The organism is Sphingobacterium yanglingense (assembly GCF_004363245.1).
GTDB classification, from domain to species: Bacteria; Bacteroidota; Bacteroidia; order Sphingobacteriales; family Sphingobacteriaceae; genus Sphingobacterium; species Sphingobacterium yanglingense.
On record NZ_SNYV01000016.1, the window covers coordinates 345,516 to 403,186 of the forward strand.

Here is a 57,671-nt window from a genome sequence, read left to right on the forward strand (position 1 = left end):
TCCATACGTGTGGTCTCGAACGGAGAACTGAAATAAATATCTCTTAATAGTGGTGCACTTTCCTTCTCCGGCATTAAGGCTACCAATTTGACTAAAGCTAAGCTCTGTACATCAGCATCATTTTCCTTCAATGCATTCTTCCAATACGTGACATCTTTATTGAGCATCACCGCCTCGTTGAGCGCATAGCTATCTTTAGCATCAAAGTGGAAGGTGGGATCTCCAAGTACATGCGTCTCTAGATAAGCAATATGCTTAAGCCAGTTGCCAACACGATACCCCTTATTCAACAAGCCCATCATTTCTGCAGGCCATAAATCTTGTAAGACACCAACAGAATTCGCAACAGCTGCTACGTTTTCATTATTAGAGAAAGGATAATATCCAGCAATATAATTATCTAAATGAAAAGAACCTGTCAAACAAGAATTCAAATAGACAAGCTTTGCTTGAATACCCGCGTTGCGGACATCCTCAATCTGCACATCCAGATTTGCGTTGAAAATAGAATCCTCTTCTGCTACTTTGGCATCAAATATATTCTCAAACCATTTATCTGATACCCCCAAAGAGGTCTTAAATCCTTCTTTTGTTTTCTCTACGTCTCTTCCATCGTCTTTGGCATCACGCATTTTGGACCGTAGATAACGGGCCACATTCTCCATCGAAGGCTGTGGATTGGACACAAGCGGATAGCCGTTAATCAACTGCAATGTAGGTGTACCATGCCCAGTCATATAGGCAAAATCCACCCCATCCCTTTTCAGTTCAGACAATAGATTAAATTTCATGAAATCAGCATTTCTAAAATTGAGAAACTTGATAGACCCTCCTGGTCTAAAAAGATGTGGCAATTGTGATTTCAGCGCTAGGGCTTCGCCTGAGACGGCATTGACCGAATTCGAATTATAGCCATGTCCATAAGAAACCAACATATCATTCAATGGATAACTTTTTGAACGTAACGTGATCAGTTTATTCAAGTAGGCTTTAATCTTAGGAACCATCTGCTCACCAGCCGCTACCGGAGGTTTGATACGAGCCGAATAGATATCCATATCGATGTATTGTTTTGAATCTGGTCGTAAACTATAATAGAAGTAGTGTTCCTTACCTTTTGCGGTATCCTGTTTCAAGAAATCGAACTTAAGGTCAAAATCGTCATAATACCTATCGGAAGGCACTGAAGATTTGTCCCATCGTATTTTTTGATTCATTTTAAATGCTGAAGTCAAGAACTGGGCGTCACGAATCATAGGCACCGGAATATGACCAACCAACACAACTCCTTCTAAGGGGGCACCTTTATCCTGATGTAGTTTTTGCAATATCTGACGAATCTTCTCTGGCGACTGCCAATCATCATAGATGATATAAGTCCCCAGTCCATCTTTTTCCACAACCTGCTTATAGGCACGAATTTCGGAACCTACCGCTTGGTAAGTCGCTTTATCAACGACAATTGCGAAAGAAGTTTTTGATTTAACATTCGGCTTCTCTATCTCCTGCGCATTAGCCATCAAGCTTCCTGACAACAATAGCGCTCCTACAACCCTTTTTATATTATACATATCGAATTCAAACCTACATAAATTCGCCTTTACAGGCAATATAATTGTGCCGTAATATACAAGCGAATTTTGTAGCTCTCCTCATCCATTTAGATTCTTCTATAGAGGAAATTTAAAAAAATAAACAATGACACCTAAAATGTCAACAATCCTACTGCAACCTGCCAATTCAAACGGTATTGTGACTTGGTAAAGTATTCATTACTCACTGTCGGTTTGATATAGTTTTCCGACAGTTTTACATACAATTGTGTATTATTTTTAGATGGTTTAAACGTATACTGTACACTCGCCCCAACATTGAAATAGTCCGCAACCAAAAAAGCATTCGTAGGGTACAGGATATCCTTAGCTACGAAATTTGTGGAATAGCTCTTTTCATCATACCTAAATTCGGAATCGATATGATGACTATATCCTGGGCTCAACTCTACAGCAAAAACAGAAGCGTCACGAAATTGGAAATACTTCTTGAATCTCAGGTCATAGCCCATACGATCAACAGTTTGCTGGCTCTGGTTGGTGGCATACTTATTATCCCAGCCTGCATACTGTACATTCAGTCCTAAATCCCAATTTATTGCTTCTCCTTTCCACTTGGTGAACGCATACGAAAGGTTACTATTGGTCACTAGGTTTGTGTTAAACACCGCTGAAAACAACGTAACGAACTGTCTCGTATCAACATCTTGATACTGGTGGTACTCTGTATTATCGACGTTTTTCTGGTTCCAGGAGAACCCAAGCCTGTGCATAGAAAGATCATGGTTATACACCGCTTCAACATTTGCCCCATATTCCCAATATTCATGCTTACCTGCTTCTTGAGGATTGGTGTTCCCATCTTTAGCGCGCTCGGCATTATGATTCACAAGACCTTCTCCAAAGAAGCGAAAGGATTCACCTTTAAAAACATATTGTAAAGCTCCACCAAACTTATTCCCATTATATCTTCTCGAAATCTCGCTAGTACCGATAAAAGTTGGGCTACTCCCTACATATTCACCAACCCCGATAAGTTTATACATATTATGTACGGTAGTCTTATTCACATTAGACACACTTAAATCTTCAACAAAGTATTCGTAACGTCCATTAAGCGCTATCGCATTTTGTTCATTCAGAAAATAGGTTACCGCAGGGGTCAAAGCCAGATTATTACTGGTACTCAACGGCCTAGGATCACGTTGTCGAGCTCCGGTAGACACTTTATAATCAAACCCCAGTCCAAAGGCAATCCGTTCGTTCAGGATCGGAGAAGCAATCTTCGTTTCGAGCGCATAATTCTGCTTATTCCAATCTCCACCCAGCGAGTCAACAACGATATAAGGATTCAACCGTAAGGGGTCCAACTGTGTGGTATTACTTACTTTTTTATCCTTACCAAAGTCCAATCCAAACCGACCATATAGTTTCCAATTTTTTAGCTCCTGAAAACGCTCCGTTTCGAAACCACCAAAATGACTTTCCGAAGCCAGCAAAGGGTGTTTAAAGTCACCACTTTTCTGATTATAGAATACACTGGTATTTCCTAAATTCCGAAAATCATTGGTATTCAATAACGAAGCATTCGTACTTTTCAGACCAACTTCCTGTATTTTAAATTTCTCCAATTCAAAAGCTGTAGTCTGTGCACGCACCGCTCCAACACTACCCGCTATCAGAATACTTATTATTAATTTCTTGCTCATTGTTAATTCCATTTACGAGGTGAGGGGGTTAGATTAACTTCAAAATCTGCAGATGAGTTATTCGTATCGACAAAGATAGTACGTCCATTGATTACCGTTTTGACTTTGCGTCGTACTGATCGACCTTTTAGAGGCACCTCAGCAGTAGTCATACTTGCATCTACAGATACAGGCAAACGTTTATTACTTAACAATATCGCAGTATTCGCTGTCGCGTCCACACCGTCGATAATATCACTAACAGGGATACCTATGTATTGTGTTGTTCCAGCAGTTTTAGCATCTGGTTCAAATCGGATAGGCAGTTTATCGAAGTCCTTGGTATTGAAAATCACCATACCCGCACCATTGATACCTATATTCCAATCAAATCCAGCTGTACTACCTGCAAACGCATGTACCATGTTAGGAACCTCTGGATAATCTATATCTCGGCCTGTAGGATAATTCCAAAAAACTTCAAAATCGGCATCCCCTAGATCAACAGGAGAGTTTTTATTGCCATTCGGATCGGATTTATGATTAAATCCACTAATAGCAATTACCAAAGATTTTCCCGGTTCAAGAAATCTCGGCTGACCTGTTGAAGGAACCATAAAGACCTGATTCAAGTACACCTCCTCAGGATAGGGTGTTAAAAAGTTATAAGGTGCAGATGCAGATGTATTATTAGTGGCTCCAGAACGTGTAGAACCGATATACAGGCTGTCTATTCGAATAGGTTCGTTCGAATTATTATAAATCTCTGTAAAGCCATCATAAAGATAGGAGGTAACCGCACTATAGTAAAATTCTCTAATGACCAGTCCTCCTGCTCTACTACTTTTCAGTTTAAGGGAGACTGTTTTCTCCTCATTCACGATAACGGGCGAAAGATTTCCATTGACAAACATCTCTACCTCGCTCCCTAACAATTCGGAGGTCTCCTCTGGGCTGTAAGCTTTCGATGCAGTCACGGTATAGGTTCCAGGAATCACCGTGTTAACCACCTGCCCCTGATCGTCGGTCTTTGTTTTAATCAATTCGCCTGTAATATTGTTACGTAGCGTGACCTCTACATCCTTGGGTACACTCCCTTTAATAAATGCATCAGGAAACTCTAACTGCAATGTAAGCTGCACAGCGGTAACTGGTTCGAAATCCTTTCGACAGCTGCCCAACGTGAATACGACAGCAGATAGGACAAATAAATATATATACTTCATGATCCGCAAAACTTAAAATTTGATACTCAATTCGCTACCAAAGAACACAGGGATGTTCCGTTTTTCCAATTGATCTGGATAGCGTTTACTGCGTTGATAAGGTCTGTTATTCGTAATATTATTCACGTAGAATGAAAAACCATAGTTCTTTCCAAACTCTTTGGTCACCTTCGTATTAAATAACCACAATGGCTTCCAAGATTCGGTTCTATAATAAGACTCTGCAACAGGCAAGAATAAACCCGAAGTTTCAGAAATAGCAGCAATTTCCTGTTCAGACAACATGCGCGTCTCTCCAGCACCGCCTTCAACAATATCCATCACGGCATAAGGTCTAGACGTATAATTCAAATTCTTGTCCTTATCTGTCCAGATTGTCTGAGCCGTCAAGGTGATGAGGAGACGGATTTCAGGTATTTGATGGATAGCCCGCAAAGTCGTCAAGAACCGTGTATATTCCTTTCCTCTCCCTTCATATACCCCCAGTTTGTTGTAGGGTTGGTTAGGGACACGCCGCGCGTATACAAACGGATTATTATCAAACGATTTGGTATAAGCGTATGCGCCATTCAAGGTAAATGAAGTACGTAGTGGCTTTACTTTTCCGAAGTCAAAATCAAACTCTATCCCTCTATTCACGATATTGACATTATTACGTGGCACATTATAGTCTGTTACATACAGAGAGTCTTTGACCACATCACTCAGCTCTGGTCGTTGTCCAGGTTGCTGAGATTCTACAGTATAGATTGGGACATTGGTAAAATTATAATATTGATACATATCCAATCCATTGGCAATGCGCTCATCATAAGCTGTAATGGAGAATTTTTTATAGTCTACACCAACCTCTATTTTCTTGGACTTAGCCATCTCCAGTTTCTGGTTTTGTGCATCAAATACCCGTGTGGTTACCAAAGCAAGCCTTTCTGCCGGATCTTGTTTATAATGACTCAAACTGAATACATCCAGATACACAGGATCGGGATACATATATATCAGTGATGGCGCCTTAGCACTCCAACCGTACCCACCATGGATAGAAAAATCTTTAAATAGTTCATAGGACGCATTGATACGAGGAGAAAAAGCACTCTTGGCATCATCTCTGAAAGGCTGTATCCAATCGTAACGTAAACCGGCAACAATATCTAATGGTTTTCCAAATACATCCACTGCCAATTTATCTTCTGCATAAAAGGCAATTTGATTCAGCGCGGGAATATCCTCAAATCGACGGGGTCTGAATCCTAATCCCGAACTATTCTTAGGAGGCATATCTCCTCCGAAATATTTGCCCTGACCAAAATTCTTGTCCAGAGTATAGGTTCCCCCTACGGTGATCGCGTGACGTGCTGCGCCTGTAGAGAAATAAAAATTATCGGACAATCGTGCCTGTAGGTTCAAGGGCTTCCCTTTAATATAAATCTGTTGCAAGTAACTGGATGGTAAGAAGTCGACTTCATAAGTACCATCGACCAAAGCATTCGAAACAGCGAACAGCGAACCATTATTCATCATCTGCTGGAAACCATTTTGAACGCCTAATTGAGCTGATAATACGTAATTTATATTCCGCGCAAAACGTTTATCCAGATTCCATCGTCCATTAGTTGAAAAACGAATATCATAGTTCTCCGACTGATTAATAACCTGATTGATTGCTTGATCGGTATCTATCTTACTATCATCGTAATATCCTCCAAAATTCAAAGTTGTATTAGTATATAGATTACGATTCGCTCCAAAAGTATTGGTATACTGCAAAGAGGTGTTAAAACGTTTATACGATTCGCTGGTCTGTATCTGATTATTAGCCGCATAGGTATAATCTAAATCAACAAACAATGCTCCTTGATCCTTACCTACAGCAAAACCTTGTCCAACCCAGCCTTGTTTTAATGTTGGGTTCAATCGGAATTTGGCCTGTAAGGGCTGTACTGCTGCCTTTGTCTTCACATCTATCACGCCCGATGTCAAATCACCATATTCGACAGAAGGAATACCACGAATGACCTCTATAGACTCCACATTGTCTGCTGTCAACTGCCGCAAATCGGTTCCTCTTCCCGAAGCATTATCAAAACTCGACAATACGCCACTCTGTGCGGTATTTACAGCTTGCATATCCGCATTATTTGACAACTGTGCACCATTAACGATAATAGATGTACCAAGGGATGCTACGCCCCGTGATTTGCTATCATGCAGTGTACCCGTAGCGTTACTTCCTCCTTGACGGATCAGAGGTGTGTTAATATGAGAAAATGAGGGGTTATAAATTGCCTGTCCAGGTAGTAGCTGTAAGACCTCCGCAATACTTGTCGCCTGTAGATGCTCAATAGCTTGTCTAGAGATAAAAGTAGAAGTCGCTCCCTTTACCTTTGAACGTTGTCCAATTACCTGAACATCGTCAATAGCAATAGCGTTTTCTTCCAGTTCAATTTTTATCTCTTGACCCGGAGTGGCTTTTACCTGCTGTACTTTCATTCCTGCATATTGTACTATTAACGTATAACTTCCTTGAGGTACTTTCGAAAAAACAAATTTCCCGTCTTTACCACTAGACAAAGTCAAACCCAACTCGACTAGGGTGACGGTAGCTCCTACAAGAGGTTTACCCTCAGAAACAACCAATCCGTTTATATCTACTAAAGATTGCTGCTGAAAAAAATATGCTGTACTAGTTGAGGCTAGCAGATGGCCCGTTAATAATGTGGTGCTCCATAGTGCAACCGAGAGAAATACTTTCTTCATAATGTGTGGAAAATCATGCAAATATACATTATTTAGAATTAAACTAAATTATATCGTAAAGAAAATTGCAATTTTATTCAACAAAAAACACCAAACAGGCACAAATACGCTTAATAGCTAAAAGTATCTCTCCATTTCTGAAATAAAAATAGCGAGAGCGCCTACCCGCAACTTCTCAGAAATGCTTAACTTTGTAAGTTATGCAAAATAAGAAGGAGCAAAATCCAAAATCTCATATCCAAATCAAGGGAGCGCGTGTCAATAACCTGAAAAACATTGATGTTGATATCCCGAAGAACAAATTGGTGGTCATCACGGGCATGTCGGGTTCAGGCAAGTCGTCTTTGGCTTTTGATACCTTGTATGCCGAAGGTCAACGTCGTTATGTAGAAAGTCTATCGTCGTATGCACGCCAGTTTATGGGACGAATGCACAAACCCGAAGTAGATTATATTAAGGGGATAGCTCCTGCTATTGCAATCGAACAGAAAGTAATCACGAGCAATCCGAGATCTACCGTCGGGACATCAACCGAGATCTATGACTATCTCAAACTTCTTTTTGCACGAATAGGAAAAACCTATTCTCCGATTTCTGGCGAGGTGGTTTCCAAGAACTCCGTATCCGCTATCGTAGATCGGATCCTAACCTACCCAATAGATTCTACAGTCACGATTTTCAGTCCCTTGCATCCTACCAACGGGCGAAAGTTGAAAGAAGAACTTTCTTTATTACTTCAAAAAGGTTTTGTCCGTATATTCTTCAACGGGGCTATCGAAAAGATCGAGTCCGTAATTGAAGATAAATCCGTCTCCAACAAAACATTTAAGGCCGGCGATATTGAAATCGTTATCGACCGTATACGCCTTGATGGCGAAGAAGACACGACCACACGTCTAGCAGACTCCATACAGACGGCTTATTTTGAAGGTAAAGGAGAATGTACAGTAGAGGTTGAAGGACAACGCTTTCATTTTTCGGACAAATTTGAATTAGACGGAATCACCTTTGAAGAACCTACACCTAACTTTTTCAGTTTTAACAATCCATTCGGTGCCTGCCGCCGTTGTGAAGGGTACGGTAAAGTCATCGGCATAGACCCCGATCTAGTGGTACCAGACAAAAGCAAGTCTGTTTATGACGGTGCTCTGGCCCCTTGGCGCGGTGAGAAAATGGGTACTTGGTTAGAAGCCTTAGTGAAAACGGCTATTAAATTTGACTTCCCTATCCATAGGTCATATGGAGATCTTACAAAAGAACAACAAGAGCTTCTGTGGACCGGAAATAAATATTTTAGAGGTTTGAATGATTTCTTCCAAGAACTGGAAGAGCAGACCTACAAAATCCAATACCGCGTCATGCTATCCCGCTACCGAGGCAAAACAGACTGCCCAGAGTGTAAAGGGAGTAGACTACGCAAAGACGCGACATATGTAAAGATTGCCGGTAAATCTATTGTAGACCTTGTACTACTTCCTATAGACCAAGCATTGGCATTTTTCAACGGCCTGACGCTATCTGCAAATGAAGCGACAATTGCCAAACGTTTACTTTGGGAGATTATAAACCGTATACAGTTCTTATGTGATGTGGGCCTGAGCTACCTGACGCTCAACCGGCTCAGCAACACACTATCCGGTGGAGAGTCTCAACGTATTAACTTAGCAACTTCATTAGGTAGTTCTCTCGTCGGCTCTATCTATGTGCTTGATGAGCCAAGTATCGGTCTTCACCCTAAAGATACACAACGGCTTATCAGTGTCTTGAAAACGCTACGGGATATCGGTAACACGGTTATTGTCGTAGAGCATGAACAAGAAATGATGGAGGCCGCAGATTACTTAATAGATATTGGCCCAGAGGCCGGAATCAATGGTGGCGAATTGGTCTTTGCGGGGACCTATGAGCAAATACTTAAAGACAAAAAATCATTAACGGGTCAATTCCTCAGCGGTGAAAAAGAAATTGCTATCCCTAAACAAAGACGTAAATGGTCTGATGTAATTAGCATAAAGGGTGCTAGAGAAAATAATCTACGGGGAGTTCATGTTGATTTTCCGCTTCATGTATTTACAGTAGTCACAGGAGTATCAGGTTCTGGAAAAACATCTTTAGTAAAGCGAATTCTATATCCTGCACTGCAAAAGTCGTTAGGCAATTACGCTGGAGAACAAACCGGACAATTTGATGGTATCGAAGGAGATATCCATCAGATAGAACAGGTCGAAATGGTGGATCAAAACCCAATCGGTCGCTCCTCGCGTTCAAATCCGGTAACTTATGTAAAGGCCTGGGACGAAATACGAGCCTTATACGCAAACCTTCCCGCAGCCAAAGCTGGAGGTCTAAAGCCGGCGGCCTTCTCCTTTAACGTAGAAGGGGGACGCTGTGATATCTGTCAGGGGGATGGAGAGGTAAAGATCGAGATGCAGTTTATGGCTGACATTGTACTTCCTTGTGAAGCCTGTGGGGGGAAACGGTTTAAGCAACATGTACTAGACGTACAGTACCAGGAAAAGTCTGTATCGGATATTCTTGATTTAAGTGTTGATGAGGCGCTACTGTTTTTTACAGACCAACCTAAGGTCTTAGCAAAGTTGCAACCTTTACAGGATGTGGGATTAGGCTATATCAAATTAGGTCAATCTTCTAGTACATTATCCGGTGGAGAGGCTCAACGTATAAAACTCGCTTCTTTCCTAATCAAGGGCAATAATAGTAAAAAGACCCTGTTCATTTTTGATGAACCTACCACGGGGCTCCATTTTAATGATATACAGAAACTCTTAACCTCATTCGACGCCCTAATAGCATTAGGCAACAGCATATTAGTCATCGAACATAACATGGATATGATTAAATCTGCTGATTGGGTGATAGACATCGGTCCTGAAGGCGGAGAAAAAGGAGGTAATGTTGTTTTTACGGGAACACCTGAGAATTTGGCGAAGTGTAAAGAAAGTTTTACTGGACAATTTCTCATTAATCACCTTAAAAAAGCTTAATTTGTAGTTCAACAGAACCTTTAAACAGATAAATCTATCAGGAATATCTGTCCTCCTGATAGATTTATTGTCCTTAAAACAATTATTCCAATGAAAAAACATTTCATTTTCTTTCTCGCGCTAGCTCTAGCGTTTGTCAAAGATGTAAACGCACAAGTGGAAAGACCTAAATTGGTAGTCGGCCTCATGGTAGATCAAATGCGATGGGACTATTTGTATCGTTTCGCAGACCGCTATGGCAACGACGGCTTCAAAAGAATTTTAAAGGAAGGTTTCTCTTGCGAGAATACCTTGATTAACTACATACCTACATATACCGCAATTGGTCACAGTTCAGTCTATACAGGATCGGTACCTGCTATTCATGGTATTGCTGGCAATGATTGGATTATACAAGCTACAGGACAGTCCATGTACTGTACCCAGGATGAAAACGTACAGGGGGTCGGTACAACGGAAAAAGAAGGAAAACAGTCGCCCCGTAATCTACTAGCATCTACAATCACCGATCAACTTAAACTAGCAACAAACTTTCAGTCTAAGGTAATTGGTATCGCTATTAAGGACCGAGGAGGTATACTTCCTGCTGGGCACTTTGCTGATGCAGCCTATTGGTTTGAAGCCAAATCTGGTGATTGGATATCGAGCACGTTTTACATGAAAGACCTTCCAAAATGGGTCAACACATTTAACAAACAAAAACTACCTGAAAAATACCTTAAACAAGACTGGAATACATTATACCCTATAGAGACCTATACCAATAGTATTGCTGATGACAATATCTATGAAGGAAAATGGCCGGGAGAGAAATCGCCTACCTTCCCTAGAAAGACATCGGAACTGATGAAAGATGCAGGCTATGAACTAATAAAGACGACACCTCAGGGCAATACGTTGACACTAGACTTTGCCAAGGCCGCAATCGAGCATGAAAACATGGGTAAAAACCCGACGAACAATACGGACTTTCTTTGTGTCAGCCTATCGGCAACAGATTATGTGGGACATCGTTACTCCCTATCTGCAGTGGAGATCGAAGATACCTACCTTCGTCTAGATAAAGACATTGCTGATTTTTTAGCTTATCTCGATAAAACAGTTGGTGAGGGAAACTATACATTTTTCTTGACTGCAGATCACGCGGCTTCTTACAATCCACTGTACTATACGGATCAACGCGGAAACGGGGGATATCTATTTACGAGACAGATACAGCGTGAACTTAATACGGAATTGGCAAAAAAATTTGGTTCTGACAAACTGGTACGAAGCCTAATGAACTATCAGGTACACCTAGACTACACACTAATAGAATCTTTAGATCTGGATATCGATGATGTCAAGAAAGTAATTATCAAAAACTTAAAACACCAAGATGGTGTGGCTTATGTGGTGGATATGGAAGGTGGCGAAAACATGTTCTTGCCTGCCCCTATTCGCGAAAAAATTATCAATGGTTACAACCGCAAGAATAGTGGCGCGATACAGATCATAGCAGAGCCTCAATGGTACTCGGGTACTCCACGAGGTACAGGTACAACGCACGGTGTATGGTCGGCATATGATTCGCACATCCCTTTATTGTTTATGGGCTGGGGGATAAAACCTGGAGTAAGCAACAGATCTGTGCAGATTGTGGATATAGCTCCTACACTTGCTTCCTTGCTACACGTCATGGAACCAAACGGCAACATAGGCCACACTATTGTCGAAGTATTGGGACAATAGCTATTAAGCGTAATATTTCGTATTTTTGAGGCAACAGAATACAGACTATGATTTCAAAAAAAACTAAGTATGCGATAAAGGCCCTAATGGTATTGGGAAGGAACTATGGCAATGAGCCAATGCAAATTGTCAAGATTGCTGAGGAGGAGCGTATCCCAAAAAAGTTTTTGGAACAGATCCTGTTGGAAATGCGAAATGCAGGGATTCTATATTCAAAGAAAGGGGCTGGAGGTGGCTATAGCTTAAATAAGGCACCTGAGGATATTTATCTTTCACAAGTAATGCGGCTTATTGACGGTCCTATTGCACTCTTACCCTGCGTCAGCCTTAACTTCTACCGCTCTTGTGAAGAATGTACTGAAGAGCATGCCTGCGGTATCCGCGATACGTTTATCGATGTACGTAATGCAATGCTTCAAATATTGAATGACACAAGTATTGCTTCTTTAATAAACAAAGAAAAAGAGCTGAGCCTAGACTAAGATCAACATAAAAGCAGCAATAAAAGAAAAGCTCCTCATGTACATGAGGAGCTTTTTTAATCTCTTTATAACTTTATTTCTTCATCCTTCGAGTTGAAGAAGTGAAATTCTGTTAAGTAATAGGACTGGACCGGTTTTACCTTTATCCATTTTCCATACTTGAAAAACCACTTGATTCGCTTAGAGATCAAACCAGACTTAATGTAGGCGTCTATATAAGGGTGCACACATAAGGAAACTCCCTTTTCGTTTTGCTCTTCGAGTATGAAACTCAAGTTGTTTTCAATATCATCAAGTAATACGATACTTGACCTAATTTCTCCCGTACCATCACAAGCAGGACATTTTTCATTAGTCACAACACTCATTTCCGGACGCACGCGCTGTCGCGTGATTTGTACCAAGCCGAATTTACTCGGAGGAAGTATAGTATGTCGAGCTCTATCTTCTCCCATACATTCCTTAAGATAGGTATACAGCTCTTTTCGATTCTGAGGCTTATGCATGTCTATAAAGTCTATAACGACGATACCACCCATATCCCGCAAGCGCAATTGTCGAGCAATTTCTCTCGCGGCCTCTTTATTTACTAAAAGTGCATTATCTTCTTGATTTTCTTTGCTTGCAATACGGTTACCGCTATTAACATCTACAACGTGTAATGCCTCGGTATGTTCTATCACCAAGTAAGCACCACCTTGCAGATTAACCGTCTTGCCAAAAGCTGCCTTAATCTGCTTTTCAACACCAAAGTGATCAAAAATTGGTTCTTTATGCTTATAAAGCTTTACAATTTTTTCTAACTCCGGTGAGATCTCCTGTACATAGGATTTTGTCTCCTCGTATATGACAGGGTCATTAACATATATATGAGTGAACTCATCCGTCAACAAATCCCGCAGAATGGTAGATGCTCTATCCATTTCGCCAAGGACTTTTTGCGGAGGTTCAGCTTTTTTAAGGCGCTTGGTAAAAAGCTCCCATTTCGAAATCAAATCCAGAAGGTCTTTTTGAAGCTCTTCAACTCCTTTTCCTTCAGACACTGTGCGTATGATTACTCCGAAGTTTGCAGGTTTTATACTTTCTACAATCTTCTTTAGTCTCGTACGCTCAGCACCACCTTTGATTTTCTTGGAAATAGAAACAGAACTTGAAAAGGGCACAAGTACAACAAAACGTCCTGCGATGGATAAATCCGAGCTCAGCCGTGGCCCTTTTGTTGATATTGGCTCTTTTGCTATCTGTACAGGCAACAATACATTCCGGCTTAATACTTCCGAAATTTTGCCTGCTTTATCGATATCCTTTTCAAGCTTTAGACTATTAAGCAGATTCTCTTGATAACTGCCATTCTTTACTACTCGCGTAAGCTTAAGTAAGGATTGTACCTGTGGACCTAAATCTAAGTAATGCAAAAAAGCGTCCTTATCGTAGCCTACATCTACGAACGCAGCATTCAATCCAGGCATAATCTTCTTGATTCGGCCGAGATAAATATCTCCTACCGCAAAATGATTGTCTACCTGTTCCTTATTTAGTTCTACAAGTTGCTTGTCCTGTAGTAAAGCAATAGTCACCCCATTCTCAGGGGTCGAATCGATAATTAATTCCTTTACCAACAGCTACTAAATTTGGGGACAATAGTACCTCGCGTACTATCTTATATCATCCCAATGAAACATAAATTTGTTTAAGAAAACTCCATCAAAAGATGGTCGTTTAACATTCACAAAAAACAAATGTTCTCCAATGAAAAATACAATCTATGATCAAACAGCTAAGTTTATCATAGATTGTATAGCGTCTCTGAAGACTAATCTCCTTAGACCATCGACAAGAACTATTTTTTCTTGTGTCTATTTTTTCTTAAACGTTTTTTACGTTTGTGAGTAGCCATTTTGTGTCTTTTTCTTTTTTTTCCGCTTGGCATAGCTTAATGTTTTTAAATAATGTTAATGAATTTTGTTAATTATTATTTACTCAATGCTTCTATCTGACGATCAATATATTGAGATAAGGCCGGGTCTGCCGCTATTTCTTTGCTTTTTTGATAAGCCGCAATAGCTTCATTCTTAAGACCGATTTTTTCGTAGCTTGTAGCTAAATAAAAGTAAGATTCTGCATCTGGTTTTACTTCGACAACAGTTTTGAATCGCTCTATTGCTTTATCAAACTGCTGTGAACGTATAGAGAACAAACCTAATGTCTTATTCGCTTCTACATTTTTTGGTTCTGCCGTGACAACCTCTCTAAGTAACGCAATACCCGCCATAGGATTATTCGATCCAGTAACAAGTGCTGCTCCTAGTCCAGTTTTCGCCGGCAAACTATTAGCATCTAATTCAACTGCTTTTTCATAAGCAGCAATAGCAAACTGATTTAATGCAGTAGCCATTACTGTATCCTGTTGATTGGTGTAACCCGCACGAAAAGCATCACCGGCTTTCAACCAGTATTCAAACTTAGGAGATAGTTGTGCTAGCTCCTGATAAATGAATCCTTGAGGAATCGGCTTAGCCACATCGTCCCATTTGGTCACTAATTGTTCTAGCAACGCAATTTTTTGTTCACCTTCAGCTTTCTCTACCTGGGCTTCGATTGCCGAAATATCTTGGGATAGGGAAGAATTAATACTTTGTTTTGCAATTTCAGAAACACTCTTCAACGTGTACATCGATGATGAAGATTCTTCTGTCGTCGCCTCAGTGGCGCCTTTATTCTTATCTACCAAACCTTTAATAGGCTGAGCCAATAGTCCTCCCATTAGTACAACGACTAATGCAATAACGATAATCTGTTTGGTATTAAGCATAGGGCTAATTTAAATTAATTTTTTACTTTATTACCATTTTTTACTTTTTCAACAAAAACTTTTGCTGGTTTGAAGCTTGGCACATAGTGCTCAGGGATAATAATTGCTGTGTTTTTGGAAATATTACGTGCTGTTTTCTCAGCTCTCTTTTTAACAACAAAACTTCCAAATCCTCTAACGTATACATTCTCTCCTTCAATCATCGCATTTTTAACAACCTTGAAAAACGCTTCAACCGTTTCTTGTACATCAACCTTCTCTAAGCCTGTCTTGTTAGAGATCTCTGCAATAATTTCTGCTTTAGTCATATCTATTATTCTGTAATTATATTATTCCACCATAAACCCACATTTGGGGTTGCAAAATTATCTTTTTTAAATGAGCTTTGAAAATATTTTGAATCATTTCTCCAACATATTTTTTTCATTTTCAAACGATTACCCCCGAGTGAGACACAACCTGCACTTCAAATCGGATGCAAATCTACCATTATTTTGCTGATTTTCAAATATTTATTACTTTTTTGACAAATACGCCTCAGCCAAAAAAATCAGGTCTTCCTCTATGTGTAACGCTGAAATCACTACCCTATTTAGCAAGGGACTATCAGGCAATGGATAAGGAAAACTGGAAATAAGAACCTGCCGATGCAAGAAATGACGGTACAAATGAGCATCACTTGATGTAAAAACAGGGAAAGAAGGAATGTAAGAGAGCTTATCATCACCTTCTATCAACTGACTAAAATACACAATATTATGGTGCAATTGGCTGAAAGCACGCTGATAAAACTCCATTCCATTAATAAGCGTATACACTGCAGCCGGGGAGGGAGGTGACGCCCCTCTAAACATTGGGTGTTTCTTTACCTGTTCGATTGCCCCCTTCTCCCCCATCACAATTCCTGCATCTGTTCCCATTCCTTTTGCCAACGAAGCGACTATTAAAACCTCAACATTGGGCTTTCCCTGAACAAACTCAAGATCAACAGAAATAGCATCCCTCCTAGCTATTCCAATCCCATGTGAATCATCCAGAATAAAAAATAGCCTTTTACTAGGATCGCACAATTCAACAAATGGCTTAAAATCGTAATAACTAGGCTTTAGATTATCTAAAGTATTAGACACGATCAAAAACTCTGTCTGCTGAGAGGAGTTAATATACGTAATGGCTGTATCACGCCACTCATCAAAGGAGCGTCGGTCTGAAGGCACGCCATCAAGCCACAAAGCAGGATGGGCATCTGGCGCATACAATACCTCTCGCCCCACGGATAAGGTGCGTACAGCCACCTGTGCCGCCAAATAACCGCTAGAGAGTAAGCCAGCTGCACCAAAACCAAATCGCTCAGCCAAAAGTTGCTCAGCATCATCGTATATACCTAACTGGACATTATTGGATCGGGAAGTCCCGTTGTTCAACCCGTAGATATCTATCCCTTTTTTATACAATTCGATATATCCCGGATTATCGAGCAATCCCAAATAAGCGGTACCTCCAAAAAAACGATATTGCTCCCCATCTTTGACGATTATCCTGCCAGTGGGCTGGTGCAACTGCTGAAATGCTGTCATATCGACTAAATTAAATATTTTTCCGTAAATCTATCTGCTATCAAAGATCAATACAGGTGATAATTCAAAGGCAAACTTAAGCCCACAGAAAAACTAAACCCTTTAACTGTTCCAAGATCTTCTTTGGCCTTCAGATCAAAACCATAGCCGACACCAAATTCCATTAGATTAAACAGACCAACACCAACCTTAGGGGTAATGGTATAAGGAGTTATCTCTCCTTTCACAAATGGCCAGGCTCCCTTGGCACCTAGATAATAGGTTAGCCCAAGCTCGGGCACAACGTGGGTCTTTCTATTCTTCCATGACAAATTTGTACCTCCATCAATCCGCAGGTAATTTGCATAACCTAAATCCGTAAGTCCCCAAAAGGAAGCTTTCAGGAAATTAGCTTTTTGATATTGATAGCCTAAGGACGGTCCCCAGATCCACTTGTTGTGAGTCGGCTTATCCTGCGCTCTTATGGCACTGACTGACACCGAAAGCAATACCAATAAACCTAAGATGTACTTCATTCTTCTGTTGTATTTAAATGATCAATTATATTAAGTGGCACCGAAGCCTGATTCATTTTCTCATCTTTCGCCCCATAGAGCAGGGTTAGAAAGCGTTTAAGTATTTCATTATATAGTATTCTTTATCTTTCGATTTATATTGCTGTATATATCTTGGATGTTCTAAAACCACAATCTCTCCAAAGAGCTGTATCTCTTTATTTAGTGCCTGAATATACTTTGCATTCTTCTTTCCTAAAACAAAAACCTTGGCTGTATTTAACCCCATTCCCACATGCTTTTTTAAGGATGATAACATAAAATCTTTTACTTCTTCAAATAATCGTGGTGCATCGTAATAATTCGCATTAACCCATACTCCTGCCTTTGCCTGCCGCACAATAGCCAAGGGAAAGGGGGAATTAATATAAAACCTATTATAAAAATCTGCTGCTCCCCCATAAGCCTCTATCATATCATACATAAAAACCGAAGAGATTTCATGTGTACGAGCAGATTCCATTGAAATACCACAGGCACTGGACAACCTCTTGGTATCCGTAAATGGCACTCCTGTAACCCCCGCCCCATGCCTACTAGGATTAATACCAATAATAAAATCTCGCGGCTGGGTATCGCTATAGTATTTTTTATAAAACTGTTGCATCACCAACATGGTCTCAGGATTATCTAGAAAAGGATTCACGACCTGGAATCCATCCGGAAGATTACCATCATAATAAAGCGCGCGATTAAACGCAATTATCTTATCTGCAAAACATTCTTCCATAATTCTTTCTTTGTCGCATGCTTTCTTTCTGCCTCTACCTTCTTCTTTACATGGAAATCTGATACCGTTCTTTTGTGCGCAAGGTCAAAAAATGACAGAAGCAAGTTACGGAAATTATTAGAATCGCAAGAGGCAGTAAACTGAACATTTACCTGTTTCTATATCAACTGATATATAGAAATAGTCTCCTTTTTTAGATCCCAAACAAACAAAGCGGGCTTTATATTTGTATCTTAGTAAACATTAAACAACATCTGCATATGCGATTATTTTATTTATGCACTTTACTTTTGAGTGCAGCATCTATTTATTGCGTCCGGGCCCAGCAAAATCAGATTCTACTGGAGAATGTCCGGATATTAGATCAAAAAACACAATCACTGACACCTCCTAGCCATGTTCTTATCAATGGCAGTACAATCCAAAAGATTAGCACATCTCCAATTACAGTAAACAATAAAGATGTTGTAAAAATCAATGGCTCAGGAAAAACCTTAATGCCAGGGCTAATTGACGCTCATGTACACATGGTATTTGGCTCCCTGACAATGCCTCAAATGGTAACGAATGACCTTTCGGAAGAATTCCTTGTTAAAACTATAGGACAATCTGCCCATAATATGCTAATGCGTGGTTTTACCAGTATCCGTGATGTAGGAGGTCCTATATTCCCACTGAAGGCCGCTATTGATGCGGGGAAACTTTCCGGCCCTAGAATATGGCCTTCTGGAGCTACAATCAGCCAAACGGCAGGACACGGAGACTTCAGGACACCTGACGAAAAATCACGACGCTTTTTTGGGGTTGTATCACGTGCAGAAAGATATGGAGCTACATTTATTGCGGATGGACGGGATGAGGTATTGACTGCCGTACGGGAAAATCTCCGCTTCGGAGCCAGCCAGATAAAACTCATGGCTGGAGGTGGAACATCTTCTGCCTACGACCCTGTAGACGTCACACAATACACATTGGATGAAATGAAGGCAGCAGTAGAAGCCGCTGAAGACTGGGGAACCTATGTAACTGTACATGCCTATACTCCGCGCGCTATTAGGCGAGCTATCGAGGCGGGCGTAAAATGTGTTGAGCACGGCCAGTTGCTGGACGAAGAAACGTTAAAACTAATCGCCGAAAAAGATATTTGGCTAAGTCTTCAAAACCTAGTGGACGACACTCCTGATATGGATCCGCAACGTATAGCAAAACGTAAGCCTGTAATTGAAGGACAGGAGAAAGTATGGCCTTTAGCAAAGAAACATAATGTTAAATTGGCATGGGGTACGGATTTCCTTTTTGAACCTGAACTCAATGAAAAACAAAACGACTTCATCCTACGCTTACAAAAGTGGTTTACAAATGCTGAGATCCTGAAAATGGTAACACAGGATAATGCAGAGCTATTACAGCTTTCCGGACTCAGAAGCCCCTACCCTGGCAAACTAGGAGTTATTGAGGAAGGTGCTATGGCCGACATGTTATTGGTCAACGGAGACCCCTTGAAAGATTTAAAACTGATTGCTAACCCTACAAAGAACTTTGTCGTGATCATAAAGGATGGCAAAATATATAAGAACATTTTAAAGAAATAAGCCCACAAAAAGCGTTAAGAAAATCCTCCCCTGTTGGGGAGGATTTTAACACAAACATATAACTTAAAGGTAATTATTGTTCTTCAAGAATTCTGCCCACAGATTATATCCTTCAGGAAGCAAATGAATACCATCTCTCGTGTATCTACTCTCCAGAACATTGTCTCCATTATGGAAAAGGCTATATAAATCTATAAAACCAGCACATTTGCTATTCCCTAGTAGTCGTAGTTCAGTATTTAGTTTGATAATAATATCTGCTTTATTTTTATAACTAGCTCCTTTTAAGATACTATCATTCAGAGGTAATACCGACTGAATATACAGCTTCGTTTTTGGGGTACCTTTTCTAATCTTATCTACAATTTTATTATAATTCTCTAGAATCAATGATACCTCCCATTGACGGCTACCCAAATCATTTATACCGATCATTAGGAATATCTTCTCAGGCTTACTAGCGATAATTTCATCCAACCTCGCTAATACGCCAAATGTATTATCCCCACCAATCCCTCTGTTAGAAACTTTTTTCTCCGGGAACAACCCTTTCCAATCCCCTTGCTCTGTTATACTATTACCAAGAAAAACAACTCCCTTTTTATATAATGGATCCGTCTTAAAAAGTTCCATCCTCTTTTTAAAATGATCGCTCTCATGAAACGAAGCATATCCGTTCTTCACATTTTCCAATTGAACTTCAAAAAGAAGCTTCTTAATGACCGCCTTTTGTTCATCTGAAAGAACTGCGTTTTATTTCAAAAAGGCATCATTGTAGACCTGTTTATTTTTAGCTACTATTTCATCTGCGCTTAAACTAGTATTGTTTTTAATTTCGAACAACCTTAAGTCCAGCTCCGACCGTATGTCCTTTATGCTGTTTTTTTGTGCTGAAGTTGCCTCTATTTTATTCAACACAACATCCGAATAGTAATTTAAAGATTGCCTTTGCTGCGCCTGTGCGTGTATGCTAAATACAAATAAAAAAAGGGACAACAATAATCTGATTTGATATCTCATAATATATTTTTAATAGAATAAATACTCTTTATTTAGGCGCAGACTTCGACTACGCCGATACTTTCAATAATTTTTTAATCCTTATCTCCACAAAGGATGTTGCTCTAGCGCCCTGTTCAACTGAAACTCACGTAACGGAATAGGATAGACAACATGTTTGTCTGTGATATTCATAAAACTAGCATTTTGATAGGTGATATTTGTCAATTCTGAATTCATCTGCCCAAGTATGATCTTCATATTTTTAACCAATATTCCCCATCGAATTAAGTCATACCTCCTTAGAGCTTCAAAACACAGCTCTCTTGAGCGTTCTTCTTGCATAACTTTTAAGAAGCTATCTCTGTCCAAAGTTTGGGACAGCTCCAAGTCAGCATCTTCAATACGTGTTAAAACTGGCTCCAAAACAGCGCCACTACCACTACCTGAAAATGTTATGGTTGGCAATGTAGTATACCTTTCCCCAGGGTTGGTTATCGTAACAGACTTTATCACCCCATTTTGGACAGTCAAAGTCGCTGTTGCGGCTACTCCTCCACCGTTTACAACAGCTATTTTTGACCCTGTATTATAACCCGCCCCTCCATTGATTACCTTAATTTCTTTGATGCTCTCTGAAACATTACCCTTTCCATTAAGAAATTTACCGTAGGCCCTTCTTCTTACCTGGTTCACATACTCAATTGACTGAGGACTAGGTATCCCTCCGTTGACATGAGCATCAGCCTCCGCAAACATCAACAAGACATCTGCAAATCTTAGCAAAGGGAAATTAATAGGCGTCAGCTGTGTTGCTTGAGGTCTCACGACTTCATACTCTCTCCTATATTTAGCAGAAGATCTTAAATACTGCTGTGCGGGCGTAGGAAATGTTACAGCAGCAACTTTTGCTCCTGTTGTAACGTTGTAAGTAAATGGTGCTATATTCCAATCCCGTCTTAAATCATAGGAAGAATAGGATCTGTACAGATTAGCTGTTGCTGATATCCTTCCAAAAGAGTACCCAATCCCGTTTGTTGAACTTTGATTTCTGATACCAAGAAAAGAACCTACATATCCTGCTTCCAACCTCCCATCTGAGTTGTTTCCCCAGAACTCGACTTCCCAAATACTTTCCTTTAGGTCGTATTCATCTCTAGCATATTTGATAAAAATATCTCTATAATCATTATTGAGTTCATGTGCCGCAGAGGCATCATCAATAATCTGTTTTGCCCAAAACCTAGCTTCTTCGTATTTATCCGCACCCACAGGCTGGCCAGACATATGCAAACACACTCTTGCCAATATCCCTCTAACAGCGGATTTGCTCACGCGTCCAGCATTCCCTATGGTTTGAATGGGATCAACCAGGATCTCAGCTTCTTTCATATCAGCCAGTATTTTTTCATAAATCTCTTTAGCGGAGCTAGCAGGGATATCGATAGTCTCAGCATCTTTGGTAGGTTCTAATATCAAAGGCACGTTTTCAAAATTCTGAACCAACATAAAATAATAATATGCTCTCAAAAAAAGAGCTTCCCCTCTAATTCTATCTCTAAATCCCTGGTCAATAGCTTCGTTGTTATTCACATTTGCCAATAACACATTTGCTCTCAACACCCCATTATATAATGTCCCCCAGAAATTCTCCAAAAGATTATAACTCTCTGTAAACGCATAGGTTTCCAGCCCTACAGGTAATGCTCCAAAATAAAACCCTTCATCCGCTTGGGTATTCTGTAATATTAATAGTTGGGAACCATACAAGCGTGTCGAACCTAACACATCGTAAACTCCGTTCAAAAAGGAATTCAAATGGTCCTCAGTCTTGAAGTAATTTGAATTAGATAAAAAATCCTGAGGTTTGGTATCTAAAAATTTTTCACAGCTTCCTAGGACCAATAACAATATAGATAGTATTGTAGTACAAAAAATCTTCTTCATAATCTTAAAATTTAGCGTTTATACCAAAAACAAATGTTTTCGCCTGTGGGTACGCAGAGTAGTCCAGCCCTGATGTCAATACTGTATTTCTCACAGCCACTTCTGGATCAAAACCGCTATAATTGGTCCATGTAAGTAAATTTTGCCCTGAGACAAACAATCTTAAATCTGCTAGATACAACTTGTTAATCACTTTTGGTAAAAACCTATATCCCAACGATACCGTTTTCAAGCGTAAAAAAGAACCGTCCTCTACCACTCTAGTTGAATGGAATCCCATCGGCCCTTGTCCCCAAGTCCTAAACAGTTTATTATTTTGGTTTTCCGGAGTCCATCTATCAACATACGTTGCGTATTGGTTCAAATCTGTCACACCGAGTCCATTTCCCTCAAGCACTAACCTGTTCGCATTGTATATCTTATTACCATACACCCATTGAAGAAAAACGCTTAAATCAAAATTCTTATAGGTAAAGTTATTGGTAAATCCTCCAATGTGCTTAGGCTGTGGGTTACCTATAACGGTCCTATCCATATCGTTGACGTAACCGTCTCCATTTAAATCAGCGTACTTAATGTCACCAGGCTTAATAAATGATTTATCATTCCCATAGTAAGGCACACCTGCTTTAAGGACATACTGATCAGCAGCCACTTCATCAAAATCGGCATATTGATAATTCCCTAACCATTCGTATCCGAAGAACTGTCCTGCAGGTTCTCCTATTTTAGAAATAAACAAATGTTCATTATAATTGGCATTAAAGAGAATGTTGTTGGTCATTCTTTCTTGATTTCTCGCTAACGCTAATATCTTATTTCGGTTAAAACTAATGTTAAAATTTGAATTCCATGAAAAACCTCCTACTTTATAGTTTGCAGTAGTTAGACTTATTTCAAGCCCTTTATTTTCTAGCTCTCCAATATTCTGGTAAACGCTCTGATAGCCTAAAATCAAAGGGAGATCGGCACGCAAAATAAGGTCTCTTGTCGTTTTTTTATACAAATCAACAGTAAGCTCTATCTTATTGTTAAAAAGCCCCAAATCATAGCCCAAGTCTATCTGTTCTGACTTCTCCCACTTAAGCCCATCATTACCTAATTCGCTGGGAACTATCCCTTTGGATGGTATTCCATTTCCAAATGAATAAGCAGCATACATAGGCAACGAGTAACTAGGCAAATAACCAAATTCACTTACTCTATTATTCCCTGTCAATCCGACACTTGCTCTCAGTTTAGAGTTAGAAATAAAAGAAACGTTCTTTAAAAAGCTTTCTTCTTTAATGTTCCAAGAAACTGCTGCTGAGGGAAAATAAGCCCATCTATTTTGAGGAGCAAATTTTGATGTCCCATCTGCTCTAAATGTTGCCGTAAAATAATATTTGGATAGATAACTGTAATTTAACCGTCCAAAGAAAGAGGCCATTGTAAAATCTGACCTTGCCGACTTACTATCGTATTCCGTACCCTCTTCTATTCCTGACATGCCCAGTTCTTCGTTGGGGATGTCTTGGACCAGGATTCCGTAAAGATTACTTTTTGTTTTTTGGGAAGAAAAGCCTACCAACGCGTCTACCTTGTGCTTCTTAATAAATAGCTTATTGTAGTTTAATGTATTTTCATTAGACCACACGTCTGTTTCCATATTCGTCAAGTCTGCCTGTACTCCCCTGTTATTTTGAGGAATAGGAAGCCCACGAGGAGTCTTAGAGTTATAAAAATTTTCGTATAACCGTGTTGTTTTCGCTGTGTTTACCGTAGTCTTAAAGAAGAGGCTTCTATTAAATGTATAAGTCAGATGGGCATTTATAGAGTTAGCATTTATGGTAGCATGTTGATAAGAATTTTTTGCCAACGCTACAGGATTTACCCTCCGCGTATTGGGATCATCCGGATTAGAAACATCATCAACATCATCCAATGTTAAATCCAAGTCATCCCTACCTGACACGGGCCTATATCCCCAGGCACTGTAAAACAAATAATTGGATGGCGAAGAAGGAAAATCAGTCGTTGGCAAAGCCGTCTGAACACCATAGTTTTTAGTATTACTAAAATTAGTAGTTACTCCAAATTTGATTTTACTACTTAAAGAATGGTTCAATGCGAGCCGAGCTTGCTTTCTTTCAGTTCCTGTATTTATCACAATACCATCTTGTGTATTCAACGAACCCGATAGTGCAAATTGGGTCTTTACGTCCCCACCTCTAGCAGCAATATTGAGGGAATTAAAAAAACCTTCACGAAATACTTTATCTTGCCAATCTGCGGCTGGCGCACCTTTATAAGAATCCAGAGTTTTGCCATTCTGGAAATATCTAAATTTCGCGACTTCTGGGCGAAGTTCATCTTGATACTTCACAAACTCATAAGCATCCATAACGTCGACAGTTTTTCTGATTTGCTGAAATCCTGTATTGGTATTAACCGTAACAACGGTCTTTCCTGCTTTACCCTTCTTTGTTTCAATTACTATAACACCATTTGCAGCCCTCGCCCCGTAAATCGCTGTTGCAGAAGCATCTTTTAACACGGATATAGACTCTATATCATCATTATTAATACTTGAAGAATGAAAGTCCTCTAACTGGAATCCATCTATCACATAGAGTGGCGAAGGATCTTGAGTTAAAGAACCTGGTCCTCTAATAATTACATTAGGCAATTCTCCTGGCTGACCATCTCCTGTCTTTATCTGGACACCGGCCACCCGCCCTGCCATTGCATCCATAAAATTAATGGTTGGGGCTAAAGTCAGTTCTTCAACCTTTACGGTTCCAACGGAACCTGTCAAATCTTTCTTGGTTTGCGTGCCATAACCTATAACCACGGTCTCGTCTAGTTGATTTATCTGGTCTTTGAGTATTATATTTATAGTTTTTCGGCCTGAAACAGATACTTCTTCTTTCTGAAACCCCAGGAAACTAAATACAATAACAGAATTACCATTATCTACCGCGAGTGAGAACTTCCCCTTTTCATCACTTACCGTTGTCTTATTTGTGTTTTTTTGAACTACACTCACGCCTCTTAAGGGGCTCCCTCTTTGGTCCAATATAGTACCACTAATCGTGAATAGCTGCACAACATCTAGTGAGGTGTTACTTTTATTTGCTTTGACAACTACCGTCTTTCCTTGTATGAGGTAATAAAGATTCTGTCCTTCGAGAGCCTTATCTAATGCTTTTGAGATATTCTCCTTTTTTAAATTCAAAGTGATTGGTTTGGCAGATTTCAAAATTTCCGAACTAACCATGAAATTATATTTCGTCTGTTTCTGAATTTCGGTTATCACTTCCTTCAAGGAAGCACTAGTTACTTTTAAATCTACCGTTTGACTATAGCCTTCAGCATTTACTTGGAAAATGGCGAATAAAAGAAAAACACACATTAACTTCATTCTTAACATTATTATTTTCAGACAAAAGGGATTTCTCCTCAAGCCGAAAGTCTTGTGAATTTTGTACATTTGACATGATTTAATTTTTATAATAGGAATTTTAGATCATCATTTTACTGTACCAGGTGTTAGCAGCATCTGGTACAAAATGAACTTTTGTTTATACGTTATTTATAAGATGTTACGATTACCCTCCTTTCTTTTCCAGACATTTTATCTGTTACAATTTCAAATTTAGCTTTACCTGTTAGTTGTATACTTTTTAATATTTCCTCCAGTGGAACTGTCCGTTCAAGTCTGCCATAATACAGATAGTCAGAAGACGCTTTTCCTATGTATTGAATTTCAACCCCGTACCATTGGGCTACTTTTTCTAGAATTGATTCTAGATTCTCATCGTCAAACATAAACAACCCATTTTTCCAATCGGTAATGGATTCAACGTTTGCTTTTCTTAATGCAATAGTTCCCGCACCACTATCAACTCCCATTTGACCAGGCTTTAATATCACTTGCGACCGCTCCCCTTTTAACCTAACAGAACCTTCCAACAATGTCGTACGGGTCACCTCTTTATGGTAAGCATTAATATTAAATATCGTTCCTAACACCTCTACTTCACTTTTGTTGACAATGACTTTAAACGGTTTTGTCTCATTTTTTTCAACCTCAAAATAAGCCTCTCCATATAACTCTACTTTTCTTTCGAATGATGCAAACACCACAGGATACCGAAGTGTGGACCCCGCATTCAGCCAAACAGTACTACCATCGGACAGCGCTACTTTATAACTCATCCCTTTAGGCACCGACAGCGTATTATATTTTATCCCATTATCTCTACCTGACATTTCCGCATACACCAGCTCGTTGCCTTCTGGTTTACTAATCACTCCCCCTGTCTCGTTATATACTAAATCTATAGAAGAGTCTGTTAATGATATTTTTTTTCCATCATCCAATGTAAGCACAGGCATGTTACTCGGTGGTTCTGTTGATTCTTTCTTTATGGCTACCGGTTTCAGTTCTATATCTTGGTTGGTGTTATATAAAAACACAGAAATGGAAGATATCACAACAAATACGGCACAAGCAGCAGCATATTTCTTCCAATTGAAACGAACTATCTTAGATTGCTTTATTTGCTGTTGAACCCTAGACAAGGCTTTTCTCTTGAACAACTCTTCATTACCCAATTTCGCTTCGTCCCAATAATACACTGTATCAATCGAAAAATCATCTTTGTAATTTTCTAGGATTTTGATTTCCTCAACAGTACATCTCCCGTCTACGTACTTTTCATATAGTAAAATGTATTCTTCTCTTGTCATAATATCAGGATAAACATTTGGAGTCAATATACCTTCTAAAGCGTATTACCAACCATCCGCCTTACTTAGAGTACCTAATTTGCCTAACCACACACACTATTTTATTTTTTTTATTTGTACATTTTTTGTGTACTTTAGACATCCTTTCTTTTACAGATATTGTTTTATGACCGACTTAGAATTATGGAAACTAATCAAATTGGATGATGAAAAAGCCTTTTCGCTTCTTTTTAACAGATATTCTTCTCGAATATATTCTAAGGCCTACTCTTACCTTAAAAGCTCAGAAACCAGTGAGCAAATAGCTCATGATATTTTTATAACGATTTGGAATAATAGAAAGACTCTAGAAATAAAATCTTTCAACAACTATATTACCGCAGCAGCTAGATATAGGGTATACAAACACATATCACTAAACAAAGTCATCCCTATTGATTATAAAGAAAACATAGAAGACTTCAATTCTTTTGAAAGTGCATCAAACTTGGGCTACAGCAACCTCACTTATAAAGACTTGGAAAAGGAAGTGGACGGCTACCTAGACAGTCTACCCAAACGGTGTAAAGAGATATTCTTGTTAAGTAGAAAGTATTTTTTATCAAATGACGAAATCGCAATGAAACTCGGTATTTCAAAAAGAACTGTTGAAAATCAAATCACCTTTGCACTTAAGCATTTGCGAATTTCATTGAAAGATATCTCAATATATTTGATTATCCTTGATGGAATCTACAGAATCCATCAAGGATAATCAAATTAGGCTTTATCAACAAGCACATTGACCTTTATCAGACTGATATTCAGTCTCCGCATTAAAAAGCTGGCACTATCCAATACTTGCCCTTTTTACCCTCAAAATACAAAGTATTCTTACCACTATCTACCTGAAAATCTCCCAATTTATTCTTTCGATTTCCGAAATAGACGCTCCAGAGACCTTCTTTCAGTCCGGTCAAAACAATATGGTTCTGTTTGCCCTGTGGCGCTTCGATACTGAACTCGGTCTCAATAAAGTGCTCTAACCTACTCATACTAACGACATTATTCTCTGCTACAACCACATAGCTAACATCCGTCTTAAGATACTTCACTGCCATTGCTTGCACACCATCTTCTGCCACCTGAAAAACAGTAAGAAATTCGTCTTGTTTACTCTCTTTCCTGGGACTTAGCATAATTCGGTGACCTTTTGTTTCAGGCAGATTGGAAAGAGGGGGAGTACTTTTATAGTCAAATGAATTGTTTGCTAAGTCTCCACTCAAAACCTGTATATCCCTATCGGCAGGAGAAGGAATAAGTGTCTTTATATGTATTTTCCCAACATCTCCCTCTTTGCTATTCGTAAGTATTAGGTCCTCTCGGCCTATTTCCGGTTTATTTAAAGCATTGACCTGCCAATATTTTTTAAAAGATGAATCTTTAGCACGTATTTTATCATTAAGGATTATCAATGCAGGAATATCTTTCCTATTCAGGTTTAGAAAACAAAAACTTCTGATGTATTTTTCTATCTTACTATTTCCATAAGCATTTGTAAGGTCTGCAGAAAAAAAACTATAATAAGGCGTTAACTTTTCAGGACCATAATTTGCGGACATAACCGTGCCATTGTCAAACCAAGGATCTTTTTTTGTCTCTTCTGGCGATTTTGGAAATCTTTGGTTAAACTTCGTTCCTCCATCATTAGCCTCGGCTCTCGGATATTTTTCCTCCGGATCTACGACCAGCATCATGCTATGAGCAATAGATCTCTTATTAAAGTTAAAATCATAAGGAGTCCCGTAAAATCTATAGACTCCCAAATCGCCAAATTGTAACCCTTTATAGTATAGCTGAATCGAACCAGCGTCACTATGTTGATGATTGCCAAAATGATATCCGCCGCCTTTTATTTCAGCAACCACATCGCTACTCTTGGCACTAATATTCCATCCAGTCCGCGCAATCATAGAACCTAAAACTGGACCGAAATCCTTAGTCAACGGCAATAAGCCTCTATTTTTTTCAGCTATTAGTTGTGGATCATTCAATAACAAAAAAAGCACCTGATTATCCGACATACCTCCTTGCCTTTCAAAATCAGCTTTGAGAACAGGGTCCTCTGCATAAGAAGATGCCAACAACGTAAATAATGGGGCTTTCCAATAGTAAGGAGCACCATTCGTAGATGCGCCGAACCCATCTCCATCTCTTAGCATTTCTCCATCCGGTAATCTGGCATATAACCAATACTTACCCACATCTTTAATGTTATCATCAAATACTGCCGTCCCTGTCATCCGATAATAAAGCCAAGCAGCATGTAAATCCCAAGTGAATCTATAAGAGCCATAATTCACCCCTTGATTGTGCCTTGGAGACTGATATTCAAACTTCCTCATTGGCACCAATTGTTCTAGAATAGAGTAGGATATGTATTTATAAGGTTCAGGGTTTTCATCATAAATAGCAATACTCATCGATAATAGGTCTCGACATACTTGAGCCTCATTTCCATGACCATTGACAACACTCTGCAAAAACGGAGGCCAACCAATTTCCATGTCATCAGAAAGTCTCAATAAATTTTCAACAAAAACAGTGCGTTCATCTTCTCTGATGATAGTATAACACCAATCATATACCAATGAGGAAACATATATCGCCCTACCAATCTCGCGGGTTATGTCTAACAGATTCCCGAACTCGACATGAGAAATATAATTCTTCATCATATCTACAGCCTCTCGTCCAACCTTTTTGTCTCCTGTCATCAGGAAATAGAATGCTTTTGCTTCTGCTGCTTTCTCTAGTTTTTCATCAAAAGGAATTTCTCCAGAAGCTACTCCCGCGAAATCATACGGTTTAATTGCGTCGGTTTTTACGCGTTCCCATTTGAGCTTATTCTCTCCTTGTTCTAATCTAGCTTTCACTACAGGTAAAGAATTTGCATTAACCCATAGTCTAGGCCTGGATTGTGGAGGCAATACTTTTGGTACATACTGTTGCGCAAGTTCTGGTATTACAGGTGGCACATACGTCTTTAAACTTACACTTTCTAAAATAACACCTTCGGGCAACCACAGCTTAAGACTCTTGCTCTCTTCGCCTACATTGAATTTACCGGACGCTTGTCTTGATGGTTGCTTATTTAGTTCCCAAGGAGCAAATACCACTCTTTTAGTTATGTTTTGATTTTCAAATTGCAGTGTTATAAATAGGGACTCAAATTTGGTTTTTGCCTCGGCCAATATTTGATCTCCAATTCTATTACTATATGCCTGTGTTGTTACGACATAACGCCCAGGTTCAACACCACTTAAATCAATAGCTATATCCGCGTCTCTATCAGAGTCTTGGACACGCCCATGCAAAGACACTCCCTTTTTACTGATTATTTTTTGATTCTCAACAATCTCTACATTTTTACTGTTCAGTTTCATTTGGTCAGTTCCAAACGTATATGTAACCTTGTTGGAAGCTCTTTGTTGACATTCTGCTCTCCACGATACTGCTAACAACAGGAACATGATAAAAAATCTTTTCATAATTTCTATGTTCATAATTTTATTATTGTCTATCTTAACAATGGAGTACCTATTCATCAAACTAACACACACAAAAAATAAAACTAAATCAAAAAGAAATTCTACAAACAATAAATGAGATGTTTGGTTTAGCTTAAAACCGGAGGTTTTCTAAAAGAAAAAAGCCTTCAACTACTAACAAGTTAAAGGCTTTTTTTTAGTGACCCCGCTGAGGCTCGAACTCAGGACCCACAGATTAAGAGTCTGTTGCTCTACCAACTGAGCTACGAAGTCAATGAAACAAATGTAAGGGCTGAGGTTTAAAAAATCAATATCTTTTACTTACACAACAAACAAATACCAACCAAAACACTGTGTATCAATTATTTTTGTTTTTTCTTTCTTCGAATACCACATAACTTATTACATAATAATGAGGGGAATTCTCCAAAAGCGCCTTTGCTTCTAAAATATTAGAAGACAAATCGGCCGCTGCACAAGATCGCTCAATATTATGCACTTTATCCACCCAAGACGAAGCATAGACCAATACTGGAATTTCCTGATTCAACACCCACCCTACCTTACTATAACTCCTCCAACTATACCCTTGCCCATACCTCGTAAGGTGTTTATCCAATTTAATTCCTTGCAAGGCACCACTATAGGTTTCGACTTTTAAATAAACCAGGCTATCCATATCTTTTGCAAAGAAGGTAAGCTGGTCTATATAATCTACCGAAACTCTATTCGTAAAGCGATCATTATCTTTATAATACCGATAGGTATTATCGTTCATCACCCCGACACTTCTTCGTTTTACAATTTCTCCTCCTTTATATTCTGTAAGGATAATATCAAATTGATATACTGTATCAAACGGATTTAATGGAATATTGAAGACACTCACGCCGGCCAATTCCAATGCTTTCAGGATTTGTACCTGACTAATGCGACTTGCATTATATCGATTATACTCATCTTCTTTTTCAATAGCTGTACGCTGATCTTTCACATATCCCTGAGCAAATAATGAAATAGGCAGTAGGCACAACAATAAAATTGAAATATGATTTTTCATGAGTTTGATATTATCTACGATTTACCGCTGTAAATGTAAACAGAATATATCGTAAGTAAGATGTTACCATCAGTGCAAAAAAGTCAAAACGCCGCATTTGTTTTAGGAACGACTACCTATCATTCCCGGAAACAAATGCGCATCTTTACATTTTATTGTTTTGTCTGGCTTGACTCACAAGGCTCAATGCCAATACAGTTCTTTCTTCCAATCCCTCGGTTTGCTTAGGGTCAATCAATTTGCTCCCCATCCCAACAGCACATACGCCTGACTGAAACCAAGATTTTAAATTATTGATTTCTATATCAACGCCACCTGTTGGTATGAACAACTGTCCTTTAAATAAATCCTTAATCGCAGTCATGAATCCTGGCCCCAATATATTCGCAGGAAAGAGCTTAATCAGAGCAGCATCATATTCTTGAGCTGTGTAAATTTCTGTTGGAGTCATACAACCTGGGACCCAAAGTAAACCGGCCTCATTCACCAATTTCCCTACACTGGGGTTCACAATTGGAGACACGATAAAATCAGCTCCCAAATCTATAAAAAGGGAAGCCTCTTTAGCATTTTTTATCGTGCCTATTCCAAGATAGAGCCCTGGCATTTCTTGGTCTCTAACAGACAACAGCGCTTTAAACACCACTTCTGCTTTGTCACCTCTGTTGGTAAACTCAAAGACTCTTACACCGGCATTATAAAGCGTCTTTACAAGCTCGACCGATTCATCAACAACATCATGATAAAATAAGGGCAATATACCCTGCTGTAAAATGGCATCTAATACTATTTTCTTCTTGCTCATCTCTTTATTCGTTTTTGGATATCTGTGACCGAACTATCGGTCGCATCACTCGCTATAAATAATTTATCAAAAGCCGCCGCAGTAGCAAACTCAAGTGTGTCACGCATCTGCATCTCTTGGTATAGCCCATATATCAGTCCGGCCATGAAACAATCTCCACTTCCTACCCTATCCACAATCTCTTCTGCCAGATACTCTTCGGAGACCAAGAACTCCTCCCTCCCAAAAAAGGTCGTAAAATACTGGATTCCTTTCTCGAGATAATCAAACCTAAATGTGTTGGCTACAAATTTACATTTCTCAAATCGCGAGACGAGCTCCAAACTTGTTCTCTTTGCCTGTTCTTCAAGCAGCCCTCTGGGATAACTCGGTTTTACCTCTTGCATCTCCGGAGCTAATGAAGTACCTAACATCTGTTTCGCTGCCCATACATTTCCCATTATAAGATCAGCGTACGCTGCTAGATCCGGCATTATTTCTATCGGTTCCTTTCCGTATTTCCACAACTTAGAACGGTAATTGAGATCTAGGGAGACAAAGATATTTTGACGTTTTGCTTCTTTCACGGCATCAAGACATATGTCAGCTATTTCCTGAGATATAGCAGGACAGATCGCAGAAAAGTGAAACCATGTTACATCTTTGAAAACTGTCTGCCAATCTATATCGCTACGCCTTAGATTAGCAAACGCAGAGTCTGCCCTATCATATATCACTCCCGCATGCTTTACATCCTTCCCCTTAGGCAAGTAATACAACCCCATACGCCCGCCCTGCAACAGCATATGGTCTATATTGACTTCTCTTGCCTTCAGATGCTCTAAAACACCAAAGGTTATATCATTTTGAGGCATCGCAGAAATATAAGCAGACGGCAATCCCCATGTCGCTAGAGCTGAAGCAACATTAAGTTCCGCTCCACCGACAAAAAACGGCAAAACGCCCATCCCAATCCAATCCTGAGAAAGATCAGGACAGATGCGGAACAATATTTCTCCAAAATTTAAAATCTTACCATTCATTACTTAAAAAATCTAAAATATTCCTGGGGTTATAATAGCTTATATCTTGTATAATCTGCCAGCCCATTCTATGTCATTAGGAATCCCTCCTTTTTCCAGATCTATCCCAAACATATCGCATACAAGCCTTCTGAAATACTCCTATCTAGGAAAGGATAGAAAGCTTACAGAAACCGATCAGATCATGTTCCGTATCTGTTCCCTTAAGTGTAAAAAACCTATATTATTATTACCTCTTTATCTGAGTAAAAAACTTGCATGATCATATCTAGGGTTTAAAAATAAGCACAAGATAACTAAGATTTACAGTTCTACCTCAATATTAGTTACGAAAACGTTCGCGATATTTTTTTTATACACGTAAAAAGCCAAGGTTTAATGAATCAACCTTGGCTTTTTCTTTTTGTCTGTGTAGCCGAAACCGAACAAATCTCGAAACATTTTCTTGAGGATTTAGAACGGCTAACCTCCCTAAGTGCGGAAGTTACTGCTATGGAATATTAAAAACTAAAATTCACTCCAAAAGAAAAAAACAGAAAAAAAAGAAAGCCATTCTGTTAACGGATATAAGATAACGAAGCACTATAAGTCCCGAAGGGTGGCGAAGCCATTATGCGTGCGAAGTTATCGTTATCCGTTATCTTTGCTTCCCTTTTTGTTTGTTTTTGATACCTCTATAAATCCTTATCCATATATTCTTCCAAAGAAGATTTCAGTTGGTCTAAAAATGCGGTTCGGGAACCCGCACGGTATTTCATTCGGTGGAAAGAATTATGCAAATCCCCTAAGGTAATCTGAAATAGTTTTTCCAAAACCAAACTGATTTTTCGTATTCCTACTTTACCGTAGGAAAGAGAACCATTCGCATACAGAGCATAAATCAGTTCTATCAGTGCATTTTTGGTATCCGTCCAAAGAATACCGTCTGATGAAATATCCCTTGCAGAAAGAGAACCTGCCATTTCATCATTATTGATTTTTTGAAGTATGTAGGTGTAGAGTAACTCGTTGGCTATTATCCGAGCTACTTTGTTATCATAATAAGTTGAAAACAGCGGGTCAATTTCAAAAACAAAACTATTCAGTCCATCGTGGAAATTGATGTTGCCCAATCTAAAATAGGTTTCATCACGGTCGGTTCTTCCTGACCGGTAATATCTGTAAAAATCTGAATTGTAAATATGTTCCCTATATTCCTGTTTTAATTCCTGCAACTGTTCTAAAAAATAGCTCGCATACATTTTCCCTCCGTCAACTGGACAAGCCGTCTGCATACGGAATATCTTATTGTGGTAAATCAGTTTGGAGAGGATGTATGGCTTAATGTTGCGAAAGAAATTGATTTCCTCCCACTGGTTTTTAAAGCCCTGCGTTGTAACATCCTCTCTTATCGACGCCAAGTATTCTTGCAGGTATATGGTCATTTGGTACGCTTCATTAATCTCATTGGGTGCAGACAGCGAAATAGCGTTTTCTTTTCGCTGTATCTCCGAGATAATATGATTTAATGAAAATGCCCTACCTATCAAATCAGTTTATTTAAGTTTACCCCCCAAACATGTTACAATGAAAATGCTTAAATTACAATAACAAACAAGAACTTAGGATGTAATATGTATCACATCCTAAGTTCTTCAGTTTGACCGGTCTTTGGTCTTAATTCTACAATTACTGTTTTTCTCCCTCAAAGCTATATGGGATTTCTAGTGTATTCACAACCAAATTTAATTTTTTCTCCGCAATTTTGTAACCAAACAGTCCCTGGGCATCGTCTCCATTGACAAGCCCCGGTACATCAGCTTTTGCCCGGATGGTCCTGGAAGCTGCGTGTGAATAAGGTTCTCCAGCTTTAGCCTCAAATTTAAGTCGATTATCATCTACTTTCGTGACAATTAATACAGCATTAAAGTAATTGACACCATCAATTCTATAGGCGCCCTTATATGTACCTACTGCAACGTCAATCGAACCTGTTCCCTGATTAGGGTTGTCATCATCTTTGCTGCAGCCCACAAAGGTTATGAGTGCAATCATCAAAACTAAAGTCTTGCAAAATCTAATCTTAAAATTTGTCTTTTTCATACTGTACTATATTTTATTATTAATTAATGTTAAACCAAATATTTCAGGATAAACCGCGATCTGTTCATTGATTCCATCATTCCCAAGTTGCAAAGGGTATCAGATTATATGACCAGAGTGTTATAACGAATTGTGAAACCAAAACGATCAGCCAAAAATCAATGCAATTTATACTCTTACTTAGCGTTGATCCATATTTTATCAGAGATATAAAACAACCAGCCGGAAGTAAAAAGGTACACGCATAGATCATCATAGTGGGCGGGGATTTATTTCCTATTCTTATCATATCAATACTTGATACAAATAGTAAGGATAACGTGAACAATATCAACGTCGAAATACAGAACATAACTGGTGACATGAAATATTTCCATTTTCTCCTGAATAAATTAATGATGAAACTAAGAATCATGAGTAAAGCCGCGACGACCCCAAGAACAACACTGATCGTGCTCAGGTAGATTTTCCAGCTGCTTATCTTTTTTAAGGTCATTGTGCCGGTTGTGAGAAATGTTACGCCCGATCCATCCTTATAGAACAAGTGGGAAGCTGCTGTTCTGCCCTGTGCAACAAACAGCGCGTTACCTATTGTCTTTGCAAAAATTTCTTTCTTTTGAAAGGGTCGGATAGAAATACCGTTTCCGCTATTTTTCACAACAGTATATCCGCTGATCACATCGATGAGTTCCATGGGATGAATCTTTGTAAATACAGGGACATAATAGCCTTCCCATTCGGAATCCTGTACAGACGACGAACTCTTTACTGAACCGATTTGCACTCGTAAAGTGTCCAGATCCAGATGATCGATCAGGGTTTTATTGAACAGATCATAATCGGCGGTTTCGCTGTCCATATTATGCGCTATGAAAAATGCCTTTTTTTCTTTTGGAAAGAGGTAATACATCGCCCTGAAGCCAATCGTGTTTCCCGAATGGGCTATTCCGACAACACCATGGCGATCTCTGGATAGAGCTCCCAGAGAATAGCCCAATCTCAGTCCATTTTTTGCGGCAATCGTATTTACCGGTAATCCCATTTGATCGATGAACTCTTTTTTGATGAATTCCTGGTCATTTAATCGTCCACCGTTGAGCAAAAACTGCAAAAATGTTCCCATATCTTCAGCTGTAGTTGTAAACTGGCCTGCAGGGCGAACATAGATCGGCATAGCAAAGGCCGGATCTCCATTGTCAAAATGCCCCATGGCCAGCTTTTTGTCTTCGTGCTGGGTTCTGAAATGGAAAGAGCTGTTCTTAAGACCAATTGGCCGGAGAAGGTTTCTGTCGAGATAATCTTCGTATGGCTCCTTTACGATAGTATCTATCAGCATGCCTAGTAGCGTATATCCTATATTGGAGTAGGAAAACATTGTTCCGGGTTTAACATGTACGTCCAGTACCTTAGGATTCCTTCCGTAAAACTCGTTTAATGGTGTTTGAGCGGTCGCCCCCGTACTGAAGAAGTGCCAAAGTCGAATGTCGGACATACCAGAGGTATGGTCAAGCAGATGCCGAATCGTAACAGGGTTGGAACTTTCCCAAGGGTTGTCCATAGGCAGGTCTTTCAAATATTTCTTTATTGGATCATCCAGATCGAGCATATTGAGGGTAGCCAATCGCAAGATCCCTATTGCAAGGAAGGTCTTGGTTAAGGAACCCACATGAACTTTATCGTCCAAAAGCATTGGATCGCCCGTCTCCAAATTTTTAAGTCCGGAGCTAAACGATGTAATGTGACTGTCTTTTATAGTCGAATAAACTGCGCCAGAGAGTTTCTCCTGTTTTAGGAGATCATCTATTTTACCTTGCAGGGATTGACTAGCAGCAGCTAACGGCAGGAGTATCCATAACAGGACATAACATGTTCTGAACATCCTCAAAAGGCTATCTGGTTTCCCAAAAGGTGCAATTTTACGCAACAGATAATTGAATGTCATTTTTTTATCCTTTGAAATCATTCCGGTGAAAGTCTCAGCTTTCACTGATTTTTATTGAAAAAGTTCCACATATATTCATTGATATCGAGTTCCTTTGATGTAGGCCCGATCGGAAGGCCAATATTAAAGTCATCTGCTCCAGGCCATGTGTGTCCACCATCTTCGATCGTGATCAATGTCAAGTTTCGATCCCAGCTTTGTGATTCCAGGATCGTGACCGATTTGCCATGTACAGACTTTCTGTCCATATGCAGAGGCTTAGCATCTGCTATATTAAAGAGGTTCGTTTTCCAAAACTCATAAGTATCCTTAGCTGAAAAATAGCCACCTTTCTTTCCATCATAATTGACTAACTGATCTACCTTTCCGTTCACCATAAGGACAGAAATTGGGTTTTGAGGCTTATGATAAACGGCCACTGAATCAGGAAGGTTTGCGCCGATGCTTGCGATCGCTGAGAATCTATGTGGCAGTTCTGATGCAATCCTATGGCAGAAAAATCCTCCACGGGACAGTCCGGTAGCGAATACCTTGTTCTCTATAATTTTATGTTCCTTTTCGATATGCGAAAGAAGGCTGTCAACGAAACCTATATCGTCAGTTCCATCCCTGTAGGACATGCCATAGCCTACATTCCAATCTTCGTTTATCCCCTTTGGATAGACAACGATAAATCCATGCCTGTCAGCTGTTCTGTTCATACCTGTATAGAGCATCTGCTCAGCAGGTGTCATCCCCCCACCATGGAAATTGAACACTATCGGGTAAGATCTATCAACTGAATAGCCTTTCGGAGTATAGATAATGTATTTCCTATTAACTCCTTTAAAGAGGATGCTTTTTGTTTGACCAAACCCAAAAAATGGAATATAGATCAATAAAAGAAAAACTATATTTTTAATCATATTGCAAAATTTCTGCTATTTTGGACGATAATCTTTGGTTCTTTCTTTTTATCCTTTTCCAAAGGATTTGTTTCAATATTGTCCATAGAATGCCTGTAAGGATCAATAATAATGCTGATGACAGTATAACGCTGACAGGAGAGGGAAGCAATGAATCTAAAAAATAGAGAAAAACCGCAATCAGAAAAAATGTTGACACTATACAGAACATCATCAGCTCACGTTGCCCTTGCTTAATATGGATATCTGGAAGGGTCCGGATAAAATCGGTACTGTTTGACAGATATTCTTTTCGTTCTCTCGTAATCCTCCGCCAAGAATATCCGAATAGATGAACCGATATCACGAGCAGGATAATCTCTGAAATGCTTTTGCTCATGCTGTTCAATTCATCTGTATAGATGACGTAGACAAAGCTTATTCCTGAGAAAAGTATAACGGCAATGGACCAGAGGAAAACAATTATTCTTTTCCTTTTTCTCCAATGTTGCAGAGTTTGGTTAAAATCATAGAACGATTCATTCGGATCTATCTCCAATGATTGCCAAGTTTTTTTTAAGTCCAAGATATCCTTATTCATCTTCCTTCATTTTTTTCGATAACACTTCTTTTATCCTATGGATCCGAACCCGTATGTTTGAGTGGCTCAGTCCTAATATTTCAGCAATTTTATCCTGCTTTAGATCCTCCAGATAAAAGCCTATTATCAGCCTGTCCATATCCGGAAGTTCAGCTATGCAACGGTGGAGTCGAACAAAGTTAGTCTCCTCCAGACGAGGATCTAGTTCCTCATGATCAAAAAAACTATATTCCCTAACAAGTTGTTTTTTCTTTTCGTTCTCGATCTGCCTGAGGCATTTGTTGCTCGCAATTCTGTATATCCATCCAGCTATATTTTCTTTATGTTTGAGCTCATTCAAGTTCGTGAATACGGTAATAAAAGTATCCTGCATCACGTCTTTGGCTTTTTCTGTATCATTGAAATAGCCAAAGCAAACCCTGAATATTTTACTCGAGTACTTTTTATATAGATTTTCGAATTCCATTAAAATAGATTTCCATTATACATAGATAAATACAGAAGAACTTAAAATGTTACAGATTATGGACAAAAAAATCTGCATCTAGATACCTTATTTAAAGATAGAATGATAATATCTTATTTGATCTGCAAGTTCTACTGATTGAGTCCATTTGTCTTACTTAGTAGCATACGACCATCTTGACTAATTCTTTAATTAAATCAACAACCGGAAAGCCCTAATGATATTGTAATCTTCCCTGAAAATAGTTACGATTTTTAATGTAGTTTATTGACCATTTCGTGCCATATTGTGATAAAGGTTGTTGTCACAATTTCCTACACTTATATTATAGACAAATTTATATTTTAAGTTTAAAATGAGCTATTGACATCATACAAAATGTATTTTTCAATATACTTTCACAACCTCCTCCCTTTCTTCTTTTTCTTCCTCATTCGATTAGCAAACTGTTCTTCCTCGTAATCTACGCCCTGTGCATCGGGTAACAGGCTGAATAATCCCAAATCGAAATTAGACGAATGTTCCTGCGGAATAAACCCAAAAAGGTCTTTTGGTTGGTTGTCTATTGTGTTCGTATTGGAAACTGGGCTGTCCTGTATCTTCAATTCGGGCTTATTTCCGTTGTTCCACCAATCGTTAAAGACATTTGCCGATAGGTCTCTATCCAAAGCTGAACCATTCCAAACGCTACGGCTCTCGTGGTCAATAAAGGTCATACCGTAAATTCGTCCTTCAATATTACGTCTTACAACGGTATTGATGCCTTGCTCGGTCAATTGCTTTCTAAAATCTGTTTCGTTATTTGTGGTATGTATGGCAAGTTCTATCGTGTTTTTCAGGATACTCCTTGCAGGGTTGGTTTTCATTTTCTCTTTGGACTGTTCAAAGTGTTTTTGCAGTTGTGCTACGCCTGCATCTTTTCCGAAAAGCGATGCTTTGAACGGATTGCTTGCTTTGTTGCCATTGTCATCCAATGCCACATAGACCAATCCGTTTACGGTCTGACCGTTCCGCTTGCCTTTGACTTCTTCCGCTATAATGTTGAATAGCGACAGCAAAGCATTATAGCTTCCCATAGTCGGAAAGCTGTAATACTTTGTTAGATGCCGCACTACAGAAGCAATCTGACTTTTGATGTCGCCTTTGTGGTAATCCACAGGTTTGAAAACTTTGTTGGCTTGTTTCTGCTCTTGTTCGGTGGCTTTTTGCAGGTTATATTTCGTTTCCAAATCCCGACAGATTGCCATTGAGCGAGGGTGGTCGTAATCATCGGGGATTTTCTTTCCGTCAATTCCCACACAGGTCGAAACGATATGGATATGCGTTCGGTCAATATCCGTATGTTTGAAAACAATATATGGCTGATTGCTGTAGCCCATACGCTCCATATATTCCTGTGCCATTTCTGTAAATTGATTATCGCTGATTTTATCCGCAGGATCTGGGTTCAGCGATATATGGCGTACCGTCTTTTCTGTTTTGATATTTGCTGATAAATATGGTTCAAAGCATTTATTAAAATACGCTACAGAATACCTGCCGTCCATTGTATTGGGTATCCTGTTCAGCAACAAAACTTCTCCATTTTCCTTGTCCACTTTTTGCTGATTGTACAAAATCGCTCCGTACATATTGCTTCCCTTTCCGATTTTTGCAATCATATTTCTACTCTTTGTTTAGGTATTTCTTTTCAAATTCATCGGAAAGAATTAAAACCTTTAGCAACAGTTCTTTCATTTCTGCTGTCTGTTTCTCCAATTTATAGAGGTATGCCGATGCTTTTTTATCCGAAAAATTGGCGTTCAACAGCTTTACAATCTGATTGTAATTAGTTGCTATTCCCCGAAACTGACCGAAAAATTTGGTCAGTCCTGTGTGATATTCAACTGCATTCATATCAATTTTTACGGTCTTTACTGTCTTCTGAAAGATGCAAGCCGTAATGAAATGTGCCATTATCTTCATTCCCGATTGGTCAAAGAGGGCAAGAAACTTGGCATTGTCTTCTGCATTCAGGTTAATGGAATACCGATTGACCGCAGGGTCATTCTTCGGTTTCCTTCCTGTTTTCCTAATCTGTTTTCTGTTCTTCTCTTCCATAATAAATCCATTTTAATGTTAAACCAAAACTGCGACTTCGGAGCGGTTTTCAGCCTCCTGCAAGGGCAAGTGCTTTTGAGGTACTGAAATTCATTTCGAGGACCTCAAGAGATAACTTGCTCTGAACAGGGGTTCAGAAAAATCCGTCCTGCAAACGGATTCGGGTCAGCTGAAAAAACCAGTCGCTTTAGATACAAATTTCGGTAAGACTATTTGAATAACAGCGGTTTACAAGCATGACAATGAACGCCAAATATTGCCATTGAATGCCACCCTCATTAAGATTACGACTGCTTTTGTTTCCTTTGTATTTGGTTAGCTGGCTGATTGTCTATATTCTTAACTAGGTAAGCAATCAGCAAAAATACCGACAGCAAATCTGCGTGATTGAATGCAGACGAATTACACACTTTTCAGTTAACGAAACAGCTAATTAAGGGTATGCAGGTGCATAGGTAGATAGGTCGTTGCATAGGTGCAATAGTACATACAACTGACTGCTTAGCTAGCCAAACAGCTAATTGGATATAATATTAACATTAAGAGATATGATACACGAAGAAAACAAAAATCAGCAACCCGGAAAAGAGGATTTTTCTATTGAAAATTTCCTAACTGATGAAAAGAAAAAAACTGAACAGGAGCAGAATGCTTTACCGCATAGTGATGACCTTACTGCAATCGAAACAGACGAAAAACCTGTAGAAACAGAAGATACAAAACCGATTGTAGGTAATGTAAAAAGAACCGTTTCAAAATCAAGGAAGTTGACTAAAGAGGATTATTGCGTAGCGTTCTTTAAAATCCCTAAAAGGAATGCAAGTAAAGGCAAATCGGTCTATGTACGGCAGGAACACCACGAAACATTCAACAGGCTTACCAACATTATGGGTATCGACAAGCTAACGATTTATGCGTATCTGGACAACATTATCGAATATCATTTTCAGGAGTTCGGGGAGCTGATTAAGGAAATTTATAACGAAAAACATAAACCGTTGTTTTGATAACCGCCCATTAGTAAAGATGCGTAATTTTCGCTCAAAAATTATTTTCAAAACAAAAAAACAGAAAAAAAAGAAAGCCATTTTAACAAGGCGGACAGGCGAAAAAATAAAAAGGAAACGGAATAAGTCCCGAAGGGTGGTAGGGCAACAGATTAACCAGGCGAAGCCACCTTTTTGCCCTGCCATTATGCCGTAAGCTTTTGGTTGGGTGGTGCGGAGAGTGTCCGCCTTAAATTTGCAACCTTTTTATTCTTTTTTGGGAAACACTTTTCAAATATTCCTTTTATCAAAACGCCTCTGAACGCCAAATACTACCTTTGACGGCAACAAACTAAGCTCAACCTGCTTGCCAGCCTAACTTTAGTCAGAACAAAAAGTTAGGCAATGCAGGAGCGTAAGGAAATAGAAAGAATACCTATCGGGGAAGCAATGGAGCTTCTTCGAGAAAATGGTATTGATGTAGGGCAGGAAGAAGCCGAACTGATCATGGAATTCCTGTATAACCTTACGATGATCGTAATTCGGGAATGCTTTGATGTTGAATGATTTATTTCGTAAATTAGCTAATCCCAAGACACATTATCCATTTAAAGAGATTAGCGATGAAGATAGCAGATTTATACATACGTGTATCCACAGATGAACAAGCAGACAAAGGATATTCTCAGCGTGACCAAGAGGAGCGTTTGAAGAGATTCTGTGTTACCAATAAGATTACCGTTGGTCAGGTTATTTACGAAGACCATTCTGCTAAAACTTTTAACCGTCCTGCGTGGACTAATCTCTTAAATAATCTTAAAAAGAAAAGTTCCAAAACCAATTTGATTCTCTTTACCAAATGGGACAGATTCAGCCGTAATGCAGGTGATGCCTATCAAATGATTAGTACATTGACTAAGCTGGGAGTTGAACCACAAGCTGTCGAACAACCTTTAGATTTATCTATTCCCGAAAACAAAATGATGCTTGCTATTTATCTGGCAGCTCCCGAAGTGGAGAACGACCGAAGAGCTTTGAACACATTCTACGGAATGCGTAGGGCAAGGAAAGAGGGGTGCTTGATGGGGAAAGCGCCATTCGGATATATCAACAGAAGCAAAGAAGACGGTAGAAAGTACGTTGCATTTAAAGACCCCGAAGCATTTGCAATGCGTTGGGCTTTCAACGAAATAGCAAAAGGAATACTTGCTGCTGACCAAGTGCGACAAAAAATGAACACGCAAAGTCCTGTAAAATTGAGTCGAAGTGCTTTTCATGTGGCTATCCGTAACCCGCTGTACTGTGGAAAGATTTTCATTGCCAAATTTCAAGATGAAGAAGCGCATCTGGTACAAGGTCAACATGAACCATTAATAAGCGAAGAATTATTTAATAAAGTACAATATGTATTGGACGGGAACAAAAGAGTGGAACGCCCGAATACCAAAATACTTTCAGATGTCAATCTACCATTGAGAGGCTTCTTGGTATGTCCTGATTGCGGTCGCAATCTTACAGGCAGTGCTTCTAAAGGAAGAACGAGCCGTTATTACTACTATCACTGTGTTTCCGCTTGCGGATTTCGTCAGAAAGCTGAATTTGCCAACGATATTTTTGAAAAGGGTATGCATCAGTTCGAATTGGACGGTGGTATAAAGAATGTTCTGAAAAAATTGCTATTGGACAACTACAAGAAGTTTGTGCAAGATCCAATGAACGAAAAGAAACGGATAGTACAGGAAATAGACAGGCTTAATACTAGACTTTCGGTTGCACGTAACAAATTGCTTTCTGAAACGATAGACGATGAAGAATATCTTGACATTAAGAAAGAGTGCAAAGGACAAATTGATAAGTTGGAAGAACAGCTAAGTAAAGATGGTTCAGATACTAAAAATTTCAACGTCGACAAGACTTTGGACAAAGCATTACAACATATTCAAAACATCCCGAAACTGTACAGCGAGGGCGAAATCCAAACAAAGAGAGCCATAATTGGTTCGATATTCCCCGAAAAATTGGAGTTTGATGGAAAAACGTATCGAACCACCCGAATGAACGTAATCGTAAACCATATCTTTCAGATAAACAACGGATTACTCCAAAAAAAGAACAGGACAAACGAAAATATATTTCATTTGTCCTGTTTAGTAGCCCCGAGCAGAATCGAACTGCTATCAAATGTTTAGGAAACATCTATTCTATCCGTTGAACTACGGGGCCAACTTTTTGAAGTACACAAAAGTATTATTCTATTAGCTTCAAAACAAGAGCTCATTTTATTTTTACCCCACCCATAACCATAAACTATAATTATCAATAGGCAATAATAGATTTTGACAATATGAAATAGGTAAATTCGATTTATAGTTGTCGTTATTATGTTTACCTTTGTAGTACAAAAAAAGAAAGATATATTATGAGTTTTACAGGTAAGAATTTTCCGAACATTACAGTAGATGCAATTGATTATTTAGGTGACTACATCTCAATCAATATTTTTGAAAAAGCCCAAAAAGAAAACAAAAAAGTAATGTTATTCTGGTATCCAAAAGACTTCACTTTCGTATGCCCGACAGAATTACACGCTTTTCAAGAGGCTCTTCCTGAATTTGAAAAACGTAACACTATTGTAATCGGTGCATCATGCGATTCTAATGAAGTTCACTTTGCATGGTTGAATACGGCTAAAGATAACGGTGGTATTGAAGGTGTTACATACCCAATCATTGCTGACACTAACCGCAACCTTTCTAGTGTATTAGGTATTCTGGAAATGAAAGAAGTAGAGCACCCTGAATACGGTACCCTAGTAGAAGGGTCTGCTGTATCTTACCGCGCTACTTATTTGATCGACGAGACTGGTAAAGTTTTCCACGAGTCGGTGAATGATATGCCACTTGGACGTAACGTTAAAGAGTACATCCGTTTAGTTGACGCTTATGCACACGTTCAAAACCATGGTGAAGTTTGTCCAGCAAACTGGGAAGAAGGTAAAGACGCGATGAATGCGACTCGTGAGGGCGTAGCTTCATACCTATCAGCAAACTAAGAAATATCAACTACTTAAGAGGCGGATTTCTTCCGCCTCTATCATTTAAACACAAACTATTATGTTACAGGAATTAGAAAACGACACCTTACAGGAAGTTGTTAACAGCAACAAAACTGTAATGGTACAATATGCTGCTTCATGGTGCGGAAACTGCCGTATTATGAAACCAAAATTCAAGAAACTGGCAACAGAGAATGAGAATGTTACTTTCATTATTGTAGATGCTGAAAAAAACCCAGAATCTAGAAAGTTAGCCAACGTCAATAACTTGCCTACATTTGCTGCTTTTAAAGATGGCAAATTGGTAAATCAGGTACAGACAAACAAAATTGAAGGACTAATCGATTTATTAAATGAAGTTACCGATAATTAAGCACTTAACAGATTTCATCGAACAAAATGATGCGGATTACGTATTGGAGACGATTGAAACATTGGAGTCCTTAACTGAAGTCTCCTCTTTAAAAGACGAAGAACTAGATGTTATCGGCGAATTAATCTCAAATATGTACGGGGCTATAGAAGTGGATAAGTTAATCAAGGAGGGAACTCCCAAAAAAGAAGCTTTGAATACCTTTATGCAGCGTGTATTGGGATCAATAGATAAGTAGAAACCTACGCGTATGCGGATAAAAACTCATCTTTTTATACACAGTTCGACCCTATATCGCTTTTGTTCATAACTTTAGCGATGTGGAAAATTATTTTTCAACAGATTACTTATATTATTGTGCTTTTTATAGTACTTTTACTAGTGTTGAAGGGTTACACCTTAATCTGGTGAGTCGTAACACTAATATGCATTTAATAATAGATTAAGCGCACACTATTTTAAGACTAAAGATTTTTAATTGTTGGAAAAAGAGCTAAATTACATTTAGCTCTTTTTTTTGTATCCTTCGTTTTAGGAAAGTCCCCTCAAGTCTGCTTAAGTCCCCTAAACTCCCCTCAAGTCCGTGATAGCTTGTCTATAGCTTGGGTATAGTCTAGTATAAACCTTATTGTTTATGCCATTACCTATAAGATTTACCATAACAATATTACAGTTTACTTGCCCTACAAATTGCTTCTTTTTTAGTTCAAACATGTATATTTAGCTATGCTTAGAAAAATATCCTTTTTATTTCTATTTCTAATTTCACTTCATTATGTAGCACGTCCACAACATGGAAACATGCCTGCGAGTGAAATCATGATCAAACTTAAAAAACTTAATACACTGGGATCGGTTTTATACTTTGCTGCGCACCCTGATGATGAAAATACCCGATTGATCGCTTGGCTATCCCAAGAACGAAAGTACAGGACGGGCTATCTCTCCCTGACCCGCGGAGATGGGGGCCAAAACCTTATTGGCACAGAGCAGGGAATTGATCTTGGTCTAGTACGCACACAGGAGCTACTTGCTGCCCGATCGATAGACAAGGGCGAACAGTTTTTCAGTTCCGCCTACGATTTCGGTTTTTCCAAGACTCACCAAGAGACGTTTGATTTTTGGGATAAAGAAACCGCTTTACGTGAAGCCGTATGGATAATTCGTAAATTTAGACCAGATATTATCATTACTCGCTTTCCTCCAGACAAACGTGGTGGGCACGGGCACCATCAGGCCTCGGCTATATTGGCACATGAGGCCTACCTTGCTGCTGCTGACCCGAATTATTTTCCGGAGCAACTTGCTACTGTGTCTGTATGGAAAGCGAAACGACTGCTATGGAACACGGCTAATTTCGGTGGAATGAACAATACTTCAGAAGACCAGCTGAAAGTAGACATTGGAGCTTATAACCCTCTATTGGGGGAATCCTATGGGGAGATTGCGGCACGTAGTAGATCGCAACATAAAAGCCAGGGCTTTGGTGCTGCTACTACACGGGGTACAAGCATTGAATACTTTGATTTCGTAGCGGGCGACAAACCAAAACAGGATCTTATGGAGGGGATTGAAACAACTTGGAACCGAATCCCTAACACCGCTGATATACAGCGTCGAATTGACAATATTATCGAAGGATTTGACTATTTAAATCCCGAGAAGAGTATTCCTGCCCTATTTGAGCTCCGAGAGCAGGTCCGCACCGTAAGTGATCCTTACTGGAAAAATCTTAAAACCCAGGAAATCGAAGATATTATTACGGCTTGCGCGGGTATATGGATTGATGCTACTACCGCATCCAGTCAATATCCTATGGACAAAAATTTTGATGTATCCCTTGAAGCCATTGTTAGACGCCCAGGAATTAAAGTTAAACTTATTAGAACAACCTTGGGAGAAATCAACCAATCCCTCACGACAAACAATACCTGGAACTCGTCGAGTCCATATCAATGGCACAGAAACACACAACCTTACTGGCTCGAAAGAGCAAATTCATTGGGAAAATTTGACGTAGAACCAAAAGATATAGGATTCCCGACAAATGCTAGCCGACCAATAGTGGAATTCACTTTCGACATCGACGGAAAATCCCTTCAACGATCTCAAGCTATACAATACAAAGTTGTTGATCCGGTACGCGGTGAAATCCATAGCCCTGTAGCTATCACACCTGCCCTCACTGCGGAGGTCTCTTCATCGATTGTATTAAGTACTAACGGCGAAGAAAAAATCGTGGACATAACTTTTACCAGACATCATAAAGACAGCAACAACTTTACGGTCAACATACCTCAACCTGATGGATGGCTCGTGGTCCCTCAGCTTCTAAATTTGGATTTTGCAGAATCGAACACGATCACTAAACAAATCAGGATAAAACCGACCTCTGTTAATAGCGCCCGATCTACAATCAACCTCTTATGGAATAATGAGGCCTTGAAGTCAATCAAGACCATTGATTACGACCATATTCCCCGCATCACTTGGTTTCCCACAACGGTCATTAACTGTGAGCGTCTCGCTCTGATAAACCCGATCAAGAATATAGGTTATATTGCTGGCGCAGGTGATATGGTCGCGAAATCATTAAATGAAATAGGTATAGCGACCACCAACCTCAATGGACATACTTTATCTGCCTCCCTGCTCAAGCAATATGATGCCATTATAGTAGGTGTACGTTACTTTAATATCAATACACAGGCAGCCACAACCCAAAAACTCCTTATGGATTATGTAGAACAAGGGGGAGTTGTATTAATGCAGTACAATGTGAACACGAAGCTCATGGCAGAACAATTGGGTCCCTACCCATTCTCTATATCAAGAGACCGCGTTACAGAAGAAGACGCTATCGTGCAGTTTGACGCTAAAGACATTGCTTTCTCTTACCCAAATAAGATTACAGCAAGCGATTTTGATGGCTGGGTACAAGAACGTGGACTTTATTTTGCAGATGATATCAGTCGCCATTATCGTACACCTATATCCATTCATGACAAAGATGAACAGCCCAATAAGGGCTCGCTCTTGATTACTAATTATGGAAAGGGTAAGTTTGTATACACTTCGTTGGCCTTTTTCAGACAATTACCTGCAGGAGTTCCCGGAGCTTATAGATTATTCGTAAATTTGCTAACAAAAGAAAAGTAATTTTAACATTAGATATGGAAAATCAAGTAAACGATGCACAACCTATTAATGCAAAAGGTTTAATTTTATTAATTGGCTCTGTGTTTGGTGCGCTAACCGCTTTTGCGTCTTGCGGATCATTTTCAAGCATTATTGGAGGATTAGTAGGAGGTTTTATCTTCGCGGTCTTCTTCAATACGGTGCTTTTACCTCAAAAACCTCATGACAGATAAGGGACTTCCTCCTTTTGTTCGTAGCTGGCGCCAGTTTTACTGGATTCTGGTAATCTGGCTACTCCTATGTATCGTATTCATGTATTTATTCACGATACATTATTCATGAGTTCTATCGACTGGATAGTGCTTTTTACTACCCTGCTTTTGATTATCGCCTATGGTGTATTCAAAAGCAGGAATATTCGTAACATCAACGGTTACTTACTCGGCGACCGTGAACTTCCTTGGTACAATGTAGGTCTTTCTGTCATGGCAACTCAAGCGAGTGCCATCACGTTTTTATCGGCTCCGGGCCTGGCTTATTCTTCGGGGATGAGCTTCGTTCAGTTCTATTTCGGACTTCCTCTGGCCATGATTGTGCTATGTATCACCTTCGTCCCTATTTTCCATAGACTACGGGTATTTACGGCGTATGAGTTCCTAGAGAAGAGATTTGATATCAAAACCAGGGCATTAACGGCTTTCTTATTCCTAATCCAACGCGGAATTTCTACTGGAATCACAATCTTTGCACCGGCTATCATCTTATCTACAATATTACACATCGACATTACCTACACCACACTAGCAATGGGCAGCATAGTAGTACTCTATACCGTTTATGGAGGAACAAAGGCCGTATCTTATACACAACTGCTGCAGATGGGTATTATATTCACGGGTCTGCTTGCCGCCGGTTTTATGGTAATACAGCTACTTCCTAACGACATTGGATTTAGCGAAGCTTTACATATCGCTGGTAAATCAGGAAAGACCAATGCTATCGATTTTACTTTTGATCTAAACAATCAATATACAGTATGGACAGGTCTGATCGGAGGTTTCTTCCTTCAACTGTCTTACTTTGGAACTGACCAAAGCCAAGTCGGACGTTACTTGACGGGATCATCTATTCGAGACAGTAGAATGGGTCTGTTGATGAACGGGCTGTTAAAAGTACCTATGCAATTCTGCATCCTACTAATAGGAGTATTGGTCTTTGCCTATTATCAGTACCATACCCCGCCGCTATTCTTCAACTCGTTGGAAACAAACAAGCTTGAAAACAGTGTTTATGCAGAAGATTACGCAAAGCTATTACATGAGCAAGAAGCAATTGGGTCAAGCAAATCACAAACTATTACTGAACTTACTAAAGCATTGGCGGAAAAGGACAACTCTACTGCTGACATTAAGGGTGATGAGCTGAATGCGCTCAACGCAAAATCGGATGCACTACGTCAGGAGGTGATTGCCTTGATCAAGAAGAATGATTCTGCTGCAGACACAAATGACAATAACTACATCTTCTTATCTTTTGTCACGTCGACCTTCCCAAAGGGCTTTATTGGGTTGCTTATAGCGATCATCATGCTTGCTTCTATGGGAGCTACGGCAAGCGCAATAAATTCACTTGCTTCTACGACTGTAATCGATATTTACAAACGCTTTATAAACAAAGAAGCTTCAGAACGCACTTATCTTAAAGCTTCTAGACTATGTACATTGGGCTGGGGGATCTTTACAGTGATGATTGCACTCTATGCGAATAAACTAGGCAACCTCCTAGAAGCGGTTAATATTTTAGGGTCTCTATTTTATGGTACAATACTAGGTATATTCTTAGTGGCTTTCTATTTTAAAAGAATTGGCGGAAAGGCTGTGTTTTGGGCCGCAGTCCTTACAGAGGTTATCGTGATAGGAGTCTGGAGAGCTGACATCGTTGCCTTTTTATGGCTCAACCTGATTGGCTGTATGCTCGTTATTATCTTAGGGCTCTTACTGCAAAAGTCACTACCCAAAAAATACTAAATACTAAATACTAAATACTAAATACTAAATACTAAATACTAAATACTAAATACTAAATACTAAATACTAAAAATACTTACGGTACAAATCATATAATACGGCTTGATCATGAGCTGTCAACACGCCGTTGACCTCTTTAACAATATACTTTCTCTTAAAGGCACGAATTGCCCCTTCTTGATTACGCATATCATATCCCATTATCTTTAGGGCGTCTATAGGGTTGAAAGTAGCAGGCGGCGTCATGAGATAGTCTTCATTATACCAGATACCGAATCCTCTTTCTGCCAGTCGTTTCCAAGGGAATAAAACACTAGGATCATCCTTACGCATTGGAGCAATATCTGCATGACCTATAAAATTGAGCTGAGGGATAAGATACTTTGCTTTCAATGTATCCAACAAGACCAACAGAGAATTTATCTGCGCATCTGGAAATGGCTCTTTTCCATTATTATCCAACTCAATGCCCAAGGACACCGAATTGAGATCATCAATATTACCCCATTTTGATTTACCGGCATGCCAAGCACGATCATAGTCATTTAGCATTTGGATGACCTGTCCATCCCTAGCTATTACATAATGGGCACTCACTTTGGAGTGCGGCACTTGAAAAGTACGTACAGTCTGCGCAACGCTGTTCTGAGCGGTATGGTGTATGATGACAAAATTAGGCTTGCGGAGATCGTAATGTATAGCAGCGGCCCAGTCCGCTCCTTTATATATGCCCATACGTTTTTGCCCCGCAATCTTTTCCTCTGGAGTCAACTCTCGAAATGCCTGAAAAACAGTTGTATCTACCGATTTTTGAACTTCAACTTTCGCTATTTCTTCAACTTCAGTCAATACATCCTTAGCTGGTAGTTCAACTGGTACGTTTACCTTTTTTACTACGGTTACTTTCTTTGATGTACTGCATCCAATCAACACAAACAAACTGACTCCGACGACAAATCCCTTCAACAGCATATATTATTTCTTATCTAGGCAACGCATATATAATGCCCATTGTCAAGGCTTGACTATACTGTACTCTTGACGACTCATCAGACTTATAAACAAGGATCCCTGTAAGTGCAACGTTGACTAAACTAGTTACTTTTGCCGTTAATGTTGCATCCAGCCTATGATCCGGATCCGAGACATCCTTATAGTCAGCAAAGAGATTGTAACGTGCTTTCAGGTTCAGATTTTGAGATAAATTTCGATCTAAATTTGCTGTAATCTGGAAAGCGAGGTCATTCTTAAATTTTTTACCTGGCTCCACACCATAGATAGGCTTAGTCGCTTCTATCGGGGGTGCAATTCTATCATCTAGAATTAAAGTCTGACGAGCAGTTCCTGTACCAAAGCGCAAAGAAAAGGTTTTATCAGGTTTATATTCCAAACCGAATGACTCTGTAAAATAACCCGGAGCCATAAATGAAGAAAGTGTATCTATGATATTCTCTCCTTTCGCATCGTACTTATAACCGACATCAAACTGTGATTCAAATGTAAACGAGAAATATAGAGCCCAAATATCAGTAAACTTATAAGCCAACTTATTATCCCAGAAAATACGGTCATTATTCTTTTTTGCTAGTTGATCTTTATTCCAGACTTTTCCATACCTAAAATCCAGTTCTGAAACAAAGTTAAAGCGATCCTTATTATATTCGGATTTATGCCAAAAAGTACCGCCAATAGCTACAGAGTTTACCCCTCCCGCTTTCCAGTTGTCGCTAAATGTTGCTTGATTCAAATTCAGTCCAAACTTTGTCCAATGTTTCCAATAATCAACTTCTAGTCCCAACTTAGGAATCGGAACATTGATTTGTTTAATTTGCACGCCTTTGGTTGTATCTGCATTTAGTTTTTTTGTATTAGGATCTTCTCGCAGTTCTTTTAGATCGCCCTGAGAAAAGGCCTGCATACTGCAAAAAATCGCTAGAAAGCTCAAAAATAGGGGTAAATGTCTCATCATATATGCTTACTAATGTTCTTTATTGATATCTATATTATTCAAATCCGGCAATGGCTTAATATAAGGTACAAACTTAAAGTACTCATACTTCGACTTTATGTAACTCACCATTTGATAATGTGTTGCCAAAGATACAAAATCATACGAAGGTCTGTATCTTACCATAAAATTGTCCAAAGGTTCTCCCTCAAGTCCAGTCACCCCTTTGATTAATTCTTTGGAAAAACGAATATCGACTATATTTTCCTCATATTCTTTTTGAAAATACTTCGTTAGTCTTCTAGCGTTCTTCGCCTCTTTACTAAATAGACTATATATCGCATTTATGCTCAGCCCTGCTCCTGTAGGACCTACACTCAAGTAACTGCCAGGATCGGCCAACTTGTAGGCTTTATCATAATCCCTACGCCTATCGGATAGGATTTGTTCGGGAGTCTTCCTAGCAACAACTGTTACAGGGTCTATATATATAGAGGTTTTTTTTAAATTAAAGATGAGGACCTTCTCTCCTTGGTAAGTTAGCGTATCGCTAAAATAATGCTCTTTTTGGGCTATAATCTGGTCGCCTCGCTGCATCGCTAGCGCAAACTCTCCTCTTGAGTTATTAAAGACGTTTGCTCCGGAAGTTTTGTTAATCATTAATACCCGACCAATCCGTTGCTTCGTATCTTTGTCGAAAATCAGCCCTTCTACCTTTTGCTGGGAATATATAGGCCCACAAAGAAAAAGCAGTAGCATTGACAGTACTATGTTCAGATTGGTTTTCACAACTGTAAATCTACATTATTACCGAATAAAACACTATAATTTTAACAATGTTTTACTTCTATTTGGTAATCACCAGGAGCTGTCCGATGGACAATATATCATCCGAAAGGTTGTTTAACTGCTTAATCTGGTCTACTGTAACATTATACTGACGACTGATACTATATAGTGTCTGAGCAGGTTTTACCTCATGAATGACCATCGCAACAGGCGATTTAATCTGCTCAGGTTTTGTGATAGGCTCTGTCTCAATTTTTGTCTCAATTACCTTTTCGACCTTCTCTTCACGACGCCCCTTCTCTACATAAGTCTCGCCTCTGTCGTATTTGTAGAGCTCATACCGTTCTATTAAATCGACTAACAGCTCAGGATACCGCGGATTGGTAGCATACCCCGCATCCTTCAAGCCTCTAGCCCAACCTTTATAATCATTTCTATTTAGCGTAAATAGCTTTTCATAGCGTTTGCGTAGCAGAAACTGTGAATGGTCTTTAAACGATTGCTCTGGGTTATCATATACACGGAAACAATCGTTTGGATTGTCGTCCGCTCTCCTTACACTTTTCCCTTTCCAGACACCTCCACATTTTATTCCAAAATGATTATTTGCTTCTCTTGCCAGATAGGAGTTACCATTCCCCGATTCCAATAAGGCCTGAGCCAACTTGATACTAGCGGGGATACCATAAAGATTCATTTCTCGAATAGCAACATCTTTATATTGCTCGATATAAGAAATTCCTGATGTAGAAGTTGCTCCTTTGCTGCCACTAGGTCTAGATGTAGCGCTACCCGAAGATGTGGGATGTGATAATACCGTTCTTTTTTTTGAAGCACAAGAACCCAACAAGCCCACTAGGACGACAGATAACAATAGAAATTTCATCAATTTTTAAAAAGTATATAAATCTACTAATTTATATCCAATTCATCCAAGTCGTACCTATCAATAGTATTCAGCACCTTGCTGCTCCAACCTTTGGTCGCCGAGTAGCCGGAACGGGCAATCCCTTTGACCCATGCGGTATAGTCCAACGGAGAATACTTCTCAAATAGTGGCTGTGTTGCCTTTCTTCTCTTTAGGAGACCGACAAAATCATTGTAAGAAGCCCATACAGATTCATAGCCTTTATAAGCTGACTTTATCGCCGAACTGTTGTTCTTCCCCTTAATCCCAAAATGATTGTTTAAATGATTGGCAATTCTGCTATTGCCATAAGCGCTTTCATGAATAGCGACTGCTAAAATCACAGATGCTGGCACACCTGTCTCGCGCATAAGTTGCTGTGCAACGCTCTTGTGCTGCTCTATGTAACTTGTAGGACTGAACTTTTTCTGTCCAAACAATGTCGTTACCGAAGCTAGACACAATACTAGTAGCAGCGCTACTTTGCTGCATAAAGATTTTTGCATTTTTTACTTTTTAGTTCAACCATTACTTTTTGCGTAACACAAAAAGCCCGTCTCTAATTGGCAAAATCAATTTTTCTACACGATTGTCTTTTGCCAAGGTGGCGTTCAATTCTAGAACTTGTCTTGTTTGATTGTCTGGATTGCTCTCGAAGACCTTTCCTTTCCACAATACATTGTCCAATAAAATAACACCTCCTGTTGGAATCCGATCTATTAACATTTCATAATAAATCAAGTTCCGCTTTTTATCTGCATCGATAAATACTAAATCAAACTCTCCTTCTATCGTTGGGATTACATTGATGGCATCCCCTATGTGATATTTAATCTGCGAAGCATATTCAGAGCGTTCAAAATATCCTAACACTCTTTCTTCCTGCTCTTCATTAATATCTATCGTATGAAGGGTACCTTCTTTGTCCAAACCTTCTGCTAAACATAACGTCGCATAACCGGTAAAAGTACCTATCTCCAAAATTTTTTTTGGAGCAAGCATCTTGCTAATCATAGACAAGACTCGCCCTTGATAATGCCCAGATAACATGTGCGGCATTGTCTCTTTCAAATATGTTTCTCTATTTATAACTCCTAGCAACACACCCTCTGTATCACAAGTCCCTTCTAAATAGCTATTTACCTCTTCCTGATTTTGAAACATGGTTGCGAATTTACGGAACAATTTTAGAAAACAAATTATTTTTACTCCTGATATTACCTTAACCTATCTCGACGTGAGTTATTCAAAAATCAAAAAAGCCTTGTTTTCGGCTTGAAAACAAGGCTTTTTTTGCTACTTATGTTTAACTTATCTCCTACGCTAAGGAGGCAGTTATTAATCTTAAAAATTCTGATCGTGTAACATCATTTTGAAATTCCCCTGTAAAAGCGGAAGTTGTTGTTACGGAATTTTGTTTCTGTACACCGCGCATTGCCATACACATATGTTTACACTCTATCACGACAGCCACACCTGCTGGTTTCAATGTGTCCTGAATGCAATCTCTGATCTCATTGGTCAACCTTTCCTGTACCTGTAAGCGCCTAGCAAAAGCATCTACGATTCTCGGGATCTTGCTCAGGCCCACAATGTGGCCATTGGGAATATAAGCGATATGCGCTTTCCCAAAGAATGGCAACATATGATGCTCACACATGGAGTACACCTCAATATCCTTTACCACCACCATCTGGCTATAATCTTCTTCAAACATAGCGCTACGAAGCACCTCTGCCGCGTCTACATCATACCCATGTGTAAGATATTGTAATGCCTTTGCTACACGTTCAGGAGTTTTAATCAGTCCTTCCCGACTTGGGTCTTCACCTATGGCAGATAGTATGTCATTATAGTGTGAAGCGATACGCTCCACTTGCTGCACATTATACTGGTCTATTTTCTTATAGCCTTCCAATTCCTCATTGAAATCCGTAGGATTGCTCATTTTTTAGCTAATTATTTTATGTGATTAATCGCCGAAATATTCGACTGAATTATTTTCCGTTTCGTATAGTTTTACACTATGCAACTGTACATTTTCCTGTTCAAAGTGAGGCTTTAATACGTGATAGATCTCCATGGCAATAATTTCTGTCGATGCCATCTTACCTTGCATAAAGTCTACATCCAGATTTATATTTTTATGATCCATTTTATCGATGACCTGTGTATTTATAATACTTTTCATCAGTTTCAAATCGATCAAAAAACCTGTTTCAGGATTCACTGTTCCTTTTACTGTAACATACAATTCATAGTTATGTCCATGCCAATTAGGGTTGGAACAATAGCCAAATATAGCTTCATTTTTCTCTTCTGACCAATCTTCGCGATGCAACTTATGGGCAGCACAGAATCTCTCCCGTCTTGTAATGTATATCATATAGGCAAATATACCTTAAAAAACTCTATTTTAGCAGTCAAAAGCAGAAGATTCCTTCACAAATAATATACTGAAAAATGAAGCCTTTGATTGTAGCTGCGACGGATGCAGAGATTGCTCCAAGTATCGATTTTCTAACGCGTTTACAAATCCCCTACCTGATTACGGGAGTAGGGATGACAG

The 57,671-nt window shown here is 39.3% G+C and carries 50 protein-coding genes and 2 tRNA genes (2 of these 52 cut by a window edge); 15 read left to right on the forward strand and 37 right to left on the reverse strand.

Annotation, left to right across the window (positions count from 1 at the left end):
* The 4 genes from CLV99_RS17790 to CLV99_RS17805 all read right to left on the reverse strand — a co-directional run.
* A protein-coding gene (locus CLV99_RS17790) for a HEAT repeat domain-containing protein (protein ID WP_133585854.1) crosses the window boundary here: on the reverse strand, nucleotides 1-1,571 show its 5' portion. Its footprint begins 649 nt before the window's first position; 1,571 of the gene's 2,220 nt are visible here — the first part of the coding sequence; the start codon lies at nucleotides 1,569-1,571; its stop codon lies off the left edge, out of view.
* A gap of 134 nt (nucleotides 1,572-1,705) precedes the next feature.
* Nucleotides 1,706-3,262, reverse strand: coding sequence for a DUF6850 family outer membrane beta-barrel protein (locus CLV99_RS17795; protein WP_133585855.1), 1,557 nt, complete (start codon nucleotides 3,260-3,262; stop codon nucleotides 1,706-1,708).
* Nucleotides 3,263-3,264: 2 nt separating this feature from the next.
* Nucleotides 3,265-4,467, reverse strand: a complete 1,203-nt coding sequence (locus CLV99_RS17800; protein WP_133585856.1) for a DUF4876 domain-containing protein — start codon at nucleotides 4,465-4,467, stop codon at nucleotides 3,265-3,267.
* A gap of 12 nt (nucleotides 4,468-4,479) precedes the next feature.
* Nucleotides 4,480-7,224 carry a TonB-dependent receptor gene (locus CLV99_RS17805; RefSeq protein ID WP_133585857.1) on the reverse strand — a complete coding sequence of 915 codons (2,745 nt, stop codon included), beginning with the start codon at nucleotides 7,222-7,224 and terminating at the stop codon, nucleotides 4,480-4,482.
* A 200-nt stretch (nucleotides 7,225-7,424) separates the two neighbouring features.
* Here CLV99_RS17805 and uvrA point away from each other — a divergent pair, with 200 nt between their 5' ends.
* From uvrA to CLV99_RS17820, 3 genes are all read left to right on the forward strand, one after another.
* Nucleotides 7,425-10,229 carry an excinuclease ABC subunit UvrA gene (uvrA, locus tag CLV99_RS17810; protein WP_133585858.1) on the forward strand — a complete coding sequence of 935 codons (2,805 nt, stop codon included), beginning with the start codon at nucleotides 7,425-7,427 and terminating at the stop codon, nucleotides 10,227-10,229.
* Between the two features lie 90 nt (nucleotides 10,230-10,319).
* On the forward strand, nucleotides 10,320-11,960 hold the full coding sequence (pafA, locus tag CLV99_RS17815) for an alkaline phosphatase PafA (RefSeq protein WP_133585859.1): 1,641 nt from the start codon (nucleotides 10,320-10,322) through the stop codon (nucleotides 11,958-11,960).
* A 47-nt stretch (nucleotides 11,961-12,007) separates the two neighbouring features.
* Nucleotides 12,008-12,442, forward strand: a complete 435-nt coding sequence (locus CLV99_RS17820; RefSeq protein WP_021071043.1) for an RrF2 family transcriptional regulator — start codon at nucleotides 12,008-12,010, stop codon at nucleotides 12,440-12,442.
* A 65-nt stretch (nucleotides 12,443-12,507) separates the two neighbouring features.
* Here CLV99_RS17820 and CLV99_RS17825 read toward each other — a convergent pair whose 3' ends face one another.
* The 6 genes from CLV99_RS17825 to CLV99_RS17850 all read right to left on the reverse strand — a co-directional run bounded on the left by CLV99_RS17825 (nucleotide 12,508) and on the right by CLV99_RS17850 (nucleotide 18,115).
* Nucleotides 12,508-14,061 carry an Rne/Rng family ribonuclease gene (locus CLV99_RS17825; RefSeq protein ID WP_133585860.1) on the reverse strand — a complete coding sequence of 518 codons (1,554 nt, stop codon included), beginning with the start codon at nucleotides 14,059-14,061 and terminating at the stop codon, nucleotides 12,508-12,510.
* Between the two features lie 353 nt (nucleotides 14,062-14,414).
* A complete protein-coding gene (locus CLV99_RS17830) occupies nucleotides 14,415-15,254 on the reverse strand; it encodes a tetratricopeptide repeat protein (protein ID WP_133585861.1) in 840 nt (279 codons plus the stop codon).
* 14 nt (nucleotides 15,255-15,268) lie between these two features.
* Nucleotides 15,269-15,562, reverse strand: a complete 294-nt coding sequence (locus CLV99_RS17835; RefSeq protein WP_021071040.1) for an HU family DNA-binding protein — start codon at nucleotides 15,560-15,562, stop codon at nucleotides 15,269-15,271.
* A 207-nt stretch (nucleotides 15,563-15,769) separates the two neighbouring features.
* Nucleotides 15,770-16,831 carry an aminotransferase class I/II-fold pyridoxal phosphate-dependent enzyme gene (locus CLV99_RS17840; protein ID WP_133585862.1) on the reverse strand — a complete coding sequence of 354 codons (1,062 nt, stop codon included), beginning with the start codon at nucleotides 16,829-16,831 and terminating at the stop codon, nucleotides 15,770-15,772.
* 47 nt (nucleotides 16,832-16,878) lie between these two features.
* On the reverse strand, nucleotides 16,879-17,346 hold the full coding sequence (locus tag CLV99_RS17845) for a hypothetical protein (protein ID WP_133585863.1): 468 nt from the start codon (nucleotides 17,344-17,346) through the stop codon (nucleotides 16,879-16,881).
* A gap of 85 nt (nucleotides 17,347-17,431) precedes the next feature.
* Nucleotides 17,432-18,115: an SMUG2 DNA glycosylase family protein gene (locus tag CLV99_RS17850; RefSeq protein WP_133585864.1), complete on the reverse strand. Its 684-nt coding sequence runs from the start codon at nucleotides 18,113-18,115 to the stop codon at nucleotides 17,432-17,434.
* Between the two features lie 260 nt (nucleotides 18,116-18,375).
* On the opposite strand from CLV99_RS17850, the gene CLV99_RS17855 reads away from it, so the two are divergent.
* Nucleotides 18,376-19,707 (forward strand): metal-dependent hydrolase family protein, encoded by a 1,332-nt coding sequence (locus CLV99_RS17855; protein ID WP_133585865.1) that lies wholly within the window; start codon nucleotides 18,376-18,378, stop codon nucleotides 19,705-19,707.
* A gap of 63 nt (nucleotides 19,708-19,770) precedes the next feature.
* Here the strand turns inward: CLV99_RS17855 and CLV99_RS17860 are convergent, their stop codons facing one another.
* From CLV99_RS17860 to CLV99_RS17880, 5 genes are all read right to left on the reverse strand, one after another.
* Nucleotides 19,771-20,340, reverse strand: coding sequence for a GDSL-type esterase/lipase family protein (locus CLV99_RS17860; RefSeq protein ID WP_162850148.1), 570 nt, complete (start codon nucleotides 20,338-20,340; stop codon nucleotides 19,771-19,773).
* 120 nt (nucleotides 20,341-20,460) lie between these two features.
* On the reverse strand, nucleotides 20,461-20,727 hold the full coding sequence (locus CLV99_RS17865; RefSeq protein ID WP_133585867.1) for a hypothetical protein: 267 nt from the start codon (nucleotides 20,725-20,727) through the stop codon (nucleotides 20,461-20,463).
* An 81-nt stretch (nucleotides 20,728-20,808) separates the two neighbouring features.
* Nucleotides 20,809-22,653, reverse strand: a complete 1,845-nt coding sequence (locus CLV99_RS17870) for a RagB/SusD family nutrient uptake outer membrane protein (RefSeq protein ID WP_133585868.1) — start codon at nucleotides 22,651-22,653, stop codon at nucleotides 20,809-20,811.
* A gap of 4 nt (nucleotides 22,654-22,657) precedes the next feature.
* Nucleotides 22,658-26,056 carry a TonB-dependent receptor gene (locus tag CLV99_RS17875; RefSeq protein WP_162850149.1) on the reverse strand — a complete coding sequence of 1,133 codons (3,399 nt, stop codon included), beginning with the start codon at nucleotides 26,054-26,056 and terminating at the stop codon, nucleotides 22,658-22,660.
* A gap of 167 nt (nucleotides 26,057-26,223) precedes the next feature.
* Nucleotides 26,224-27,387 carry a FecR family protein gene (locus tag CLV99_RS17880; RefSeq protein WP_133585870.1) on the reverse strand — a complete coding sequence of 388 codons (1,164 nt, stop codon included), beginning with the start codon at nucleotides 27,385-27,387 and terminating at the stop codon, nucleotides 26,224-26,226.
* A 166-nt stretch (nucleotides 27,388-27,553) separates the two neighbouring features.
* Between CLV99_RS17880 and CLV99_RS17885 the strand changes: the two genes are divergently transcribed.
* The gene (locus tag CLV99_RS17885; RefSeq protein WP_133585871.1) at nucleotides 27,554-28,141 is read left to right on the forward strand and encodes a sigma-70 family RNA polymerase sigma factor; all 588 of its coding nucleotides are present in this window, start codon (nucleotides 27,554-27,556) and stop codon (nucleotides 28,139-28,141) included.
* Between the two features lie 61 nt (nucleotides 28,142-28,202).
* On the opposite strand, the gene CLV99_RS17890 is transcribed toward CLV99_RS17885, so the two are convergent.
* The 13 genes from CLV99_RS17890 to mobA all read right to left on the reverse strand — a co-directional run bounded on the left by CLV99_RS17890 (nucleotide 28,203) and on the right by mobA (nucleotide 41,879).
* Nucleotides 28,203-30,917: a hypothetical protein gene (locus tag CLV99_RS17890; RefSeq protein ID WP_133585872.1), complete on the reverse strand. Its 2,715-nt coding sequence runs from the start codon at nucleotides 30,915-30,917 to the stop codon at nucleotides 28,203-28,205.
* Nucleotides 30,918-31,117: 200 nt separating this feature from the next.
* Nucleotides 31,118-31,190: transfer RNA gene (locus CLV99_RS17895), tRNA-Lys, on the reverse strand.
* Between the two features lie 85 nt (nucleotides 31,191-31,275).
* The gene (locus tag CLV99_RS17900) at nucleotides 31,276-31,977 is read right to left on the reverse strand and encodes a DUF5041 domain-containing protein (RefSeq protein WP_133585873.1); all 702 of its coding nucleotides are present in this window, start codon (nucleotides 31,975-31,977) and stop codon (nucleotides 31,276-31,278) included.
* Nucleotides 31,978-32,122: 145 nt separating this feature from the next.
* Nucleotides 32,123-32,782 (reverse strand): beta/alpha barrel domain-containing protein, encoded by a 660-nt coding sequence (locus CLV99_RS17905; protein ID WP_133585874.1) that lies wholly within the window; start codon nucleotides 32,780-32,782, stop codon nucleotides 32,123-32,125.
* On the reverse strand, nucleotides 32,779-33,804 hold the full coding sequence (locus CLV99_RS17910) for a sugar kinase (protein ID WP_133585875.1): 1,026 nt from the start codon (nucleotides 33,802-33,804) through the stop codon (nucleotides 32,779-32,781). The genes CLV99_RS17905 and CLV99_RS17910 overlap by 4 nt, the downstream gene beginning before the upstream one ends.
* 674 nt (nucleotides 33,805-34,478) lie before the next feature.
* The gene (locus tag CLV99_RS17915) at nucleotides 34,479-35,333 is read right to left on the reverse strand and encodes an RteC domain-containing protein (protein ID WP_246032796.1); all 855 of its coding nucleotides are present in this window, start codon (nucleotides 35,331-35,333) and stop codon (nucleotides 34,479-34,481) included.
* Nucleotides 35,334-35,472: 139 nt separating this feature from the next.
* Entirely contained in the window at nucleotides 35,473-35,886 is a 414-nt protein-coding gene (locus CLV99_RS17920; protein WP_133585876.1) for a hypothetical protein, read from the reverse strand.
* A 76-nt stretch (nucleotides 35,887-35,962) separates the two neighbouring features.
* A complete protein-coding gene (locus tag CLV99_RS17925) occupies nucleotides 35,963-37,828 on the reverse strand; it encodes a serine hydrolase domain-containing protein (protein ID WP_162850151.1) in 1,866 nt (621 codons plus the stop codon).
* A 41-nt stretch (nucleotides 37,829-37,869) separates the two neighbouring features.
* Complete coding sequence (locus CLV99_RS17930; RefSeq protein WP_115956759.1) at nucleotides 37,870-38,733, reverse strand: alpha/beta hydrolase family esterase; 864 nt, start codon at nucleotides 38,731-38,733, stop codon at nucleotides 37,870-37,872.
* Nucleotides 38,726-39,313 (reverse strand): hypothetical protein, encoded by a 588-nt coding sequence (locus CLV99_RS17935; RefSeq protein WP_115956758.1) that lies wholly within the window; start codon nucleotides 39,311-39,313, stop codon nucleotides 38,726-38,728. The genes CLV99_RS17930 and CLV99_RS17935 overlap by 8 nt, the downstream gene beginning before the upstream one ends.
* Nucleotides 39,306-39,779 (reverse strand): RNA polymerase sigma factor, encoded by a 474-nt coding sequence (locus tag CLV99_RS17940; RefSeq protein ID WP_115956757.1) that lies wholly within the window; start codon nucleotides 39,777-39,779, stop codon nucleotides 39,306-39,308. Before CLV99_RS17940 ends, CLV99_RS17935 begins: the two co-directional genes overlap by 8 nt.
* A gap of 398 nt (nucleotides 39,780-40,177) precedes the next feature.
* A complete protein-coding gene (gene mobB, locus CLV99_RS17945) occupies nucleotides 40,178-41,440 on the reverse strand; it encodes a conjugal transfer protein MobB (protein ID WP_133585878.1) in 1,263 nt (420 codons plus the stop codon).
* A gap of 4 nt (nucleotides 41,441-41,444) precedes the next feature.
* Nucleotides 41,445-41,879, reverse strand: coding sequence for a conjugal transfer protein MobA (gene mobA, locus CLV99_RS17950; RefSeq protein ID WP_133585879.1), 435 nt, complete (start codon nucleotides 41,877-41,879; stop codon nucleotides 41,445-41,447).
* A gap of 548 nt (nucleotides 41,880-42,427) precedes the next feature.
* On the opposite strand from mobA, the gene CLV99_RS17955 reads away from it, so the two are divergent.
* The 3 genes from CLV99_RS17955 (at nucleotide 42,428) to CLV99_RS17960 (ending at nucleotide 45,054) form a co-directional block, all read left to right on the forward strand.
* Nucleotides 42,428-42,886: a DUF3408 domain-containing protein gene (locus tag CLV99_RS17955; RefSeq protein WP_133585880.1), complete on the forward strand. Its 459-nt coding sequence runs from the start codon at nucleotides 42,428-42,430 to the stop codon at nucleotides 42,884-42,886.
* Between the two features lie 384 nt (nucleotides 42,887-43,270).
* Nucleotides 43,271-43,432, forward strand: a complete 162-nt coding sequence (locus CLV99_RS23250) for a hypothetical protein (protein WP_162850152.1) — start codon at nucleotides 43,271-43,273, stop codon at nucleotides 43,430-43,432.
* Nucleotides 43,433-43,488: 56 nt separating this feature from the next.
* Nucleotides 43,489-45,054, forward strand: a complete 1,566-nt coding sequence (locus CLV99_RS17960) for a recombinase family protein (protein ID WP_133585923.1) — start codon at nucleotides 43,489-43,491, stop codon at nucleotides 45,052-45,054.
* Here the strand turns inward: CLV99_RS17960 and CLV99_RS17965 are convergent.
* Nucleotides 45,017-45,088 (reverse strand) — tRNA-Arg (locus CLV99_RS17965). The two genes, CLV99_RS17960 and CLV99_RS17965, sit on opposite strands and share 38 nt — an antisense overlap.
* A 196-nt stretch (nucleotides 45,089-45,284) precedes the next feature.
* Between CLV99_RS17965 and CLV99_RS17970 the strand changes: the two genes are divergently transcribed.
* From CLV99_RS17970 to CLV99_RS17995, 6 genes are all read left to right on the forward strand, one after another.
* Nucleotides 45,285-45,917, forward strand: coding sequence for a peroxiredoxin (locus tag CLV99_RS17970; RefSeq protein WP_133585881.1), 633 nt, complete (start codon nucleotides 45,285-45,287; stop codon nucleotides 45,915-45,917).
* Between the two features lie 61 nt (nucleotides 45,918-45,978).
* Complete coding sequence (locus tag CLV99_RS17975) at nucleotides 45,979-46,293, forward strand: thioredoxin family protein (protein ID WP_133585882.1); 315 nt, start codon at nucleotides 45,979-45,981, stop codon at nucleotides 46,291-46,293.
* Nucleotides 46,274-46,531 carry a DUF6952 family protein gene (locus CLV99_RS17980; protein WP_133585883.1) on the forward strand — a complete coding sequence of 86 codons (258 nt, stop codon included), beginning with the start codon at nucleotides 46,274-46,276 and terminating at the stop codon, nucleotides 46,529-46,531. The genes CLV99_RS17975 and CLV99_RS17980 overlap by 20 nt, the downstream gene beginning before the upstream one ends.
* Nucleotides 46,532-47,019: 488 nt before the next feature.
* Nucleotides 47,020-49,452 carry a PIG-L family deacetylase gene (locus CLV99_RS17985; RefSeq protein WP_246032797.1) on the forward strand — a complete coding sequence of 811 codons (2,433 nt, stop codon included), beginning with the start codon at nucleotides 47,020-47,022 and terminating at the stop codon, nucleotides 49,450-49,452.
* Nucleotides 49,453-49,466: 14 nt separating this feature from the next.
* A complete protein-coding gene (locus CLV99_RS17990) occupies nucleotides 49,467-49,664 on the forward strand; it encodes a hypothetical protein (protein WP_133585884.1) in 198 nt (65 codons plus the stop codon).
* Between the two features lie 105 nt (nucleotides 49,665-49,769).
* Nucleotides 49,770-51,458 (forward strand): sodium:solute symporter, encoded by a 1,689-nt coding sequence (locus CLV99_RS17995; protein ID WP_133585885.1) that lies wholly within the window; start codon nucleotides 49,770-49,772, stop codon nucleotides 51,456-51,458.
* Nucleotides 51,459-51,524: 66 nt separating this feature from the next.
* Here the strand turns inward: CLV99_RS17995 and CLV99_RS18000 are convergent, their stop codons facing one another.
* The 8 genes from CLV99_RS18000 to CLV99_RS18035 form a co-directional block, all read right to left on the reverse strand.
* Nucleotides 51,525-52,430: an N-acetylmuramoyl-L-alanine amidase gene (locus tag CLV99_RS18000; protein ID WP_133585886.1), complete on the reverse strand. Its 906-nt coding sequence runs from the start codon at nucleotides 52,428-52,430 to the stop codon at nucleotides 51,525-51,527.
* 10 nt (nucleotides 52,431-52,440) lie between these two features.
* The gene (locus CLV99_RS18005) at nucleotides 52,441-53,427 is read right to left on the reverse strand and encodes a DUF3078 domain-containing protein (RefSeq protein WP_133585887.1); all 987 of its coding nucleotides are present in this window, start codon (nucleotides 53,425-53,427) and stop codon (nucleotides 52,441-52,443) included.
* A 9-nt stretch (nucleotides 53,428-53,436) separates the two neighbouring features.
* Nucleotides 53,437-54,165: a hypothetical protein gene (locus tag CLV99_RS18010; RefSeq protein WP_246032798.1), complete on the reverse strand. Its 729-nt coding sequence runs from the start codon at nucleotides 54,163-54,165 to the stop codon at nucleotides 53,437-53,439.
* 88 nt (nucleotides 54,166-54,253) lie between these two features.
* Nucleotides 54,254-55,081 carry a glucosaminidase domain-containing protein gene (locus CLV99_RS18015; RefSeq protein ID WP_133585889.1) on the reverse strand — a complete coding sequence of 276 codons (828 nt, stop codon included), beginning with the start codon at nucleotides 55,079-55,081 and terminating at the stop codon, nucleotides 54,254-54,256.
* Between the two features lie 26 nt (nucleotides 55,082-55,107).
* Nucleotides 55,108-55,608 (reverse strand): glucosaminidase domain-containing protein, encoded by a 501-nt coding sequence (locus tag CLV99_RS18020; RefSeq protein ID WP_133585890.1) that lies wholly within the window; start codon nucleotides 55,606-55,608, stop codon nucleotides 55,108-55,110.
* Between the two features lie 22 nt (nucleotides 55,609-55,630).
* Nucleotides 55,631-56,266, reverse strand: a complete 636-nt coding sequence (locus CLV99_RS18025) for an O-methyltransferase (protein WP_133585891.1) — start codon at nucleotides 56,264-56,266, stop codon at nucleotides 55,631-55,633.
* Between the two features lie 154 nt (nucleotides 56,267-56,420).
* On the reverse strand, nucleotides 56,421-57,050 hold the full coding sequence (gene folE / locus CLV99_RS18030; protein ID WP_133585892.1) for a GTP cyclohydrolase I FolE: 630 nt from the start codon (nucleotides 57,048-57,050) through the stop codon (nucleotides 56,421-56,423).
* Between the two features lie 24 nt (nucleotides 57,051-57,074).
* Nucleotides 57,075-57,488, reverse strand: a complete 414-nt coding sequence (locus CLV99_RS18035) for a 6-pyruvoyl trahydropterin synthase family protein (protein WP_133585893.1) — start codon at nucleotides 57,486-57,488, stop codon at nucleotides 57,075-57,077.
* A 77-nt stretch (nucleotides 57,489-57,565) separates the two neighbouring features.
* On the opposite strand from CLV99_RS18035, the gene mqnB reads away from it, so the two are divergent.
* Nucleotides 57,566-57,671 carry the start of a futalosine hydrolase gene (gene mqnB, locus CLV99_RS18040; protein WP_133585894.1) on the forward strand. It continues 512 nt past the right edge of the window, so only the first 106 of its 618 coding nucleotides appear in the window; it begins with the start codon at nucleotides 57,566-57,568; its stop codon lies beyond the right edge, outside the window.

Bases quoted from the DNA above. Each gene is read 5' to 3' on its own strand.
- CLV99_RS17880 (WP_133585870.1), bottom strand. From the start codon at position 27,387: ATGACAAGAGAAGAATACATTTTACTATATGAAAAGTACGTAGACGGG.
- CLV99_RS23250 (WP_162850152.1), top strand. From the start codon at position 43,271: ATGCAGGAGCGTAAGGAAATAGAAAGAATACCTATCGGGGAAGCAATG.
- CLV99_RS17855 (WP_133585865.1), top strand. From the start codon at position 18,376: ATGCGATTATTTTATTTATGCACTTTACTTTTGAGTGCAGCATCTATT.
- CLV99_RS17795 (WP_133585855.1), bottom strand. From the start codon at position 3,262: ATGAGCAAGAAATTAATAATAAGTATTCTGATAGCGGGTAGTGTTGGA.
- CLV99_RS17980 (WP_133585883.1), top strand. From the start codon at position 46,274: ATGAAGTTACCGATAATTAAGCACTTAACAGATTTCATCGAACAAAAT.
- CLV99_RS17820 (WP_021071043.1), top strand. From the start codon at position 12,008: ATGATTTCAAAAAAAACTAAGTATGCGATAAAGGCCCTAATGGTATTG.
- CLV99_RS17970 (WP_133585881.1), top strand. From the start codon at position 45,285: ATGAGTTTTACAGGTAAGAATTTTCCGAACATTACAGTAGATGCAATT.
- CLV99_RS17800 (WP_133585856.1), bottom strand. From the start codon at position 4,467: ATGAAGTATATATATTTATTTGTCCTATCTGCTGTCGTATTCACGTTG.
- CLV99_RS17830 (WP_133585861.1), bottom strand. From the start codon at position 15,254: ATGCTTAATACCAAACAGATTATCGTTATTGCATTAGTCGTTGTACTA.
- CLV99_RS18005 (WP_133585887.1), bottom strand. From the start codon at position 53,427: ATGATGAGACATTTACCCCTATTTTTGAGCTTTCTAGCGATTTTTTGC.
- CLV99_RS17890 (WP_133585872.1), bottom strand. From the start codon at position 30,917: ATGAAAAGATTTTTTATCATGTTCCTGTTGTTAGCAGTATCGTGGAGA.
- mobB (WP_133585878.1), bottom strand. From the start codon at position 41,440: ATGATTGCAAAAATCGGAAAGGGAAGCAATATGTACGGAGCGATTTTG.
- CLV99_RS17860 (WP_162850148.1), bottom strand. From the start codon at position 20,340: ATGGAACTTTTTAAGACGGATCCATTATATAAAAAGGGAGTTGTTTTT.
- CLV99_RS17870 (WP_133585868.1), bottom strand. From the start codon at position 22,653: ATGAAGAAGATTTTTTGTACTACAATACTATCTATATTGTTATTGGTC.
- CLV99_RS17875 (WP_162850149.1), bottom strand. From the start codon at position 26,056: ATGAAGTTAATGTGTGTTTTTCTTTTATTCGCCATTTTCCAAGTAAAT.
- CLV99_RS17900 (WP_133585873.1), bottom strand. From the start codon at position 31,977: ATGAAAAATCATATTTCAATTTTATTGTTGTGCCTACTGCCTATTTCA.
- CLV99_RS17990 (WP_133585884.1), top strand. From the start codon at position 49,467: ATGGAAAATCAAGTAAACGATGCACAACCTATTAATGCAAAAGGTTTA.
- CLV99_RS17925 (WP_162850151.1), bottom strand. From the start codon at position 37,828: ATGACATTCAATTATCTGTTGCGTAAAATTGCACCTTTTGGGAAACCA.
- CLV99_RS17930 (WP_115956759.1), bottom strand. From the start codon at position 38,733: ATGATTAAAAATATAGTTTTTCTTTTATTGATCTATATTCCATTTTTT.
- CLV99_RS17995 (WP_133585885.1), top strand. From the start codon at position 49,770: ATGAGTTCTATCGACTGGATAGTGCTTTTTACTACCCTGCTTTTGATT.
- CLV99_RS17935 (WP_115956758.1), bottom strand. From the start codon at position 39,313: ATGAATAAGGATATCTTGGACTTAAAAAAAACTTGGCAATCATTGGAG.
- CLV99_RS17850 (WP_133585864.1), bottom strand. From the start codon at position 18,115: ATGGAAGAATGTTTTGCAGATAAGATAATTGCGTTTAATCGCGCGCTT.
- pafA (WP_133585859.1), top strand. From the start codon at position 10,320: ATGAAAAAACATTTCATTTTCTTTCTCGCGCTAGCTCTAGCGTTTGTC.
- CLV99_RS17840 (WP_133585862.1), bottom strand. From the start codon at position 16,831: ATGACAGCATTTCAGCAGTTGCACCAGCCCACTGGCAGGATAATCGTC.
- mobA (WP_133585879.1), bottom strand. From the start codon at position 41,879: ATGGAAGAGAAGAACAGAAAACAGATTAGGAAAACAGGAAGGAAACCG.
- CLV99_RS17905 (WP_133585874.1), bottom strand. From the start codon at position 32,782: ATGAGCAAGAAGAAAATAGTATTAGATGCCATTTTACAGCAGGGTATA.
- CLV99_RS17910 (WP_133585875.1), bottom strand. From the start codon at position 33,804: ATGAATGGTAAGATTTTAAATTTTGGAGAAATATTGTTCCGCATCTGT.
- CLV99_RS17805 (WP_133585857.1), bottom strand. From the start codon at position 7,224: ATGAAGAAAGTATTTCTCTCGGTTGCACTATGGAGCACCACATTATTA.
- CLV99_RS17975 (WP_133585882.1), top strand. From the start codon at position 45,979: ATGTTACAGGAATTAGAAAACGACACCTTACAGGAAGTTGTTAACAGC.
- CLV99_RS17835 (WP_021071040.1), bottom strand. From the start codon at position 15,562: ATGACTAAAGCAGAAATTATTGCAGAGATCTCTAACAAGACAGGCTTA.
- CLV99_RS17865 (WP_133585867.1), bottom strand. From the start codon at position 20,727: ATGAGATATCAAATCAGATTATTGTTGTCCCTTTTTTTATTTGTATTT.
- CLV99_RS17845 (WP_133585863.1), bottom strand. From the start codon at position 17,346: ATGAAGTACATCTTAGGTTTATTGGTATTGCTTTCGGTGTCAGTCAGT.
- CLV99_RS18010 (WP_246032798.1), bottom strand. From the start codon at position 54,165: ATGCTACTGCTTTTTCTTTGTGGGCCTATATATTCCCAGCAAAAGGTA.
- CLV99_RS17960 (WP_133585923.1), top strand. From the start codon at position 43,489: ATGAAGATAGCAGATTTATACATACGTGTATCCACAGATGAACAAGCA.
- CLV99_RS17940 (WP_115956757.1), bottom strand. From the start codon at position 39,779: ATGGAATTCGAAAATCTATATAAAAAGTACTCGAGTAAAATATTCAGG.
- CLV99_RS18015 (WP_133585889.1), bottom strand. From the start codon at position 55,081: ATGAAATTTCTATTGTTATCTGTCGTCCTAGTGGGCTTGTTGGGTTCT.
- CLV99_RS18020 (WP_133585890.1), bottom strand. From the start codon at position 55,608: ATGCAAAAATCTTTATGCAGCAAAGTAGCGCTGCTACTAGTATTGTGT.
- folE (WP_133585892.1), bottom strand. From the start codon at position 57,050: ATGAGCAATCCTACGGATTTCAATGAGGAATTGGAAGGCTATAAGAAA.
- CLV99_RS17885 (WP_133585871.1), top strand. From the start codon at position 27,554: ATGACCGACTTAGAATTATGGAAACTAATCAAATTGGATGATGAAAAA.
- uvrA (WP_133585858.1), top strand. From the start codon at position 7,425: ATGCAAAATAAGAAGGAGCAAAATCCAAAATCTCATATCCAAATCAAG.
- CLV99_RS17955 (WP_133585880.1), top strand. From the start codon at position 42,428: ATGATACACGAAGAAAACAAAAATCAGCAACCCGGAAAAGAGGATTTT.
- CLV99_RS18025 (WP_133585891.1), bottom strand. From the start codon at position 56,266: ATGTTTCAAAATCAGGAAGAGGTAAATAGCTATTTAGAAGGGACTTGT.
- CLV99_RS17920 (WP_133585876.1), bottom strand. From the start codon at position 35,886: ATGAAAAAGACAAATTTTAAGATTAGATTTTGCAAGACTTTAGTTTTG.
- CLV99_RS18035 (WP_133585893.1), bottom strand. From the start codon at position 57,488: ATGATATACATTACAAGACGGGAGAGATTCTGTGCTGCCCATAAGTTG.
- CLV99_RS18000 (WP_133585886.1), bottom strand. From the start codon at position 52,430: ATGCTGTTGAAGGGATTTGTCGTCGGAGTCAGTTTGTTTGTGTTGATT.
- CLV99_RS17985 (WP_246032797.1), top strand. From the start codon at position 47,020: ATGCTTAGAAAAATATCCTTTTTATTTCTATTTCTAATTTCACTTCAT.